At 36.4% G+C, this 57,671-nt stretch carries 46 protein-coding genes, 5 tRNA genes and 1 pseudogene (1 of these 52 running past the window's edge); 9 read left to right on the forward strand and 43 right to left on the reverse strand.

Annotated elements, in window-relative coordinates:
* Positions 1-3,042, reverse strand: a pseudogene (locus AEQU1_RS08650) (SprB repeat-containing protein); the annotation flags it as partial.
* A gap of 446 nt (positions 3,043-3,488) precedes the next feature.
* On the opposite strand from AEQU1_RS08650, the gene AEQU1_RS08655 reads away from it, so the two are divergent.
* Positions 3,489-5,090: a peptide chain release factor 3 gene (locus AEQU1_RS08655; protein ID WP_111880427.1), complete on the forward strand. Its 1,602-nt coding sequence runs from the start codon at positions 3,489-3,491 to the stop codon at positions 5,088-5,090.
* A 49-nt stretch (positions 5,091-5,139) separates the two neighbouring features.
* Here AEQU1_RS08655 and AEQU1_RS08660 read toward each other — a convergent pair whose 3' ends face one another.
* From AEQU1_RS08660 to AEQU1_RS08800, 29 genes are all read right to left on the reverse strand, one after another.
* Positions 5,140-5,460, reverse strand: a complete 321-nt coding sequence (locus tag AEQU1_RS08660; protein ID WP_068761376.1) for a DUF3467 domain-containing protein — start codon at positions 5,458-5,460, stop codon at positions 5,140-5,142.
* Between the two features lie 98 nt (positions 5,461-5,558).
* On the reverse strand, positions 5,559-9,857 hold the full coding sequence (gene rpoC, locus AEQU1_RS08665; RefSeq protein ID WP_181566745.1) for a DNA-directed RNA polymerase subunit beta': 4,299 nt from the start codon (positions 9,855-9,857) through the stop codon (positions 5,559-5,561).
* Positions 9,858-9,950: 93 nt separating this feature from the next.
* Positions 9,951-13,763 (reverse strand): DNA-directed RNA polymerase subunit beta, encoded by a 3,813-nt coding sequence (gene rpoB / locus AEQU1_RS08670; protein ID WP_111880430.1) that lies wholly within the window; start codon positions 13,761-13,763, stop codon positions 9,951-9,953.
* 134 nt (positions 13,764-13,897) lie between these two features.
* Positions 13,898-14,272, reverse strand: coding sequence for a 50S ribosomal protein L7/L12 (gene rplL, locus AEQU1_RS08675; protein ID WP_111880431.1), 375 nt, complete (start codon positions 14,270-14,272; stop codon positions 13,898-13,900).
* 58 nt (positions 14,273-14,330) lie between these two features.
* Complete coding sequence (gene rplJ / locus AEQU1_RS08680) at positions 14,331-14,852, reverse strand: 50S ribosomal protein L10 (protein ID WP_111880433.1); 522 nt, start codon at positions 14,850-14,852, stop codon at positions 14,331-14,333.
* Between the two features lie 12 nt (positions 14,853-14,864).
* On the reverse strand, positions 14,865-15,560 hold the full coding sequence (gene rplA, locus AEQU1_RS08685) for a 50S ribosomal protein L1 (RefSeq protein WP_111880434.1): 696 nt from the start codon (positions 15,558-15,560) through the stop codon (positions 14,865-14,867).
* Positions 15,561-15,580: 20 nt separating this feature from the next.
* Complete coding sequence (gene rplK / locus AEQU1_RS08690) at positions 15,581-16,018, reverse strand: 50S ribosomal protein L11 (RefSeq protein ID WP_111880436.1); 438 nt, start codon at positions 16,016-16,018, stop codon at positions 15,581-15,583.
* 64 nt (positions 16,019-16,082) lie between these two features.
* A complete protein-coding gene (gene nusG / locus AEQU1_RS08695) occupies positions 16,083-16,637 on the reverse strand; it encodes a transcription termination/antitermination protein NusG (protein ID WP_111880438.1) in 555 nt (184 codons plus the stop codon).
* A 3-nt stretch (positions 16,638-16,640) separates the two neighbouring features.
* Entirely contained in the window at positions 16,641-16,829 is a 189-nt protein-coding gene (gene secE / locus AEQU1_RS08700) for a preprotein translocase subunit SecE (protein WP_111880439.1), read from the reverse strand.
* Positions 16,830-16,906: 77 nt separating this feature from the next.
* Positions 16,907-16,979, reverse strand: a tRNA-Trp gene (locus tag AEQU1_RS08705).
* 105 nt (positions 16,980-17,084) lie between these two features.
* The gene (gene tuf / locus AEQU1_RS08710) at positions 17,085-18,272 is read right to left on the reverse strand and encodes an elongation factor Tu (protein WP_111880441.1); all 1,188 of its coding nucleotides are present in this window, start codon (positions 18,270-18,272) and stop codon (positions 17,085-17,087) included.
* A gap of 129 nt (positions 18,273-18,401) precedes the next feature.
* Positions 18,402-18,473: transfer RNA gene (locus AEQU1_RS08715), tRNA-Thr, on the reverse strand.
* A 61-nt stretch (positions 18,474-18,534) separates the two neighbouring features.
* Positions 18,535-18,607 (reverse strand) — tRNA-Gly (locus AEQU1_RS08720).
* Positions 18,608-18,682: 75 nt separating this feature from the next.
* A tRNA-Tyr gene (locus AEQU1_RS08725) sits at positions 18,683-18,764 on the reverse strand.
* Between the two features lie 62 nt (positions 18,765-18,826).
* Positions 18,827-18,900: transfer RNA gene (locus AEQU1_RS08730), tRNA-Thr, on the reverse strand.
* Between the two features lie 113 nt (positions 18,901-19,013).
* Entirely contained in the window at positions 19,014-19,316 is a 303-nt protein-coding gene (hpf, locus tag AEQU1_RS08735) for a ribosome hibernation-promoting factor, HPF/YfiA family (protein WP_111880443.1), read from the reverse strand.
* Between the two features lie 65 nt (positions 19,317-19,381).
* Positions 19,382-20,266: a tyrosine-type recombinase/integrase gene (locus tag AEQU1_RS08740; RefSeq protein ID WP_111880445.1), complete on the reverse strand. Its 885-nt coding sequence runs from the start codon at positions 20,264-20,266 to the stop codon at positions 19,382-19,384.
* 128 nt (positions 20,267-20,394) lie between these two features.
* Complete coding sequence (rpsU, locus tag AEQU1_RS08745) at positions 20,395-20,589, reverse strand: 30S ribosomal protein S21 (RefSeq protein ID WP_111880446.1); 195 nt, start codon at positions 20,587-20,589, stop codon at positions 20,395-20,397.
* Positions 20,590-20,678: 89 nt separating this feature from the next.
* Positions 20,679-22,097, reverse strand: a complete 1,419-nt coding sequence (locus AEQU1_RS08750) for a carboxypeptidase-like regulatory domain-containing protein (protein ID WP_111880448.1) — start codon at positions 22,095-22,097, stop codon at positions 20,679-20,681.
* Positions 22,098-22,129: 32 nt separating this feature from the next.
* Positions 22,130-23,296 carry an acyl-CoA dehydrogenase family protein gene (locus AEQU1_RS08755; protein WP_111880450.1) on the reverse strand — a complete coding sequence of 389 codons (1,167 nt, stop codon included), beginning with the start codon at positions 23,294-23,296 and terminating at the stop codon, positions 22,130-22,132.
* Positions 23,297-23,343: 47 nt separating this feature from the next.
* Positions 23,344-24,219: a helix-hairpin-helix domain-containing protein gene (locus AEQU1_RS08760; protein WP_111880452.1), complete on the reverse strand. Its 876-nt coding sequence runs from the start codon at positions 24,217-24,219 to the stop codon at positions 23,344-23,346.
* 11 nt (positions 24,220-24,230) lie between these two features.
* Positions 24,231-25,928 (reverse strand): sodium:alanine symporter family protein, encoded by a 1,698-nt coding sequence (locus AEQU1_RS08765; protein ID WP_111880454.1) that lies wholly within the window; start codon positions 25,926-25,928, stop codon positions 24,231-24,233.
* A 418-nt stretch (positions 25,929-26,346) separates the two neighbouring features.
* Positions 26,347-28,008, reverse strand: coding sequence for a sodium:alanine symporter family protein (locus tag AEQU1_RS08770; protein WP_111880455.1), 1,662 nt, complete (start codon positions 28,006-28,008; stop codon positions 26,347-26,349).
* Between the two features lie 99 nt (positions 28,009-28,107).
* Positions 28,108-29,115, reverse strand: a complete 1,008-nt coding sequence (locus AEQU1_RS08775) for a TrkA family potassium uptake protein (RefSeq protein WP_111880457.1) — start codon at positions 29,113-29,115, stop codon at positions 28,108-28,110.
* Positions 29,112-29,342, reverse strand: a complete 231-nt coding sequence (locus AEQU1_RS08780) for a PspC domain-containing protein (protein ID WP_111880459.1) — start codon at positions 29,340-29,342, stop codon at positions 29,112-29,114. Before AEQU1_RS08780 ends, AEQU1_RS08775 begins: the two co-directional genes overlap by 4 nt.
* 68 nt (positions 29,343-29,410) lie before the next feature.
* Positions 29,411-30,703 (reverse strand): DUF2851 family protein, encoded by a 1,293-nt coding sequence (locus AEQU1_RS08785; RefSeq protein ID WP_111880460.1) that lies wholly within the window; start codon positions 30,701-30,703, stop codon positions 29,411-29,413.
* A 57-nt stretch (positions 30,704-30,760) separates the two neighbouring features.
* Positions 30,761-31,063, reverse strand: coding sequence for a DUF202 domain-containing protein (locus tag AEQU1_RS08790; protein WP_309300253.1), 303 nt, complete (start codon positions 31,061-31,063; stop codon positions 30,761-30,763).
* Positions 31,064-31,207: 144 nt separating this feature from the next.
* Entirely contained in the window at positions 31,208-32,566 is a 1,359-nt protein-coding gene (locus AEQU1_RS08795; RefSeq protein WP_111880464.1) for a pyridoxal-phosphate dependent enzyme, read from the reverse strand.
* 65 nt (positions 32,567-32,631) lie between these two features.
* Entirely contained in the window at positions 32,632-33,867 is a 1,236-nt protein-coding gene (locus AEQU1_RS08800) for an ABC transporter permease (RefSeq protein ID WP_111880466.1), read from the reverse strand.
* Positions 33,868-33,876: 9 nt separating this feature from the next.
* On the opposite strand from AEQU1_RS08800, the gene AEQU1_RS08805 reads away from it, so the two are divergent.
* The gene (locus tag AEQU1_RS08805) at positions 33,877-35,157 is read left to right on the forward strand and encodes an exo-beta-N-acetylmuramidase NamZ domain-containing protein (protein WP_111880467.1); all 1,281 of its coding nucleotides are present in this window, start codon (positions 33,877-33,879) and stop codon (positions 35,155-35,157) included.
* A 4-nt stretch (positions 35,158-35,161) separates the two neighbouring features.
* Here the strand turns inward: AEQU1_RS08805 and AEQU1_RS08810 are convergent, their stop codons facing one another.
* The 4 genes from AEQU1_RS08810 to AEQU1_RS08825 form a co-directional block, all read right to left on the reverse strand.
* A complete protein-coding gene (locus AEQU1_RS08810) occupies positions 35,162-35,656 on the reverse strand; it encodes a YkgJ family cysteine cluster protein (RefSeq protein ID WP_111880469.1) in 495 nt (164 codons plus the stop codon).
* On the reverse strand, positions 35,656-37,293 hold the full coding sequence (locus AEQU1_RS08815; protein ID WP_181566746.1) for an amidohydrolase: 1,638 nt from the start codon (positions 37,291-37,293) through the stop codon (positions 35,656-35,658). Before AEQU1_RS08815 ends, AEQU1_RS08810 begins: the two co-directional genes overlap by 1 nt.
* A gap of 79 nt (positions 37,294-37,372) precedes the next feature.
* On the reverse strand, positions 37,373-39,091 hold the full coding sequence (locus tag AEQU1_RS08820) for a TonB-dependent receptor (RefSeq protein WP_111880472.1): 1,719 nt from the start codon (positions 39,089-39,091) through the stop codon (positions 37,373-37,375).
* Positions 39,092-39,121: 30 nt separating this feature from the next.
* Complete coding sequence (locus AEQU1_RS08825; protein ID WP_111880474.1) at positions 39,122-42,139, reverse strand: tetratricopeptide repeat protein; 3,018 nt, start codon at positions 42,137-42,139, stop codon at positions 39,122-39,124.
* A 229-nt stretch (positions 42,140-42,368) separates the two neighbouring features.
* Here AEQU1_RS08825 and AEQU1_RS08830 point away from each other — a divergent pair, with 229 nt between their 5' ends.
* The 3 genes from AEQU1_RS08830 (at position 42,369) to AEQU1_RS08840 (ending at position 45,258) form a co-directional block, all read left to right on the forward strand.
* A complete protein-coding gene (locus AEQU1_RS08830; protein ID WP_111880476.1) occupies positions 42,369-42,842 on the forward strand; it encodes a tail fiber protein in 474 nt (157 codons plus the stop codon).
* Positions 42,839-44,494 carry a S8 family serine peptidase gene (locus tag AEQU1_RS08835; protein ID WP_111880477.1) on the forward strand — a complete coding sequence of 552 codons (1,656 nt, stop codon included), beginning with the start codon at positions 42,839-42,841 and terminating at the stop codon, positions 44,492-44,494. Before AEQU1_RS08830 ends, AEQU1_RS08835 begins: the two co-directional genes overlap by 4 nt.
* A gap of 80 nt (positions 44,495-44,574) precedes the next feature.
* A complete protein-coding gene (locus tag AEQU1_RS08840; protein ID WP_111880479.1) occupies positions 44,575-45,258 on the forward strand; it encodes a cell division ATP-binding protein FtsE in 684 nt (227 codons plus the stop codon).
* 8 nt (positions 45,259-45,266) lie between these two features.
* Here AEQU1_RS08840 and AEQU1_RS08845 read toward each other — a convergent pair whose 3' ends face one another.
* Positions 45,267-46,184 carry a hypothetical protein gene (locus AEQU1_RS08845; RefSeq protein ID WP_111880480.1) on the reverse strand — a complete coding sequence of 306 codons (918 nt, stop codon included), beginning with the start codon at positions 46,182-46,184 and terminating at the stop codon, positions 45,267-45,269.
* A gap of 2 nt (positions 46,185-46,186) precedes the next feature.
* Positions 46,187-47,608 (reverse strand): MBOAT family protein, encoded by a 1,422-nt coding sequence (locus AEQU1_RS08850; protein WP_111880482.1) that lies wholly within the window; start codon positions 47,606-47,608, stop codon positions 46,187-46,189.
* 152 nt (positions 47,609-47,760) lie between these two features.
* Between AEQU1_RS08850 and AEQU1_RS08855 the strand changes: the two genes are divergently transcribed.
* From AEQU1_RS08855 to AEQU1_RS08865, 3 genes are read left to right on the forward strand one after another with little or no spacing between them, the layout of a single operon-like run.
* Positions 47,761-48,480 carry a class I SAM-dependent methyltransferase gene (locus AEQU1_RS08855; protein ID WP_258455249.1) on the forward strand — a complete coding sequence of 240 codons (720 nt, stop codon included), beginning with the start codon at positions 47,761-47,763 and terminating at the stop codon, positions 48,478-48,480.
* Positions 48,477-49,373, forward strand: a complete 897-nt coding sequence (locus tag AEQU1_RS08860; RefSeq protein WP_111880486.1) for a glycosyltransferase — start codon at positions 48,477-48,479, stop codon at positions 49,371-49,373. The genes AEQU1_RS08855 and AEQU1_RS08860 overlap by 4 nt, the downstream gene beginning before the upstream one ends.
* On the forward strand, positions 49,366-50,295 hold the full coding sequence (locus tag AEQU1_RS08865; RefSeq protein WP_111880487.1) for a glycosyltransferase family A protein: 930 nt from the start codon (positions 49,366-49,368) through the stop codon (positions 50,293-50,295). Before AEQU1_RS08860 ends, AEQU1_RS08865 begins: the two co-directional genes overlap by 8 nt.
* On the opposite strand, the gene AEQU1_RS08870 is transcribed toward AEQU1_RS08865, so the two are convergent.
* Together AEQU1_RS08870 and AEQU1_RS08875 are read right to left on the reverse strand one after the other, a co-directional pair.
* Positions 50,278-50,697 (reverse strand): FdtA/QdtA family cupin domain-containing protein, encoded by a 420-nt coding sequence (locus tag AEQU1_RS08870; RefSeq protein ID WP_111880489.1) that lies wholly within the window; start codon positions 50,695-50,697, stop codon positions 50,278-50,280. The genes AEQU1_RS08865 and AEQU1_RS08870 overlap by 18 nt on opposite strands.
* Positions 50,684-51,793: a glycosyltransferase gene (locus AEQU1_RS08875; protein WP_111880490.1), complete on the reverse strand. Its 1,110-nt coding sequence runs from the start codon at positions 51,791-51,793 to the stop codon at positions 50,684-50,686. The genes AEQU1_RS08870 and AEQU1_RS08875 overlap by 14 nt, the downstream gene beginning before the upstream one ends.
* A gap of 134 nt (positions 51,794-51,927) precedes the next feature.
* Here AEQU1_RS08875 and AEQU1_RS08880 point away from each other — a divergent pair, with 134 nt between their 5' ends.
* Positions 51,928-53,067 carry a glycosyltransferase gene (locus AEQU1_RS08880; RefSeq protein WP_111880492.1) on the forward strand — a complete coding sequence of 380 codons (1,140 nt, stop codon included), beginning with the start codon at positions 51,928-51,930 and terminating at the stop codon, positions 53,065-53,067.
* On the opposite strand, the gene AEQU1_RS08885 is transcribed toward AEQU1_RS08880, so the two are convergent.
* From AEQU1_RS08885 to AEQU1_RS08905, 5 genes are all read right to left on the reverse strand, one after another.
* The gene (locus AEQU1_RS08885) at positions 53,064-54,047 is read right to left on the reverse strand and encodes a hypothetical protein (RefSeq protein WP_111880494.1); all 984 of its coding nucleotides are present in this window, start codon (positions 54,045-54,047) and stop codon (positions 53,064-53,066) included. The genes AEQU1_RS08880 and AEQU1_RS08885 overlap by 4 nt on opposite strands.
* Positions 54,048-54,179: 132 nt before the next feature.
* On the reverse strand, positions 54,180-55,469 hold the full coding sequence (locus AEQU1_RS08890) for an O-antigen translocase (RefSeq protein WP_111880495.1): 1,290 nt from the start codon (positions 55,467-55,469) through the stop codon (positions 54,180-54,182).
* Complete coding sequence (locus AEQU1_RS08895; RefSeq protein WP_111880497.1) at positions 55,470-56,570, reverse strand: DegT/DnrJ/EryC1/StrS aminotransferase family protein; 1,101 nt, start codon at positions 56,568-56,570, stop codon at positions 55,470-55,472.
* A complete protein-coding gene (locus tag AEQU1_RS08900; protein WP_111880499.1) occupies positions 56,567-57,544 on the reverse strand; it encodes a GNAT family N-acetyltransferase in 978 nt (325 codons plus the stop codon). The genes AEQU1_RS08895 and AEQU1_RS08900 overlap by 4 nt, the downstream gene beginning before the upstream one ends.
* Positions 57,545-57,598: 54 nt before the next feature.
* Positions 57,599-57,671 carry the final stretch of a sulfatase-like hydrolase/transferase gene (locus AEQU1_RS08905; RefSeq protein ID WP_111880500.1) on the reverse strand. Its footprint extends 1,412 nt past the window's final position, so the window shows 73 of its 1,485 coding nt (coding positions 1,413-1,485); its start codon lies beyond the right edge, outside the window; it ends in the stop codon at positions 57,599-57,601.

Raw genomic sequence — 57,671 nt, forward strand, 5'->3', positions numbered from 1 at the left:
ATCCGTTACGCGGATGTTGCCCAGGTCTACGTTGCCTTCGTTGGTTACCTTGAAAGTATAAGCGATAAGATCGCCTACCTCACTGGTACACTCTCCGTTTACGATTGGATCGTAAACAGAACTCTTAACGATTGCAATCTTAGCCGATTGGCAGATTAAAACAGTTACAGTATTACTAGTAGCAGTATCAACAGCACCCAAAACTGAGTTACCATCTACCTTTGCCGTATTTACAATAGAACCTGCATTTACATCACTTTGTGTTATTATATAAGTTGCAGTATATGTCCAATCTTCACCAATATTTAAAATTCCATCACCATCATCTCCCGAAACATATACAATAGATACTACTGGGTTTGGAGCCAAAAATAATGGGTCAGTTATAACAACATTTGTAATATCTACATCACCATTGTTACTTACTACAAATTTATAATCTATAGTATTACTTTCTTCAAAAGCAATACAATCTCCTGTTGCACTTGTGCTCGATTTCACAATCGACATTGCAGCGTTTTGACAAAGATTTACTGTAACTGAATCAGAATTTAAAACTGGATATGAGCCGCCTGTTGTTTGAACTTGTCCATTTACTGTAGCAGTATTTTGAACTTGACCAATTATTATGTCTGGCTGGGTTACAGTATATGAAGCTGTATATACCCAAGTTTCTCCAGCATCCAATACACCTGGATTTATTGTGTCTCCACCAATAGGACCAGGTAAAGGGTTATTTGTTGGATCAATTAATAAATCTCTTAATTCAACATTAGTTATAGGAGCGTTTCCTGCTGGATTTGAAACATTAAATGTATAAGTTATAGCTTCTCCAGGAGCAATAGGAGTACATCCTTGCTGATTATTTGGACTTGCTATCTTTTCTAAAATAATTCCACAATTGTTTATGGTAACCAGAAAGCTATTCTCTGCGTAACAATTCGGATTAGTTCCAGTTTCAGCATAAACATAGATTGTCTGAGTTGCTGTTATTACTGTTCCCACTGCTATTGGGTTCTGTCCGCCACTACTAGCGAAGTAAGCTCCGTTGGTAAGCGCTGGTAATGTGTAGCTACCACAAGCACTAACATCCGCTGGGTCGTCAACTACTGGTGTAGCGTTGATGGTAACCAAGAAGCTGTTCTCTGCAGTACAGTTTGGCGTGGTTCCCGTTTCTGCATAAACATAAATAGTCTGTGTACTAGTAATACTTGCACCAACTGACAATGGAGTTCCTGTTCCTCCACTTCCAGTGAAATAGTTTCCGTTTGTCAAGGCAGGCAAGATATAGCCATCGCAAGCAGTAACGTCCGCTGGGTCGTCAGCTATTGGCGTGTTAAGTATTGTAAGTTTTACTGGAGTACGAGTTACACTATAACATTTACTTACAATATCATAAGATTCAGCGTAATAAGTTATTGTGCCAACAGTATTCCATGTTGGATCTTGTACTTCAGTACCATTGGTTGGCTGGTCATACCAAGTGATTGTTTGTCCATTAACCGGCGTAATAGCATCATTGGCATCCAAAGTTTGAATTGGACTTGTCTTACATTGGGTAATATCACCTGTACTTATAGGTGGTGGAATAGCTGCAGGCTGGGTTATTGTTACACTTTTTTGAACTGTACAACCATTATGATCTGTTACAGTTACATTATAAGTGCCAGCAGTTAAACCAGACTGATCTTGAGATGTTGGGTTTAATCCACTTCCGTTGTTAGTAGTCCATTCATAAGTATATGGCGTTGATCCGCCAGTAACAGTTAAATCTATAGTACCATTAGCCAGTCCAAAACATGTTACATTTTGCTTTGTATAACTTGAGTTTAGATCTGTATTTGTTAATGTAAGCTTTCGCGATGGAGAGGTACAATTCAAATTCGGGTCTGAATTTAGATAATATGCGTACCAAACACCGGGAGTTGTTACCGTTGGGTTATTTGGTAATGGACTACTTAAATCTGCATTAGCAGACCATTTTAGGATAGCACCAGCAGGAGTTGGTGATGTAACAAAAGAATTAAGCTGCACTTGTGTCGGTGTGCAATATGTCTTCTCAGTTACAGAAAGAACTGGAGCATTTGCATAACCTTCTATTGATAACCTTAAACCATCAACTAAAACAACTGATCTACCTGGATTTCCAGTTTTATAGAATACTTCAACAGTTGTAGCACTTGGCCCTGCTTTAAATGTAATACATCTATTTTCCCAATAAGGGTTAATATTTGTCCATCCACCTGGGTTTTGATTTATGCCAGTTGGTGATGTGGACAATCTTGCTGGAAAATCACTAATAGGGTGTTGAACTAAATTCGCATGCGTATAAGTTAGTGGGTCGCTAATTTGAACAGCCCCATTTCTAACACCAAATTGTAAATTTGGAACATATTCGTTTATAGCTCCTCCTTGATTGTTACTATTCACAGTATTATAACGAGGAATTACTGCAATCTCAAAACATACAGTATAAACTGTATTTGGAGTAACGTTAAGTGTTTGCCGTATAGCTTCATTTTGAAATGAAAATATAGCAAATCCCCCTCCATCAAATGTTGAAGGCTGAATAATTCCAGGATAAACAACGTTTGCATTTGTTGTAGAATATGATATATATTGTCCTTCCGACCAATCTACTGTACCGTCATCATTCCAACAGGTATATTTAGCATCAGCTTGGTATTGACCATTGGTACCACCAACAGCAGTTCGGAATGTACCTCCATCCACGTCGTCCTTTTCAAAAGACCCACATGTTATTAAATTACATGCACCTACAGTATTAGGACCTTTATTACTAGTATTAAAAGCTACTGCTTTTGATCTAGAGCGGAATGTTGCATTGTAGTCCGCAGCTTTTTTATCCAGAGCAGCATTATATTGATCCAAATACGCTTGGGTATATGGCAATATCACTTCTCCCCCATCACCATTACTTTTTACTTGAGAATATCCATTTGTACCCAAGCAAGCTATTAAAATGAGACCTATTAAAAACCTCTTATCAGAAGTAAATAATTTAGTAATTATTTTAAACATAAGTTAGAATTTTATTAATACCGATATCTTTTGACAATCCAATAATTGAATATACAATCTCAATTAAAGGTCAAATATACAGTGGAAAATCTGTTAAGGAATTACTAATAAACAAGTATTAGTTGAACTGTAAAAAATAGTCGGCAAACGACATAAATTGTATGAAAAAACAGTATTTTTTGTAGGAAAAAGACATACGTGTTAATACGTATATATACTGTTTATAAGGCTTTTGAAGATATTTTAGGTAAGAAAAAAACTAATGTCTTTTACCAAAGATAAGTATACTTACCAATATATAGCTATATAAGGCAATGTAACAAAGATGATAAATTGTTTTATAAGTAGAGAGAATTAAAAAAAATAAAGTCATAATTATTTTAGATACTCCCAGCTATATTACTCCACTAACAAACTTTATCTTTGCCCATATATATAGAAAAAAAATGTCGTTACAAAAAGAAATAAACCGGCGAAGAACTTTTGGAATCATTAGTCACCCAGATGCTGGAAAGACTACTTTAACCGAAAAATTGCTACTCTTTGGAGGGGCAATACAAGAAGCTGGTGCAGTTAAAAACAATAAAATAAAAAAAGGAGCTACCAGCGATTTTATGGAAATTGAGCGTCAACGTGGAATATCTGTGGCTACTTCAGTTTTAGCGTTTGAATATGAAGGCATAAAAATTAATATTCTCGATACTCCTGGCCACAAGGATTTTGCTGAAGATACTTTTAGAACTTTAACTGCTGTTGATAGCGTGATTGTGGTTATTGATGTGGCGAAAGGTGTTGAGGAACAAACTGAAAAATTAGTTGAAGTTTGCCGAATGCGAAACATCCCCATGATTATTTTCATCAATAAAATGGATCGTGAAGGAAAAGATGCTTTCGAATTGTTGGATGAAATCGAGCAAAAACTAAATCTACGTGTTACACCGCTAAGTTTCCCAATTGGAATGGGTTATGATTTTAAGGGAATATATAATGTTTGGGAAAAGAACGTAAACCTATTTAGTGGCGATAGCAGAAAAAATATTGAAGAAACCATTGAAATTGAAGACGTAAGCAGTCCAGAATTGCAAAAACTGATTGGCGAAAAACCTGCCAAAACGCTCCGAGAGGAACTTGAATTAGTCTATGAAGTTTATCCAGATTTTGACCGACAAGAATATTTGGACGGGAAACTTCAGCCTGTATTCTTTGGATCTGCTCTTAATAATTTTGGAGTGCGAGAGCTATTAGACTGTTTTGTTGAAATAGCCCCTACCCCACGCCCAAAGGAAAGCAGCACACGTTTGGTGAAGCCGGACGAAAAGGAATTTTCAGGTTTCGTCTTTAAAATTCATGCCAATATGGACCCAAAGCATCGTGATCGTTTGGCGTTCGTTAAAATTGTTTCCGGAACTTTTGAAAGAAACTCACCCTATCTGCATGTACGCAATGGAAAGAAATTGAAATTCTCTAGTCCGAACGCTTTCTTTGCCGAAAAGAAACAGATAGTGGACACCTCATATCCTGGCGATATAGTGGGACTTCACGACACTGGGAACTTTAAAATTGGTGATACGCTTACCGAAGGTGAAGAAATGCAATATAAAGGTGTTCCAAGCTTTTCCCCAGAACACTTTAAATACATCAACAATGCAGACCCAATGAAGAGCAAACAGCTTGAAAAGGGTATAGACCAATTGATGGATGAAGGGGTGGCTCAACTTTTTACTTTGGAGCTCAACGGAAGGAAAGTGATTGGAACTGTGGGTGCGCTCCAGTTTGAAGTTATTCAATATAGATTAGAGCACGAATACGGTGCTAAATGTAGCTATGAGAATCTGAATGTACATAAAGCCTGCTGGGTTGAAGCAAAAGATCCTAAAAGTGAAGAGTTTGCAGATTTCAAAAGAGTTAAATCCAAATTTTTGGCGAAAGATAAACGGGGACAATTGGTATTCTTTGCTGATTCATCATTCACACTTCAAATGACGCAATCAAAATATCCCAACGTTAAGTTTCACTTTGTTAGTGAGTTTGAAAAAGCTAAAAACTGAAAAATTATTTAAAATAAAAAAGCCCTGCAAATGCAGGGCTTTTTTATTTCTATGCTTCGCCTGTTGGGCCGAAGTTTAATGGAATAGGCGGTTGCTCATAATCCTTAATTTCTCCGTGGGCGTTTTCAAATCTTTTTACATTGTCATTCAAAGCCTTTAGAAATCTTTTGGCATGCTGTGGCGTCAAAATAATTCTTGACTTCACTTTGCTTTTTGGAATTCCGGGCATAATGGTTACAAAATCCACTACAAATTCAGAAACTGAATGGTTGATGATGGCCAAATTGCTATAAATGCCTTGTGCCACAGCTTCATCCAACTCAATGTTTATCTGTCCTTGCTTGGGTTGTTCTTTTTTTTGATCTGCCATTCTATATGTTAGATTTTAAATATTAGACTTGTATTTTCATTTTAAAAAATAAGCCTAAAAAGAAAAGGTGCGTTTTGGAAAACGCACCTTTTTCAATATTAATTATAATTTACTTCTTGCTTTACGCGGTTCATTTCCTCGAGCTCTTCTTTAGAACCTACAATTATAGTATCATATCTACGCATACCTGTTCCGGCTGGTATTTTATGCCCTACAATTACATTCTCTTTCAAGCCTTCCAAGGTATCAACTTTACCCGCAACAGCAGCTTCGTTCAATACTTTGGTTGTTTCCTGGAAGGAAGCCGCAGAGATGAATGATTTAGTCTGTAACGACGCTCTCGTAATACCCTGAAGTACTGGAGTAGCCGTTGCTGTAATCACATCACGTGCTTCTGCAAGTACTTTATCGTTTCTTCTCAACAAAGAGTTTTCATCACGAAGTGTACGTGGAGAAAGTATCTGACCTTCTTTCAAGTTTTCAGAATCACCGGCGTTTGTAACAACCTTCATTCCAAAAATTTTGTCGTTTTCTTCGATGAAATCATCTTTATGAGCTAATTGATCTTCAAGGAAAGTAGTATCTCCCGGATCTTGGATTCTAACCTTACGCATCATTTGACGAACAACAACTTCAAAATGCTTGTCGTTAATCTTCACCCCTTGCAGACGGTAAACCTCCTGAACTTCGTTCACAAGATATTGCTGTACTGCTGAAGGTCCTTTAATACGAAGAATGTCTTCTGGTGTAATGGAACCATCGGAAAGTGGCATACCTGCACGAACGTAATCATTTTCTTGAACTAGAATCTGGTTACTTAATTTCACCAAATACTTTTTCAATTCGCCCAATTTGGACTCAACGATAATTTCGCGATTACCACGTTTAATTTTTCCGAAAGAAACTACACCGTCAATCTCACTAACTACCGCTGGGTTTGAAGGGTTACGTGCTTCAAAAAGCTCAGTAACACGTGGAAGACCTCCCGTAATATCACCCGATTTCGCAGATTTACGTGGAATTTTTACCAGTACTTTACCAATCTTAATTTTGTCGCCATCGTCCACCATCAAGTGAGCTCCAACAGGCAAGTTATAGCTTCGTATAACTTCGTCTTTCTTCCCTAATATTTGAAGGGTTGGAATACGTTTTTTATCTCTTGATTCAGAAATTACCTTTTCCTGGAAACCAGTTTGCTCATCGATTTCAACTTGAAAGGTCATACCTTGAACAATGTTCTCGTATTTAATCTTTCCAGCAAATTCTGAAATAATTACACCGTTATATGGATCCCAAGAACAAACAATATCTCCAGCATTTAAGCTGTCGCCATCTTTCACATACAGTGTTGAACCGTAAGGAATGTTGTTGGTACTAAGTGTAATTCCTGTTTTCTTATCGGTAAGTTTAATTTCTGAAGTACGGGAGATAACAATATCAACCGTTTTTCCTTGATTGTCCTCACCTTTAACGGTTTTAAGATCTTCAATCTCAGCTTTACCATCAAATTTAACAACCAATTTATTCTCTTCGGAAATGTTACCTGCAATACCTCCCACGTGGAACGTACGAAGTGTAAGCTGAGTTCCCGGCTCACCAATTGATTGTGCTGCAACAACACCAACAGCTTCACCACGCTGAACCATTTTATTGGTAGCAAGGTTACGTCCGTAACATTGTGAACAGATTCCTTGTTTTGCCTCACACGTAAGTGCAGAACGAACTTCTACGCTTTCCAATGGAGATGCTGCAATAGCATCTGCAATTTCTTCGTAAATATGTTCGCCAGAAGCAACAAGCAATTCTTTAGTCAATGGATTAACCACATCGTTAAGTGCAGTACGCCCAACAATTCTATCGCGAAGTGTTTCAACAATCTCTTCGTTTTTCTTTAAAGCCGAAACTTCAATTCCACGAAGGGTGTAACAATCTTCTATATTAATAATAACGTCTTGTGAAACATCCACCAAACGACGTGTTAGGTAACCTGCATCTGCTGTTTTAAGAGCCGTATCCGCAAGACCTTTACGCGCACCGTGAGTAGAAATAAAGTACTCAAGAATTGAAAGACCTTCCTTAAAGTTAGAAAGAATCGGGTTTTCAATAATTTCGCCTCCACCTGAGTTTGATTTTTTAGGTTTTGCCATCAATCCACGCATACCAGTTAACTGGCGAATTTGTTCCTTAGAACCCCTCGCACCAGAATCAAGCATCATATACACAGAATTGAAACCTTGCTGATCTTCACGAATACGTTTCATAGAAAGCTCCGTAAGTTCAGCGTTGGTTGCAGTCCAAATATCAATTACTTGGTTGTAACGTTCGTTGTTTGTAATAAGACCCATGTTGTAGCTGTTGATAATACCATCCACTTGGGTGTTGGCACTGTCAATCATACTTTGTTTTTCAGCAGGGATAATAATATCACCAAGACTGAAAGACAATCCGCCTTCAAAAGCGAATTTATAACCAAGGGTTTTAATTTCATCAAGGAAAGCTGCAGTAACAGGAACTGAAGTTACCTTCAAAATTCCACCAATAATATCACGAAGTGACTTTTTAGTCAAAACTTCGTTGATGTATCCAGCAGCTTCAGGAACTTTCTCGTTAAAGATTACTCTTCCTAAAGTTGTGGTTATGATTTGTTTTACCAGTTCACGTTTATCGTTAAAGTCTGTAGTACGAATTCTTATTTCAGCATTCAAGTCTACCATCCCTTCATTGTAGGCGATAATAGCTTCTTCAGCTGAATAAAAAGTTAGTCCTTCACCTTTCACTTTTACATCTGCAGTAGACTTTCTAAGTTTGGTCATATAGTACAGACCCAAAACCATATCCTGAGAAGGAACAGCAACCGGCGAACCGTTTGCAGGGTTCAAAATGTTATGTGAAGCAAGCATCAAAAGTTGACATTCCAAAATTGCCTCTGGCCCTAATGGAAGGTGAACAGCCATCTGGTCACCATCAAAATCCGCGTTAAAAGCGGTACATACCAATGGGTGCAATTGGATTGCTTTTCCTTCAATTAATTTAGGCTGGAAAGCTTGAATACCCAATCTGTGCAAAGTTGGGGCCCGGTTAAGCATAACTGGGTGACCTTTCAATACATTTTCAAGAATATCCCAAACTACTGGCTCTTTCTTATCTATAATTTTCTTTGCAGATTTTACAGTTTTTACAATTCCTCTTTCAATCAATTTACGGATTACGAAAGGTTTGTAAAGTTCGGCAGCCATATCTTTTGGAATACCGCATTCGAACAATTTCAATTCCGGTCCAACAACGATTACCGAACGAGCCGAATAATCCACACGCTTACCAAGCAAGTTTTGACGGAAACGACCTTGTTTACCTTTTAATGAATCTGAAAGGGATTTCAACGGACGGTTGCTATCAGTTTTTACTGCGGAAGATTTACGTGTGTTATCAAACAATGAATCTACTGATTCCTGAAGCATACGTTTTTCGTTACGAAGAATAACTTCTGGAGCTTTAATCTCCATCAATCGCTTCAAACGGTTATTACGTATAATTACACGACGGTATAAATCGTTCAAATCTGAAGTTGCGAAACGGCCACCATCAAGCGGCACCAATGGACGTAATTCTGGTGGAATAACCGGAACTACTTTCATAATCATCCACTCGGCTTTGTTCTCGCGGTTTTTGTTTGAATCACGAAGTGCTTCCACAACTTGAAGACGTTTCAAGGCTTCTGTTTTACGTTGCTTTGAAGTTTCGTTGTTTGCTTTATGACGAAGGTTGTATGAAAGGGTGTCCAAATTGATTCTTTGTAAAAGATCAATTAAACACTCTGCACCCATCTTCGCGATGAATTTGTTTGGATCGCTTTCATCCAAATATTGGTTTTCCTGTGGAATTGAATCAAGAATTGCAAGATATTCCTCTTCAGTAAGGAAGTCCATTTTCTTAACGTTTTCACCACCTTCGTACTTTGCAATACCTGGCTGAATTACTACATAACGCTCGTAGTAAATTATCATATCCAATTTCTTGGAAGGCAACCCCAAAAGGTAACCAATCTTGTTTGGAAGACTACGGAAGTACCAAATGTGTGCCACAGGAACTACCAAATTGATATGCCCCACACGGTCACGACGTACTTTTTTCTCCGTTACTTCCACACCACAACGGTCACAAACAATACCTTTGTAGCGGATTCTTTTATATTTACCACAGGCACATTCGTAATCCTTTACCGGACCAAAAATGCGCTCACAGAAAAGACCGTCACGCTCTGGTTTGTGCGTACGGTAGTTTATTGTTTCGGGTTTTAAAACTTCACCACGTGATTCCGCCAAAATGGATTCAGGGGAAGCCAAACCAATAGAAATCTTGTCAAATTTCTGTACTGTGTTTTCTTTATTTCTGTTCATCATGTTGAAAAAAAATTAATTTTTTTTTGGGGTACGCAATGTACCCATTGTAGGCGCGCGATTAATCGCGCGCCTACCGGCACCGCCTTTCGGCTATTCTTCTAATCTAATGTCAAGACCCAATCCTTTCAATTCGTGCATAAGTACGTTGAAAGATTCCGGTAATCCTGGTTCTGGCATGGTTTCACCTTTTACGATTGCTTCGTAGGTTTTGGCCCTTCCAATAACATCATCAGATTTAACAGTCAATATTTCTCTAAGTGTGCTGGATGCACCGTATGCTTCCAAGGCCCAAACTTCCATCTCTCCAAAACGCTGACCACCAAATTGTGCTTTACCACCAAGAGGTTGTTGCGTAATAAGTGAGTACGGCCCGATGGAACGTGCGTGCATCTTATCATCTACCATGTGGCCCAGTTTCAGCATATAGATTATACCTACAGTTGCAGGTTGATCAAAACGCTTTCCGGTTCCACCATCAAATAGATAAGTATGTCCAAATCTTGGAATTCCAGCTTCATCAGTCAATTCATTGATCTGGTCTATGGTTGCACCGTCAAAAATTGGGGTTGCATATTTGCGACCTAATTTCTGTCCAGCCCATCCAAGAACCGTTTCATAAATCTGCCCAATGTTCATACGCGATGGCACCCCAAGTGGGTTCAACACGATGTCTACAGGAGTTCCGTCTTCTAGGAAAGGCATATCTTCCTCACGTACAATACGTGCAACAATACCTTTGTTTCCGTGACGTCCAGCCATCTTATCACCTACTTTTAGTTTACGCTTTTTAGCGATATAAACCTTAGCGAGTTTTAAGATTCCGGCTGGAAGCTCATCTCCAACAGAAATTGTAAATTTCTCACGACGTAAGTTACCTTGAAGGTCGTTTTCCTTAATTTTATAGTTGTGCATTAAATCTGCAACCAACACATTGGTTTCATCATCAGTCGTCCAAACACCTCCAGTTAAGTGGGTGTAATCGTCAACGGCGTGAAGCATTTTTAATGTGAACTTCTTCCCTTTTGGGAAAACTATTTCGCCAAGATCATTATTAACACCTTGTGCAGTTTTTCCGCCTACAATAGTGAAAAGTTTTTCAACCAAAACATCTTGAAGCGAAACAAATTTTGCTTCATATTTTGCCTCAAGTTCTGAGATGTCTTCTTTATCCTTTGCACGTTTACGTTTATCTTTTACGGCACGGGCAAACAATTTCTTTTCAATTACTACACCTGTTAAAGAAGGTGAAGCTTTAAGGGAAGCATCCTTCACATCACCTGCTTTATCACCAAAAATGGCGCGAAGTAGTTTTTCTTCTGGCGTTGGATCGCTTTCTCCTTTTGGTGTGATTTTTCCGATAAGGATATCGCCAGGTTTTACCTCGGCTCCAATACGGATCATTCCAGCTTCATCTAAATCTTTTGTAGCTTCTTCTGAAACGTTTGGAATATCGTTGGTCAATTCTTCATTACCTAATTTGGTATCTCGAACTTCCAATGAATATTCGTCAATGTGGATAGAAGTGAAAATATCTTCACGAACCACTTTTTCAGAAATCACGATTGCATCCTCAAAGTTGTAACCTTTCCAAGGCATGAAGGCAACCTTCATGTTTCGTCCAAGAGCAAGTTCTCCTTTTTCAGTAGCGTAACCTTGACAAAGCACTTGTCCTTTTTTCACTCGGTCACCTTTGCTAACAATAGGTTTCAAGTTAATAGAAGTACCTTGATTTGTTTTTCTGAATTTTACAAGTTGATATGTTTTTTCGTCAGAATCAAAACTAACCATACGTTCATTTTCGGTACGGTCATACTTAATAGTGATTTCATTTGCATCAACATATTCTACCACACCGTCTCCTTCTGCATTAATCAATACACGGCTATCTGAAGCAACTTGTCTTTCAAGACCAGTTCCTACAATTGGTGAATCTGCAATCAATAAAGGTACTGCCTGACGCATCATGTTTGACCCCATCAGTGCACGGTTTGCATCATCGTGTTCCAAGAAAGGAATCAACGATGCTGAAATAGATGCTATCTGGTTTGGCGCAACATCGGCGTAATTTAATATGGTTGGATCAACCAATGGGAAGTCACCTTCCATACGGGCAATTACTTTATCCGTATCAATTTCACCTTTATCTGTTAATGGAATGTTTGCTTGCGCGATGTGTTGATCTTCCTCTTCTTCAGCGGAAAGATAAACTGGTTCGTGCTTCAAATCGATTTTACCATCTGTAACTTTACGGTAAGGGGTTTCAATAAAACCAAGATTGTTCACTTTTGCATAAACCGCAAGTGAAGAAATCAAACCAATGTTTGGTCCTTCCGGAGTTTCAATTGGGCATAATCTTCCGTAATGTGTATAGTGAACGTCACGAACCTCGAAACCTGCTCTTTCACGTGAAAGACCACCTGGTCCAAGAGCTGAAAGACGACGCTTATGCGTAATCTCTGCCAATGGGTTGGTTTGATCCATAAATTGTGAAAGCTGGTTTGTACCAAAGAAAGAGTTGATAACAGAAGATAAAGTCTTCGCATTAATCAAATCAATAGGTGTAAACACCTCGTTGTCACGAACGTTCATACGCTCGCGGATGGTACGTGCCATACGGGCAAGACCCACACCAAACTGTTGAGACAATTGCTCACCTACAGTACGTACACGACGGTTGCTAAGGTGGTCAATATCATCAATCTCAGCTTTAGAGTTGATAAGCTCGATCAAATATTTAACTATGGTAATGATATCTTCTTTGGTAAGCACTTGCTTATCCATTGCGATATCAAGACCAAGCTTTTTGTTCATTCTATAACGACCTACTTCACCAAGATTATATCTTTGATCGCTAAAGAAAAGTTTGTGGATAATACCACGAGCAGTTTCTTCATCAGGCGGTTCAGCGTTACGGAGTTGTCTATATATATGTTCTACCGCTTCTTTTTCAGAGTTGGTAGGATCTTTTTGCAAAGTGTTGTGGATAATGGCATAATCTGCCAAAAGGTTATCCTCTTTGTGCAACAGAATGGTTTTTGAACCAGAGTCAATTACTTCATCAATGTGTTCTTTTTCAAGAACAGTATCACGATCTAAAATAATCTCATTACGCTCAATAGACACAACCTCGCCAGTATCTTCATCTACGAAATCTTCGTGCCAAGTTTTAAGCACACGGGCGGCCAGTTTACGGCCGATGTATTTTTTAAGTCCTGTTTTTGAAGCTTTCACTTCTTCCGCAAGGTCAAATATTTCAAGAATATCCTTATCCCTTTCAAAACCAATTGCACGGAAAAGTGTGGTTACAGGTAACTTTTTCTTACGGTCAATGTATGCATACATTACACTGTTAATATCTGTGGCAAACTCAATCCATGAACCTTTGAAAGGAATTACACGGGCAGAATAAAGTTTAGTTCCATTTGCGTGGAACGACTGGCCAAAGAATACACCTGGTGAACGGTGAAGTTGCGAAACAACAACACGCTCGGCCCCGTTAATGCAGAAAGTTCCGCTTGGGGTCATGTAAGGTATTGTACCAAGATAAACATCTTGCACGATAGTTTCAAAATCTTCGTGCTCGGCATCTGTACAGTACAGTTTCAACCGCGCTTTAAGAGGCACACTATAGGTTAGACCACGCTCAATACATTCCTGAATGGAATATCTTGGTGGATCTACGAAATAGTCTAAAAACTCTAAAACGAATTGGTTGCGGGTATCGGTAATCGGGAAATTTTCCAAAAAGGTTTTATATAATCCTTCTTGGCCTCTTTCTTCTGATTTGGTTTCCAACTGGAAAAAATCCTGAAAGGATTTAATCTGAATGTCCAAAAAGTCGGGATAAGCCGGCTTATTTTTTACAGAGGAAAAATTCAATCTTTCAGTTTGCGTTGCTGACATCTATGGACGGAATTTTAATTAAAATAATAATGAAAATCGTATAAAAAAGGTGTTAACCATTATATACGCAAAATGGTTTAGGTCTTTCCGTCGAAACGGAAGACCTAAACCTTAGGGTTTGGAACGTAAGGAGCTTACTTAAGCTCAACCTCAGCTCCAGCTTCTTCTAGTTGTGCTTTTAAAGCCTCAGCTTCATCTTTAGATACACCTTCTTTTATTGGAGAAGGAGCATTATCAACCAATTCTTTTGCTTCTTTAAGACCAGCACCAGTTAATTCCTTAACTAGTTTTACAACTGCAAGTTTAGAAGCACCAGCAGCTTTCAACATTACTGTGAATTCTGATTGCTCTTCTGCGGCTTCAGCAGCAGCACCTCCACCAGCGGCAACAGCAACAGCTGCAGCAGCAGGCTCAATGCCATACTCGTCTTTTAATATTGTAGCTAACTCATTAACTTCTTTTACTGTTAGGTTAACCAATTTTTCTGCGAAATCTTTCAAATCTGCCATTTCTATCGTTTTTAAAAATAATTATGTTTATGTAAATAAATTAGTGCTAAATGAAATTTTATCCTTCTCTTTCGGATAAGGTCTTAACAAGACCTGCGATTGTGTTACCACCACTTTTAAGAGCAGAAATAACATTTTTAGCAGGTGATTGTAATAACCCGATAATTTCTCCAACAAGTTCGTCTTTAGATTTAAGGTCAACCAAATTATCCAATTGATTGTCGCCAACGTAAATTGACTCTTGGATGTAGGCTCCTTTCAAAAGAGGCTTATCAGATTTTCTTCTAAATTCTTTAATTACTTTGGCTGGTGCATTACCAGTTTCAGAGAACATTAAAGAAGTGTTTCCTTTAAGTATTTCTGTTAATTCACCAAAATCCTTATCTGAACTATCCATTGCTTTTTTAAGCAATGTGTTTTTAACAACTGCCAACTGAATACCTGCCTTAAAACAAGCACGACGAAGGTTAGTTGTGCTCCCTGCATCAAGACCTGAAATGTCTGCCAAATAAATATTAGCATTATCAGACAACTGCGCAGTCAACGTTTCGATTACTTGTGATTTTTCTTCTCTTGTCATAATTTCCAGTTTTTACTGCTCAGTAAACCTTTTAGTGTCAATTTCAACACCCGGGCTCATTGTACTAGACATAAAAATACTTTTTATGTAAATACCTTTTGCCGCTTGAGGCTTCAATTTAACGAGGGTTGTTAATAATTCTCTTGCGTTTCCTGCAATTTTATCAGCATCAAAAGACGCTTTCCCGATTGCTGCATGTACAATACCAGTTTTGTCAACTTTAAAGTCAATTTTACCAGCTTTTACATCTGAAACTGCTTTAGCAACGTCCATAGTTACGGTACCTGTTTTTGGGTTTGGCATTAGACCTCGAGGACCTAATATACGTCCTAAGGGACCCAATTTACCCATTACACTTGGCATAGTTACAATTACGTCAACATCTGTCCATCCTCCTTTAATTTTGTCGAGGTACTCATCAAGACCTACGTAGTCTGCTCCTGCTTCCTTGGCTTCGGCCTCCTTGTCTGGAGTTACCAATGCCAATACTTTTACGTCTTTACCTGTTCCGTGCGGAAGGGTAACAACGCCTCTAACCATTTGATTCGCTTTACGTGGATCCACGTTAAGACGTATCGCTAGGTCAACGGAAGCATCAAACTTTACGCTGGTGATTTCTTTTATTAAAGCAGAAGCTTCAGCTACGGTATAGGTTCTATCCTCTACCTTAAGTTTAGCTTCCTTTTGCTTTTTAGTTAATTGTGCCATTTTATAGTTTCTTTTTCAGATTAAAAAGGTGCGTCACCTTTTACTTTAACTCCCATAGAACGTGCAGTACCAGCTACCATTTTCATAGCAGACTCTACGGTAAATGCATTAAGATCGGGCATTTTATCTTCCGCGATCGTTTTAATTTGGTCCCAAGAGATAGTGGCTATTTTTTTTGCGTGTGGTTCACCGGAGCCTTTTTTTGCTTTAGCAGCTTCAAGTATTTGTACTGCAGCGGGTGGGGTTTTAATAACAAAATCAAAAGACTTGTCTTTAAATACCGTGATCGCTACTGGCAATACTTTACCTTGCTTATCTTGAGTTCTAGCATTAAATTGCTTACAGAACTCCATGATGTTAACACCGGCAGCACCAAGAGCAGGTCCAACTGGTGGTGATGGGTTAGCAGCACCTCCACGAACTTGCAACTTAACTACTTTACTGATTTCTTTTGCCATTTCTAATTTTTAATGCGGCCCTTCAAAAGTGGAAGCCTTTGAAAAAACCTATTAAGCGTAACAATTAAACTTTTTCTACTTGCATATAACTCAATTCTAATGGTGTTTTTCTTCCGAATATTTTCACCATTACCTCAAGCTTGCGTTTTTCTTCATTTATTTTTTCTACGGTACCGTTAAATCCATTAAACGGACCATCTATAACTTTTACTGTTTCGCCAATTATAAAAGGTATATTAACATTATCGTCTTTCACTGAAAGCTCATCTACCTTACCTAGCATTCTATTTACTTCAGATTGTCTAAGTGGCACAGGATCTCCTCCTTTAACTTCACCTAAAAACCCAATAACACCGTTAATGGATTTTATAATGTGTGGAATTTCACCACCTAAGTTTGCTTGTATCATTATGTAACCTGGAAAGTAAACACGTTCTTTGTTTACTTTTTTTCCGTTACGGATCTGTATTACTTTTTCAGTGGGTACGAGCACCTGATCAATATAATCCTCAAGCTCCAATCGTTTTATCTCAGTTTCGATATACGATTTGATCTTATTTTCCTGTCCACTTACTGAACGGACTACATACCACTTTTTTGTACTTGTTGTTTCGGTCATTTCTTACGATTTGATCCAGATGAAATATTGATCTACAACCCAATGGAATACTGTATCTACTCCCCAAACTGCCAAAGCTAACAATACAGAAAAAACCGCTACAATAACGGTAAGCTTCTGCGCCTCTACCCAAGTAGGCCATGTAACGTGGTTCTTAAGTTCTTTATACGATTCTGAAATATAATTTACCATTTTGTCGCAGTATTAATTTTGAATATTTCTGAAAATTCTTGACTTGTGCTAAGCATTTCAGAAAAATATTTTTTTTGCACGGGTTGGGAGACTCGAACTCACGACACCTGGTTTTGGAGACCAGTGCTCTACCAACTGAGCTAAACCCGTTTATTTAGGATTAGCAACATTAACTCAAGTACGCTAAACCCGTTATAAAAGCCAAGGTATCCCGAAGTAAATTCGGGACACCCAGTGCTTTTAATTATATTATAATTAGTCTAAAATCTCAGTTACCTGACCTGCACCAACAGTACGCCCACCTTCACGAATAGCGAAACGAAGACCTACGTTCATTGCAATTGCTTGAAGCAACTCAACATGGATAGTTAAGTTATCACCAGGCATAACCATTTCAACACCATCAGGAAGCATAATTGTTCCAGTTACGTCAGTAGTACGAACGTAAAATTGTGGACGGTAATTGTTATGGAATGGTGTATGACGACCACCTTCTTCTTTTTTAAGGATATAAACCTCAGCTTTAAACTTAGCGTGTGGTGTTACAGATCCTGGCTTAGTGATTACCATACCTCTAGAGATTTGTGATTTTTCAATACCTCTCAAAAGGATACCTGCATTATCTCCAGCCTCTCCTCTATCAAGGATTTGACGGAACATTTCAATACCTGTAATAGTTGAAGTTAATTTTTCTGCACCCATACCGATGATCTCTACAGGATCTCCAGTTTTTGCGATACCAGTTTCAATACGACCTGTAGCAACAGTTCCACGACCAGTAATAGAGAACACATCTTCAATAGGCATTAGGAATGGCTTGTCAACTTCACGAGTTGGCTCTTCAATCCAGTTATCAACAGCTTCCATCAATTCCAAAACTGTATTAACCCATTTTTCTTCACCGTTAAGTGCGCCAAGCGCTGAACCTTGAATTACAGGTCCGTTATCACCATCATATTCATAAAAGCTAAGAAGGTCACGAATTTCCATCTCAACTAATTCTAATAACTCCTCATCATCTACCATATCTACTTTATTCATAAATACAACGATACGTGGAATACCTACCTGACGACCTAGAAGGATGTGCTCACGAGTTTGTGGCATTGGTCCGTCTGTTGCAGCAACCACAAGAATAGCACCATCCATTTGGGCAGCACCAGTTACCATGTTTTTTACGTAATCCGCGTGACCAGGACAGTCAACGTGCGCATAGTGACGGTTAGCTGTTTGGTACTCTACGTGCGAAGAGTTGATTGTTATACCTCTTTCTTTTTCCTCTGGCGCGTTGTCAATCTGATCGAATGAACGTGCTTCAGAATATCCAGCATCCGCCATTACTTTAGTAATTGCAGCTGTTAAAGTTGTTTTACCGTGATCTACGTGTCCAATTGTACCAACATTTAAGTGTGGTTTTGAACGATCGAATGTTGCTTTTGCCATTTTGTATTTATTTTAATCTTAGTTATAATATATTAGTGTTACTTGTAATCAAATCCGAGTCATGAAGGCCCCGACTTTTCGGGAATACCCATTGCCTAAAATAAATTAGGCACTGACAATTTTTTCTTGAGCCAATGATGGGAATTGAACCCATGACCTCTTCCTTACCAAGGAAACGCTCTACCCCTGAGCTACACCGGCGTAAAGTATTTATTTTTTCCTTTAAAAGAAAGGAAGATATTCCTGCCTTCACAGGTTTTTGAGCGGGAGACCGGGTTCGAACCGGCGACATTCAGCTTGGAAGGCTGACGCTCTACCAACTGAGCTACTCCCGCATTTTGATTCTAATTTTTAGAATCTTGGTTTTCAATATTTCAATTCTACGTTTTCGCAGCTGCGAAAATTAATTGTGGGGAGAGCAGGATTCGAACCTGCGAAGACGTAGTCAGCAGATTTACAGTCTGCCCTCGTTGGCCGCTTGAGTATCTCCCCGAGACATTCAAAATTTAAATATTAAAACTTAAATTCCAAATGTGTATTTCAAAATTTTAAAGAGCCGATAGAGGGACTCGAACCCACGACCTGCTGATTACAAATCAGCTGCTCTAGCCAGCTGAGCTACATCGGCTTTTTGATCCCTTTTTAAGGCTATTTTTTAGCCATAAAAAAGTCCGCTATTTCTAACGGACTGCAAATGTAGAGAAATTATTTTTTCTACAAAACTTTTTCTAAAAAATTATACTACAAATATGCTTTTTGTTTCTGTTTTCTTTTTTTAAGCTGCCTCTCTAAAGTCTTTACAACTTCATCTGTCGCTTCTTCAAAGGTCCTAGCCTCTTTCTTTACCATTAAATCATCCCCGGGAATACTCAGCAATACTTCTACTATTTTATTTTCTTTCTCGCTGGTTTTCTGGACTTTCAGAAATACATCTGCAAAAACTATTTTATCATAAAATTGTTCAAGCTTAGACAACTTCTTACCAACAAAGACCAATAACTCATCCTTAGCCGCAAAATTTGGGGTCTGCACGTTTACTTTCATATTATATTATTTTAAAAAGTTAATATACTATGTATTTTTACGCCATAAGCCTCTTTTAATTTAGTTTAGTTTCGCGGATGTGAGTTTTTGTAAACCTCTTTTAACTTTGCTATACTGTTTTGTGTATAAACTTGTGTTGAGGCAAGACTGGAATGACCCAGCAACTCTTTCACCGCATTGATATCTGCTCCTTCGTTCAAAAGGTGTGTTGCAAAAGAATGCCGCAAAATATGCGGACTCTTCTTTACTTTCTCCGAAGTTTTACTAAAGTATGAATTTATAATCCTGTAGACAAGTGTTTCATAAACTTTAACCCCCTTTTGGGTTAGAAATAAAAAATCCACTTCCTTTATATTTTCAACCTGATCCCGAAATGGCAAATACTCATTAATTGTATTAAGAACGGAAGGCAATAATGGTATGATACGTTCTTTATTTCTTTTCCCCAAAACTTTGATAGTTTTTTGCGCAAAGGAAACATCATTCAGCTTTACATTGATGAGCTCCGCCCGTCGTATTCCCGTTGAATAAAAAAGCTCAACTATTAACTTGTCCCGTAATCCTTCAAATGTATTTTCTGCTTGCAGTATTTCCATTACGTTCACTATTTCTTTTTCGGAAAAAGGCACTTGAATTTTTTTTGAGGTTTTTAATACCTTATGCTTTGCCAAAGGATTTATTTTAATCTGGCCCGTTTTCAATAAAAATTTATAGTATGTTTTAAGTGAAGAAATTTTTCGGTTTACCGTCCGGTTTGAAATGCCCGAATCTACCAATGAAACAATCCAGCTTCGAACAATGGAGTAATTCACATTTACAATTTCAGAATATTGATAGTTTTCCGAAGCAAACAAACGGAAGTCCTCTAAATCTTTTAAATAAGCAATCACTGTATGCGGGGAATATTTTTTTTCGAGCTGAAGGTAATCTGTGAATGCTTGAAAGGACATTTCTTAGAATATTGGATAGGAGTTAAATTTAGCGAATTTATTATTGGTATTTAAAATTGCCTGAATTAAAAAAATCCGTTGGAAAAAAAATTCCAACGGATCTCTATTTTTATTCAAAAGGATATAAATTAAATATCTTCCTGATCTCTTAAGTTTTGAATGTACTGAGCTTTTTGAATTTGTGCTCTTTTCTTAACAGAAGGCTTCATAAAAGCTTGTCTGGAACGTAGCTGGCGCATTGTTCCGGTTCTATCAAATTTACGCTTAAAACGCTTTAGCGCTCTATCGATATTTTCTCCGTCTTTAACTGGTATAATTAACATAGTGTCATCACCTCCTCTCTTTAGGACGGCAAAAATAATAATTAATAATGAATAATGAGCAGTGGGTAATAAAAATTTTATAGAATAAATTACTCTTTATATAAAGATGCGCGCTTACTCAAATCTTGGATTAGCTTTTCTTCCTCTTTACTTTCCAACAAAACATTGTAATTTTTCCAAAAGTCTTCATGGTACGGTTTTGTGGAAAAAATATCTGCAGACCAATCGTTTTGCTGTAGTTCCTGTTTTATGAGCTCAGGATCTTGAATAATGTCGCTAAACAATATTTCTTGAATAGTATAGTAATATTGTTCGTCTTTATCAAATCCGGGTTCTGCCTCGGTTTTAACTCTGTCTGAAGATCTATCGCCTGTATTTACCAGTTTTGGTGTTTCGTAATATATATAGTTAGGATACATCTTTCCATTATATTCTATATAAGTCATTATAAGTTTGTGAATGGTTTGAGTGTCAAAAAGGCTTTTGCTACGCTTTTTCTGTACATCGGAAGCTGCTACCAATTCGTACTCCACTTTTTTAATGGCATAATTGTCATAATAAATATAGATCCATCCTTTTGGCTCAAAGCCTTCATTGTAGATATTTGCCGTGTTCAGTCCAACAAAATCAGCACCTTTTGAAATTTTGATTTTATAAATTTTCCTTCCATTATCAACAAGAATCGTATCTAGGTTAAACTGATGTTTCTCCAAAATATTCTTACCAAGCAAAGAACCCATAGCATTAGAATTTCGAACCAAGTTGAGCTTTCCTTTAAAAAGATTTTCCAAACCATTAACCCGGCTATCGTTCCATTTTATGGCTTCAATTAAAGACGAGGTTTTGATTGAATTCCTATTTAAATTACCAGCTTTGGAACCCATACTCTTAAGATATGCCGAAAAGGTAAAAAGACTGTCAACATCCCTTAAATCATAACTTTTTCGAGTTTCGTCAACATTTATTTTCAGATTGTTTTTTGCGCCGGAAGCGTAACTGGAATCATATAAAGTGATGGCGCTTTCAATAAGCCATTTATACTCCTTTTTATTGCGCTCTTTATGACGTAAAAATCCTTTTTGCAAATAAGGCTGTTCCGGTAAGTTTTTCGGAAGTTTTTCAATTGCCTTTTGCACAATGCCATTCCCTGTTGTTGGCCGCGGATCTGAAATAATTACAACTTCATCTAATGAAGCTACGTCTTCTTCCAAAAATATATCGGAACCATTTTCAAATTCACTTATAACAACTTTAAAACTTTTGTAGCCAATAGAGGAAATAACCAACGTATCCTTTAAATGTTCCTGCGGCACTTTTAAAACGAAATTACCATCCGCATTGGTTATGGAACCTATAGTTGTATTTTCAATATAAACACTGGCGCTTTCAATGGGTCCGTAAGTTAAGAAATCAGCAACCTTTCCCTTCAATTCTGTCTGGGCAAAAGCTGATGCGCCGATAAGAAAAACAGTTAATGCGAAAAAACTTTTTAAAGTGAAATGCTTCATTTCTGGCAATTAGATTTAAGAATGAAAAAATATTATGTTGCTGGCTTATACTCTTTTCCTTCTATGACCATTTTGGCAATAATCTCCCGAAGGATTTCTGAAGTTCCGCCGCCAATGGGCCCTAATCTACTATCGCGTAACAAACGCGCTAAAGGATACTCTTCCATATACCCATAACCTCCCAAAAACTGTAAACATTCAGTCATTACCTCGTCTGCAACTTTGGTGGAAATCAATTTGCTCATCGTGGCTTCTTTTACTACATATTCGCCATCGTTCAAACGTTTTGCGGTAACGTAATTGAAAGTTTTACAAACTTCAATTTCACTTGCAATTTGCGCAACGCGGTGACGCAACGCTTGAAATTTCGAAATACTTTTACCAAAAGCAAAACGATCTTTCATATATTGAATGGTATATTCCAAAGCGAATTCGCTACGGGCGTGGGCGTTGACACCCATAATAAGTCTTTCCAATGCGAAATGCTGCATTATATAAGGAAATCCAGCATTCTCCTCACCCAGTAAATTAGTTAGAGGAATTTCAACATTGTCAAAAGCTATTTCCCCGGTGTCGCTAGCACGCCATCCCAATTTATCCAATTTGGTAGCGGAAACGCCTTTTGTATCGCGATCCACAACAAAAATGCTTATACCTTTATTACCCAATTCAGGAGACGTTTTTGCAGCTACAATTAAATAATCGCTATAAATTCCGTTGGTGATAAAAGTTTTTGAACCGTTCAAAATATAGCTATCGCCTTTTTTAACCGCAGTAGTACGCATTCCAGAAACATCACTACCACCAAAAGGTTCAGTGATACAAAGACAGCCTATCAGTTCTCCTGTAATACTTGGTGCTAAATATTTTTCTTTTTGTTCGTGGTTAGCTTCTTTTTTAAGATGCGTCATCGCTAGATATGCGTGGGCCCACATTGCAGCAGCAAAGCCGCCACTGTTTACTTTTTGAAGTTCTTCTAAAAAGATTACAGTATAAAAAAGGTCTAAATTAAGCCCGCCGTATTCTTCGGGTTGATAAATTCCGAAGTAACCCATTTCGCCAAATTTCTCCCAGATGAACCGCTCGATATGACCGGTTTTTTCCCACTTTTCAATATGTGGTACTACCTCTTTTTGAAGAAAATCCTGAAAACTCTTTCTGAAAAATTCGTGTTCCTCTGTAAAATACATTGTACTCATGCTTTTCTAATACTAATATTTATAGGCCTTTCGGCAATTTATTTTATTTACTCTGTGGACAAATATAATTGAAATAGCTGTAACTTTCTTTCCGTGATTCCTTCAATTTTGTTCAGCTCTTGAATGCTGGTAATTTTTTCACGAAGTCTGCGGTATTCCCAAATTTTCTTTGCCATTTCAAATGAGATGCCAGGAATGGTTGAAATATCGGAAGCGGAGGCCATATTTATATTTAATTTTGAAATTTTCTTTGGGGTTTTTACTGTGAAAATATTCAGTGTTCGCTGCACTACTGTAGGATCTAATCCATAAACACTATACAATTGAATATCATCTGAAAACCCACCCAACTTGTCTCGATATGAAATGATTCGTTTGCTCAACGCCTCCCCTATTCCACTTATTTGTTGTAATTGTTCTTCGCTTGCTTTGTTGAGATCAATTTTTTGGGTGAAAGATTTTTCCGAAAAACCTTTTTCACTTTTATAATCTTTCTTTGGTTTTGGATTTGTCACCCAATCAGGAAATTTGAAATAAGGACTCAATTCTTTCAATAGAGAATCTGAAACGCCCGTTACTTTTTTAAAGTCGGCTGCAGAATTAATCCATTTATCTTTCTTTCTGTATTGAAACAAACGGTCAATTTCTTTGTTTGACATTCCAAGGGTATACCCTTTATAATCTGTAATAAAATTGGGGTTAAAAGGATATTTTTTAGGCTTCCTATTTTCCATTTCAACAAGGCGAAGCGAATCCAACTCTTTCTGCATTGCAACAATTTCTGCTGAAGAGGTATCAAAGGTGTCTTCTTCGGAAAAATCCACAAACCAATAAACACACAGCAACAAAACGATGAGTAGCAACAAAAGCAAAACCCCACTCCGTTGTTGCTTATTGAACGTGAAGTGGGATTTTATATTCATTTTAAAAAAATTTAATCCGATATGGCTTCTCTTTTCATTTTTATTGCATCCAAATAGCGGCGCAATTGCTTTTTTACTACGGGGAAGAGGAAGAACAATCCTATCATATTTGGAAAAATCATTGCAAATATCATCGCGTCGGAAAAGTCCCAAATAGATTTCATATTTGCAGCGGCACCAATGATAATAAAGATACAAAAAAGAACTTTATAAACTAAATCCATTGTTTTACCTCTTCCAAATAGATATTTCCAGGATTGTAGTCCATAATATGACCAAGATATCATTGTTGATACAGCAAAAAGGAATACAGCAATAGTCAAGAAAATATTGGAATACGGGATAAATGCGTGAAATGCTTGAGCGGTTATTCCGGAGCCTTCATAAGATACACCGTCAATAATAGCAACACCGTGACCAGTTACGTCACCATATTCAAAATAACCTCCCATATTAAAAATTATAATTACCAGAGCCGTCATAGTACATATAACTACTGTATCTATAAAAGGCTCTAATAGTGCGACCAAACCTTCACTTGCAGAATATTTTGTACGAACGGCAGAGTGTGCAATGGATGCAGAACCTGCACCAGCTTCATTGGAAAAGGCCGCCCTTTTAAAACCAACCAATAATACTCCTATTAAAGAACCAACACCGATTGCAGTTGGTTTAAATGCTTCTGTGATAATTAGATTTATAGCATCGTCAATTAATGTATAGTTGCTTAAAATTATATATAAACAAGCAATTATATAAAAAATCGCCATAAAGGGAACCACCCTTTCGGTTACTTGAGCAATTCTTTTTATACCTCCAATAATAATGATACCTACCAAAATAGCAAGCAAAACACCAATCCAAAAACCAGCAGCTGTACTTTGAAGGTTGAACAAATCTTTCAATACAATAGTTGCTTGATTGGATTGTGCGGCATTACCCCCACCAAAAGAACCCCCAATACAAAAAATAGCAAATAGCACAGCTGCTATTTTGCCTAATGTTGCAAAGCCTTTTTCCTTGAGTCCTTTGCTTAAATAATACATTGGACCTCCGTACACAGTACCGTCTGGACCCACATCTCGATATTGAACACCCAGAGTACATTCCACAAATTTTGTAGACATTCCCAAGAGCCCGCAGACTACCATCCAAAAAGTAGCTCCTGGTCCACCAAGTGCAATAGCCAAGGCAACCCCGGCTATATTTCCATTACCTACAGTGCCCGAAACTGCTGTTGCTAAAGCTTGAAAATGGCTTACTTCTCCTGCCGAGCTTTCATCACGTATTGTATCTACAATATTACCATCTATGGCTAAATCATCGTCAAGGGTTTCGATGTGTGCTTTAAAGTCATCAACTTTATTCATGTCAACTCCTTGGGCAATTCCGCCTTCTCCATATAAAATTTTAGCTCCATGGTTTTCGATATCCTCATATTTGCCTCGCACAGTTTGTATTGCCCGCCAAAAGTATCTGAAGTTAGGAAACCCAAAATATAATGTGAAAAAAGTAGCACTAAAAACTAGTAGTATAAGAACAAACGGAATTCCAGCTATTTGAAAGAATATCACATTCGAGAAAAAATTAGATACAGGCAGAAAAGCCTGATTAATTTTTTCATCAATACCTATTTCTGGAGGCGTTTCTTGCGCAAAATTTAGTATTGGAATTAAAAATGCGATTAGCGAAAGCAAATGTTTCTTCATAGTAGTTTTTTAAGATGAATCGCTTTTCTTAAATAAAGCGAAGCAAGATGCTTAAAAAAAACTATATTTTTAAAAAATTGTGAAGTTATTTGTTAACACTTTCGTAAACCCAAATTTCTTTTTAAGAATTTCAATTTTTCTTTAAGAGGTTGCCATTGGGAGAATTTAAAATAGAGCCTCAATTCCACATAAAAAAACCGTAAATACTTATAGAACCAAACCCTATACTTAATGTTTAAGTAATAAAGTGAAGCGAACAATTTCTTTATTGGAAATTTTTAGAATATGGTTTTTAAATTCTTTGATTGAATTTGGATTGAATCATTCTGCGGAAGGAGTCTCAAAGTATTCTAAATTGAAAATCCCACTTCACCTTCAATTAATAACGACGAAGTGAGATTTTAAATTGAAGGCTATTTTAAATTTCTTTAACTTCCTTACTTTCTTTATGAATGGTAGCATCCATTTTATCTATTTTAATTGCATTTAGGTATTTTCTCAGTTCTTTTTTCACTTTAGGTGAAAGCAAGACCAAACCTATTATATTGGGGAACACCATAGCAAATATCATAGCATCGGAAAAACCAATTACAGCACCCAAACTTGAGGAGGCACCTACAATTAAAAATATTAAAAATAACACCTTATAAGTTATATCAGAAACTTTTCCTTTTCCGAAAAGAAATTTCCAAGATTGAAGCCCGTAATAGGACCATGAAATCATGGTGGAGATAGCAAACAAAATTACGGCTATGGTAAGTACTATAGAAAAGTTTGGAATAGCAGAGTCAAAAGCCACTGAAGTTAAATCAACCCCATTAATTGGTTGGTTTGTAGCATTGAGCATAACGTTACTTGCCGCATCAAGGTTTCCGTAAGTAAACAGGTTGTGTTTTGCATTGGTGATAATAATCACAATAGCGGTCATTGTACATATAATAACGGTATCCACAAAAGGCCCCAATAAAGCAGTTAGACCTTCGCTGGCAGGATATCGGGTTTTTACAGCGGAGTGCGCAATGGCAGCAGACCCCACACCAGCTTCGTTAGAGAATGCTGCGCGCTGAAATCCAACTATCAACACTCCAACCACACCACCAAACGCGGCATTCGGATTTGTAGCTCCTTCCCAGATTTGATTAGCAGCATAAGGAATCATATCATAATTAATCCCTAAAATTATTAGACCTGCCCCAACATAAATAATTGCCATAAATGGAACAACTTTTTCCGTAACAGAACCAATTCTTTTAATTCCACCAATAATCACAAGACCTACAATAACAGCCATTACTAGCCCCACATAGAGCCCAGCATTAGGACCGTCCCAACCCATTAGTTGCGTTAACTGTGCTGCGGCTTGATTGGATTGAAACATGTTTCCACCACCAAAAGATCCTCCAATACACATAATTGCAAAAAAGACAGCCAAAATTTTACCGAAACCAGCCATTCCCATTTCTTTGAGACCACTGGCAAGATAATACATTGGCCCCCCATATGTTTTCCCGTCGGCGTCTACTTCTCTATATTTTACACCCAAAGTACATTCCACAAACTTTGAAGCCATTCCTAATAGTCCAGCTACAATCATCCATATTGTTGCTCCTGGACCACCAATGGCGATGGCAACCGCAACACCTGCAATGTTTCCTAATCCTACTGTTGCCGACAAGGAAGCCGTTAGTGCCTGAAAGTGTGTAACCTCGCCCGGAACTTCTCCTGTTAACTGAACAGTATCAATAATTTTACCATCCTTTACCTCAATCTCTTGATCAGCAGGAACATGATGATCTAGTTTATCATATTTTCCAGATGCTGTTTTAATAGAGATTTTTAAATATCTAAAATTAACCCCATTAAAATAAAGCGTGAAAAAGAGTGCTCCCGCCAGCAAAAGAATAATTACTATTGGCATATCTTTTCCCGCTATTGTTACAGGATAAAAAATTAAATCTACAAGTGGTGTAGTGTATTCAGCAAACGCATCATCGATTTTATCTCCGAAACTTTTTTGTTCTTGTGCGAAAGTGAAGATTGGAATAAGAAATGTAATTAGCGAAAGAAGATATTTCTTCATAGTGAAATTTTCAGGTTAACATTTTTAAGATAAAAAAAGCAAGATGCTTAAAAAAGTTTACAATTTCAAAGAAATAAACATAAATTTGTTAACGCCTTCTTAAACCCCGTATTCCTTTTTAAGTTTCTCAATTTGGTTGGGACGTCCTATCAATATTAATTTAGAATTTTTTTGAAGAATAAGTGAAGGTTCTGGGTTAACAATATATTCTCCTGTTGGAGAACGATAACCTATTATAGAACAGCCTGTTTTTTTGCGAACATCCAAATCTTGGATTGCCTGTTCATTTCCGTTTGGACACATTTTTTCAAAGGAAATTTGCTCAACGTTAATACTGTCTTCCATTCCAGAAACAGTTAGATTATCCAAAAATTCCACAAGATCAGGCACTACTACCAAAGAAGCCATATGGTCGCCACCTATTTTATCTGGCATAATAACATTATCTGCTCCTGCAAGTTTCATTTTTTTATAACTGGTCTCTTCACTTGCGCGACTAATAATTTTAAGGTTCTTATTCATCTGTCTGGCAGAAAGCACCACAAAAAGATTATCGGCATCACTTGGCGTGGCACAGATTAATGTGGAAGCTTTTTCTACACCTGCTTTTAGAAGAATCTCATCTTCAATGGCATTTCCTAAAATGAACAACGTATTATCGTCCGAAAATCGATCGATTACCTCCTCATCTTTTTCAATAATTACAAAGGGACGGTTGTAGGCCAATAATTTCTGGGCGGCTTGTTTTCCGTTTCTTCCAAAGCCACATACAATAATGTGGTCATGCATAGATTCCAATTTTTTTTGCACTTTTTTCTGTCTTAAAATACCTATGTTTTTACTTAAAATATATTCAGTAGTTACCGAAATGGAATAACCAACTATAAAGATACTTGAAATGATGAGAAGCGAAACAAAAACTTTTTCCGAAGGGCTCAAAGGCATTACTTCACCGTATCCCACGGTTGTAATGGTAATGACGGTCATGTAAAAAGAATCAATCCAACTGTACTCCGAAAACAAACGAAAACCCAATACGCCTGACAGGAATACCAAGAGCAATAAGAGAAGTGCGACCGTTATTTTAGAGTTGAAGATATTCTTCATAAATCAAAAACAGAGGTTCGTTTTGTGTTTACAAGATCTTTAAGCTTTAATAAAAAAGCTAGTGTGAGATAAATTGCGAACCCAGCACCTAAAGTGGCGAAAGAAACATAGATAAAGAATAGCCGCACGCTTTTGGCTCGCATTCCCAACCTGTCAGCCAAACGGGAAGACACATAAAACCCACGTTTTTCAAGGTAATGACGTAATGAATAAATGGCTTGCAACATAGCTGCAAATTACGTTTTTTTGGTATAAATTGACGAAACAACGTAGATAAAAATCAATTTTGATTTTGTTAGTTTTTTCTCTTTTCTTTTTCTGAACCAATTATTAAATTACCTACAGCACACTGCAAACACTTGTTATTATCACAATATTCATCTTTTAATTGAAGCAGGGCCTGACTTTGATATGCGTTTTTGGAAGTATGTCTTAGCGAATTGAATTTCTTCACAATAGTATTTTCTTCGGAAGAAATCTTTGAAGCCAGATTTAGTAATTCTTCGGAAATATCCCTGCCCTGTTGCACGGCGTAACAAAATTTTAAAGGGATAATAGTATTGATGATTAAAAGATCTACAAAACTTTTGGTAATGCGTTTTTTTCGCTCCAATGAAGAAATTCCGAAGTTGTAGTGTGTGTCCCAATAATCACTTCCGTAAATATTGAAAAGCTCATAAAAATCTTTAACGTCTTGGACGGCGATTACTTTTGAAAATAGATTATCCCTTTCAAAATAAAGCATCGCAAACTGTGCCAATCGTAGCGTAGGAAAGTTTGGAGGTCTTAATCGGAAAAATTTTGGGGTAATTACATTTTCGTTCTGTAAATTAAACTTGTGCTTTAAATATTCATATTGGCTTTTCAAAGTTTTGAAATACCAATCTTCATTTTCCCCTTCCAGCAAACCTGCTTGGCCCATCAAGATTGCTTCCAAATCCTGCCGTTCTTGACTGCATTTTTTAACTACAGAAAAATCTAAAGATTTGGCAATGCTGAAAAAAGAATCACCGTTTACTTTCAGTCCAAAATTTTTACATAACATTCTAAATAGTAAGCTTTCCCAATGATTCTGGGAATCTTCCAACTCTTTCAGAAGTTGTGACTCTTTCTTTTGAAGCCTTTCAAAAAAAACACGTTCCAACCAATTTTCAATTATGAAATCATCAACAGATTCAAAATCTGTTTCACAATTGATCCACTTTTTATCTTTTGAAAATAGTTTTTTATAATGCTCCAAAGTACTTTTTGGAACGTGCTCTTTAATTACAAAAGTCGGGATCTTGCTCCCATCATTCCTGAAAACTTCTGCATCGTGTTCCCAAACTACGTGTAGAATTACATTGTCATAAGCAGGATCTGTTTCATGACCATGTGCATACCAATCTGATGATTTAATATGAATTTCAACATTGCCCGCCCACAGCTGGCCGTCAAGTTCAATTTGCGAATTAAAAAAATCTGGGCCCGAATTTAAATTGTGGCTCCCATTATTCCTAATGTGAAATTTTTCATTGTTTGTTGTAAGAAACCCACATACATCAAACTTCTGAAATTTCCACACATAGTGCAGAAAATCCTCTTTCATTTGAAAAAATATTAGGGGGAGTCTTAAATAAGATTCTATAAATATAATGAAAAAATGTTACGCTTCTTGTTTTTCCAGTTTCTCTTGAGCATTAGCCTGTTTCTCTACTTTTTCAGTTGCATTATCTACAAATAAAATTCGATTCCATTTGTAAAGTCTTCGCGAAAGAAGTACATACCGAAAAACGCCCACTGTTAAAAAGAAAACACAAACAACAAGTGCAATATAACCTAGCCAATGTATATTTCTAAAATCCTTAAGTTGAAGTATGGCAATACCGCCCAAAAGCAGATAAAGTGAGGAGCGAATGTAAGAAAGCAGCGTGCGTTCATTGGCAAGTTTAGTTCGCTCTAATGCCAAAATTTCATTGGTATGTTCGGGTAATGGCCTAGTTCGTAAAAACCGGAATAACTTTTTAGCTTCATTCTTCATAACAGCCTAAAAATAACAAAAATCCCGCTCCATTTAGAATGAAGCGGGATATTATTTTAAATACTCAATAAACTATAGTGCGCGAATAATATCGTGCTTGGTAATTATATTATAGTTGCCATCACCCAAGTCCACCAAAACAGCATTGTTTTCTTTGTGGATCAATTTTGAAATCTCTTCAATTGGCGTGCTCTTTTTTACAATTGGAAAAGGTTTGTGCATCACCTCCTTTATAGGAAGATCAGCTATATTTTTGTTTTCCAAATATTTGCGCAACAAATCAGTTTCGTCCAAAGCGCCTACAAAGCCAGTAGTATCTTCCACAGGAATCTGAGAAATATTGTATTTCTTCATTCGCTCAATGGCGTGACCTACAAGTTCTTCAGTTTTTACGGTAATCAAAGGTTTGTCTTCATGTTCTTTTATCAAATCAGAAGCGTTTTTGGCTTCGTCTTCTACAAAACCTCGTTCACGCATCCATTCATCATTGTACATTTTACCAACATATCTGCTTCCGTGATCATGGAAAAGTACGACAACAACATCGTCTTTCGTGAATTTATCCTTCAGTTGAAGCAAGCCTTTAATTGCAGCTCCAGCGGAATTCCCCAAGAAGAAACCTTCCATTTTCGCAAGCTTCTGTGTGTAGATTGCCGCATCTTTATCGGTCACTTTCACAAAACCATCTATTACACTGAAATCAACATTCTTCGGAAGAATATCTTCGCCGATCCCTTCAGTTATGTAGGGATAGATTTCGTTTTCATCAAAAATTCCGGTTTCGTGGTATTTTTTGAAAACACTTCCGTAGGTATCAATTCCCCAAATTTTTACATTGGGGTTTTGTTCTTTTAAATATTTTCCAACGCCGCTAATAGTTCCGCCGGTTCCAACTCCTACCACAAAATGCGTTACTTTTCCATCGGTCTGTTTCCAGATTTCCGGACCAGTACTTTCATAATGTGCTTTGGTGTTACTTGGGTTGTCATATTGGTTTACATACCAACTATTTGGGGTTTCCTCCGCCAATCTTTTTGAAGTAGAATAATAACTGCGCGGATCCTCGGGCGCTACGTTTGTTGGGCAAACAATAACCTTACTGCCAACGGCCTTTAAAATATCTATTTTTTCCTTGCTTTGTTTATCGCTTATTACACAAACCATTTTGTAGCCTTTTACAATTGCGGCAAGTGCGAGGCCCATTCCGGTGTTTCCTGAAGTTCCCTCAATAATGGTTCCGCCGGGTTTTAGCCTTCCATCTGCTTCGGCGTCTTCAATCATTGTTAAAGCCATACGGTCTTTCACCGAATTTCCCGGATTAAAAGTTTCGTATTTGGCAAGTACCAAAGCGGGAATATCCCCAATTATTTTATTGATTTTCACCATAGGTGTGTTACCAATGGTTCCTAAGATGTTTTCTGCGTATTCCATATTAAATTTTAGAAGTGCAAAGGTACAAAAGTGAATGGTTTTCCATTGCGTCGTTCTCCGCAATGTTATTCAAACCGGATCGCCTTCACTGGAGAAATCTTCGCAATTATAAAGGAAGGAATCAAAAGCATCAAAAGGCAAAGCAGAAAAGTTCCACCATTCAAAATTAAAATATAGTCCCAATGTAAATAAACAGGGGCTTCATTTACGTAATAGGTATCTGGGTTCAGTTTAAAAACCTTGCCGTATTTCTGAACCAAAAGTAATCCAATACCAAAAACATTTCCCCAAAAAAGGCCTACGCCAATCAAATATATTGCGTTGTAAAGAAATACTTTTCGTACGCTCCAGTCGCTGCTGCCTAAGGCTTTTAAAATTCCTATCATTTGGGTTCGCTCTAAAATTAGCACCAAAAGGGCCGTAATCATATTAATGCCCGCCACCAAAATCATTATCCCTATAATCATTATAATATTGAAGTCGAACAAATCCAACCATTCAAAAATGGAGGCGTATTTATCGCGAATGGTTTGGGTATCGAGCGTGCTTCCGGTTTCGTTGTAGACCTCGTTTCCGATGGGGATTATTTCATCAAAATCATTTACAAAAACTTCAAAGGCGCCAATCTGGTCATCTTCCCATTTATTCAAACGTTGAATGTGGCGAATGTCTGTAATTATAAACTGTTCATCAAACTGCTGAAAACCGCTATTGTAGATTCCCACAATATCAAAACCACGGCTTCGCGGGGTTTTGGAAACTTCATCGTTTAAAAAGAACGTAGTCACTTTATCACCAAGTTTCAAATGCAGTCTATTAGCCAAATATTCCGAAATCAAAATATCTTCATTCAAATCGCCTTTAAAATCGGGCAGTTTTCCTTCCGTTAAATAATCCTTGAAATATTCCCAATCGTAATCGTCACCAACGCCTTTTACCACCACGCCTTCAAAATCGGTTTCGGTACGTATTACGCCACCTTTGGAAGCGGTAACTTGAACATGTTTTATACCGTCAATATTTTTAAAAGTTGGGTAAAAATCCTGGTTCTTTGAAATAGAATTTTGGGAATCATTGGAAAAGTTGGTGTCGAAATTTGTGATAATGATGTCACCATTAAAAGCAGAAACCTTTTCGCGTATCTTTTTTTGAAGCCCAACACCTGTGGCGATGGAGATAAGCATCATAATAATGCCGAGCGCGATTGCAGTGATTGCAATTTTTATTATCGGTGCCGAAATACTACTTTTATAGTCCTTGGAAGCAATGATGCGCCGAGCGATGAAAAATTCGAAATTCACTGAAATTTTATGGGCTTAACTTTTTTCAAAAATACAGTTTTATTGGTTGTTTTGACTATTTTTTCCTGTGGAAGTAAAACAACTTCGAAGAATAAAGATCAAAATGAAGAGAGAAAAGAGAAGCAAGAAGCAACTGCCAAGATTAAAGACGAACTAATCATACTTGGTGCGGAGCAATTTCAACTATATTCTGAACTGCTAAAAGGTAAGAATGTAGGCGTTGTTGCCAATCAGACTTCATTTTTAGAAAATGAAAACCAACATCTTATTGATTTTTTAATTTCAAAAAATATTTCGGTCAAAGTAGTTTTTTCACCAGAACACGGATTCAGAGGCAAAGCAGATGCTGGGGAACACATTAAAGATGGGATTGACACTAAAACTGGAATTCCACTTATATCGCTTTATGGCGACAACAAAAAACCGAAGCTGGAACAATTGGCTGGAGCTAAAAAAATAGAAGAGGATATTAATAAAGGAGTTTCCGCCATTGATGTAATGGTTTTTGATTTACAAGATGTGGGCGCCCGCTTTTACACCTATATTGCCACACTTCACTATGTAATGGAAGCTTGTGCCGAAGCGGGAATACCTGTAATTGTTTTGGACAGACCAAACCCAAACGGACATTACGTTGATGGTCCAATTATGGAACCAGAAAACCAAAGTTTTGTAGGAATGAACCCTGTGCCTGTTGTTCATGGAATGACGATTGGGGAGTATGCACAAATGCTCAATGGCGAAGGTTGGTTAAAGAATAAAGTGAAATGTGAGCTGACTGTTATTAAAATGAAAAACTACAATCATCAAAAAGAGTACTCGCTTCCCATAAAACCATCACCCAATCTGCCGAATGATCAAGCTATAAACCTCTACCCTAGCCTTTGTTTTTTTGAAGGTACATTTATAAGTGCAGGTCGCGGCACGGATATGCAGTTTCAGGTTTTTGGCGCGCCTAGCTTACCTGCTTCAAAATATTCTTTTGAATATACGCCTCAATCCAACGAAGGTGCAAAAAGTCCAAAATTTAAAGGGCAGTTATGCCACGGAAAAGATCTTCGGAAGGAACCGCGTTTGAATAAAATCAATTTGGAATGGTTGATTGATGCTTATAATGCCAACGGAAAAAAGAAGGATTTTTTCAATTCGTTTTTTGTGAAACTTGCCGGAACGGACAAGTTGCAAAAACAGATTGAGCAAGGGTTATCTGCGGAAGAAATTCGGGATTCTTGGAAGGATGGGCTTGAAAGTTTTAAGAAGATTCGTGAAAAATACTTAATCTACAATTAATTACTTAACGGTTTATTCTTCGCTTCATCTCTTCCACAATATTGAAAGCGGCCGGGCAAACGGCAACATTTTTCATTGTTAGATTTGAAATCTGCTGAAATTTCTTTCGGTCTGTATGCGGGAATTCGCGGCAAGCTTTTGGGCGAACGTCGTAAATACTACAATAATTATCGGCTCCCAAAAAAGTGCAGGGAACGCTTTGCAATACATAATCTTTGTCTTCATCAATCCGCAAATAGTTTTCAATAAACTGTTGCGGTTTCATTCGGAAATGTTTTGAAATTCGCTCTATATCTTTATCTGTAAAAAGCGGGCCGGTAGTTTTACAGCAATTGGCACAAGTTAAACAATCTGTTCTTTGGAACTCTTCCTCGTGCAGTTCCTGCATCAAACTATCCAGATGTTTGGGCGGCTTTTTCTTCAGCTTCGCGAAGAACTTTTTGTTTTCGGTTTCAGCCTCCTTTGCTTTCTGCGGAAGTTGTTTCAAGATTTCTTCCATTACTCTGCTTCATAAACTTTTTCACCATTGATAAAGGTTGCAAGTACTTTTGTATTTGGAAGTTCTTTTTCGTCAACTTTCATAATGTCTTTATCAAGAACCGTAAAATCGGCAAACTTTCCAACTTCAATACTTCCCTTTTCGTTTTCTTCAAAATTTGAAAAAGCTGCCCAAATAGTCATTCCGCGTAAAGCTTCTTCACGGGTCAATGCATCCTTCATTTGGAAACCGTTTTCTGGATAATTCTTTAAATCTTTTCGTGCAACAGCGGCGTAAAAGGTGTACATCGGGTTTACTTGTTCCACAGGGAAATCGGTTCCCAAAGCAACCATTCCGGCTTTGTCAAGTAATTCTTTATATGCATAAGCTCCTTTCATTCGTTCCGCTCCCACTCTATCTTCAGCCCAATACATATCGCTAGTTGCGTGCGTTGGTTGTACCGAAGGAAGGATATTGTTATTTTCATCAAAATAATTGAAATCCTGTGGCGAAATAATCTGAGCGTGTTCCACTCTCCAACGTCTGTCTGTTTTACCTTCCAACGCATTTTTATAAGCTCGTAAAACTGCAATATTTGCAGAATCTCCAATGGCGTGTGTATTCATTTGAAATTCGGAAGCTGAAATTTTATCCGCAAAATAAAATAAACTATCTGCTGTAGTAATCATAGCTCCAAAATGATGGGGCATATCGCTATACTCTTCTCGCATCGCTGCACCTCGTGAACCCAGTGCGCCGTCGGCATATACTTTAAAGGAACGCACATTTAATCGATCGGTTTTATATATTCCTCTCTTCAGATAATAATCACGGTTTTCAGAACTGTTACTGACCATAACGTACATTCTCAGTTTAAACTTTCCGCCTTTTTGAAGTGTATCAATCAACTCAATAATATTCCTATTCAAACCTGCATCGTCAACCGTTGTTAAACCATATTGAAGGCATATTTTTTCTGCTTCCAAAAGTGCTTCGGTTGAAACTTCGGAGGTTATTTCTGGGAAGGTTCTCCCAATTAAACCCATTGGCGCATCAATAATTATTCCTGTTGGCTCACCGTTTTCCAGAACTATTTCACCTCCAGCAACTTTTGTTTTTGAAGTAATTCCCGCCAACTCCAATGCTTTCGAGTTTACCAACATAGCGTGGCCGTCAATCCTGCGTAAAGAAACAGGGGTATCGGGAAATAAGGAATCCAATTCTTTTTTGGTTGGAAAATTTTTATCATCCCAGTCATTCTGGTCCCATCCGCGACCGATGATATACGGCATTTTTTTCTCCTCCTGAAAAGCGACAACTTTCCCCAAAACCTCATCAAAACTTGTTGTTCCCACCAAATCTACCTGTTGCAGACCTAATCCAAGACCGTATAAATGGGCGTGGGCATCAATCAAACCTGGAACTACGGTATTGCCTTTAGCATCGTAGGTTTCCTTAATATTATATTTTAGTTCAAGTTCAGGTTTTAAACCTATCTCTAAGATTTTTCCATCTTTTACAACCAAAGCATTTGCAGTGCTAAAATCTTTATCAACTGTATAGATTGTTGCATTTTTGATTAATAAATCTGCTGGAATTTTATTTGGGGCGCATGATGCAATTGATATTGCTAATAAAAGAAAGAGTAGTTTTTTCATCATTGGTTTTGTTAAAGTGTAAAAATAGAAAACATCCGCCAAAGACGGATGTTTTCAGAAATTATATTTTTATAGGAAGTTACCAATCAAACTTATAGGTAACCCCGGCCAATCCCTGAATTCCCTGAACTGGGTAATTCAACCATTTTTGATAGTTATCACCAAAAAGATTACTCCCTTTCACAAAAGCCGAAAGTCTATCTGTAAATCTATAGCCAAAATGAAGGTTGGCATCAACATAACCGTCTACAGTAACTTTTTGAGTTATGGATAAATCTGTATAAAGGTCCTTTCGTTCACCAACATAGAAAATTGAAGCACCCCCATAAAGTTTTTCCGTAATACTGAAATTTGAAAATATAGAAGCTTTTAAATCAGGAAGGTTCCATGCTTCCTCTTGTAAATTTGTACTATAACTGTAATAATTGGCGTCTATTCCAAATGAAAACACATCAGAAACTTCAACTTTCAATTCCCCGAAAAATGACAAGGTATTTACATCATCATAAACTACATTAAATGAATTTCCATATTGGTAACCTTCCAAACCAGTGTATAACCTTAAGGGATTAATTTGAAACAATGGTCTGTTTTCATCTTTTCCATAGGAAGCTCGTATATTATAAGCCACGGAATTAGACAATTTTCCCTTGACTCCTCCAAAGCCTTCGTAGAGTTTTTTTGTTGGCGCAATATTCAATGTTGGCGAAATGAATGGGTTTTCTTCCTTAAAATTATAATAGGAATTTTGCTGAAGTCCTCCTTCTACCCCACCATAAACAATTACGGTTTCATCCAGCAAACGATACGAAGCATTTAATCTTGGGTATAACGAAAAGTCAGTATTGTTGTTTTCAGAATCCAGACTTACATATGCTGCAACACCAAGTGAAACCGAAAGATCATCATTTACAAAAGTTATGGAAGGTGCCAATCCTGCATTTAAATAACTGTATTTAATATCGGAAGTGTTTTGATAATTTTTGTCAAAACTTCCGCTTAAATAATCAATATCACCATCTATTTTTAATGTCAAATTTTCTAACGGAAAGGAAAACTCAGGTTTCAATACGGCATTGAATTCCGATGAAGAAAAAGCATCCGTCAAATAGCGAACATTCAAAGCAGCTCTTTCAAAAAAGGAATCGTCCAAGGCAATACTTCCGCCAGCATACCCGCTAATATAGTTCTGCTTTGGATCAATTTGTGAAGTAAGTTCATCAACGATAACTGCAAATTCCTCAGGTAAACCGTACCAATTGTAAAGTTGGTGCTCCACGCCTGCTTCAAGTCTATAAGTTGCATCTTTTTGGCGGCTTGTATAATTAGCATCAAGGCTAGTGTCGTAATATTTGTTATCCAACTTCACCCCTTTTATATCGCCTTGCGATGAATTGTGCCGAAAGAAAAACCCAGCATTATCGGTACGGCTGAGCTCAAAATTGCTGTAAAATTCACCTAAAATGGAAGTGTAATTCCCGAAGCCAAGCGTTGCATAGTTATCATATAATTTTACAGGCTTTGCTTTTTCAACTGTAGTTGCCTTTCCTTTTGCTGGTGTAAAAGTGGAAGCCACGGGAACCGAGAAAATACTGTATTTCACTTCCTTTTTTGTGGTGGAAATAGAATCATTCAATGACGGAGTTTCCTTTACTTTGAAGGCGTCCGAAATTGTTGGCGTATATGGTTTCACAATATTTACAACCTCAGTATCAAGTTCTTTTTCCTGCGAAAACATCGAGAAATTGAACAATAAAATTGTTGTGAATGAAAATAATACTATGCGTTTCTTTGACATATTTATAGTAATATCGTTTAAAATAATTGCTTAATTACCGCCAGTTTCAACGGAAGAATTGGTTTTCGACTCAGCATTTTTGATTACTGCGAGCTCCGCTTTTGCTTCCTCAACTACCTCGGGATAATCTGTGAAATTTTTGGTTACACTTTCCAAAATATAGGTTGCTTGATAAGCGTCTTTGAGTTGATAAAAATTCTTTGCCATTAGCATCAAACCTTTGGCACCATATAATTTATAGCCAGAATAATCCTTCGCCAATTTCTGCACGGAAGCATTTGAGGCTTCATAATTTCCCTCTTTATTTTTGAAATAGGCATCGTAATAAAGTGCTTCGGCAGCAAGTTGGCCAGTTGCAATTTTCTGAACTTCTGTGTAAGCGGTTTTTGCTTTTGCTTCGTTATTAGTTTTCATCGCCGAACGAGCGATTATTATTTGCGCGTCACTCTTAATTGAATTGTCAATTTTTGAATTTTGAAGCACTTTTTCGGCGTAATTAACTGCTTCCGAATAGTATTTCAATTCATACGAAGCCTTCATACTGTTGGTCTGTGCGAAGATTATATTCTGCGGAAAATCTGCTTCGGCTTCCAAACGAGTTAAATATTTCAACGCATTTTGATAATCTTTTTTGCCCAAATACAATTCTGAAATTCGCGCCAAAGCTTGTTCCGTAAATTCACTTCGCTCGCGATTCACAACATATTCAAAATGTGGAATAGCTTGATCTGCTTTTGCATCAGCGAAATAAATTTGCCCTAAATAGAAATGCGAATTCTGCGCATGCTGTCCGTTTGGAAATTGCTTTAAATAATCCTCAAAACGACCTTTCGCTTGACTTTGATTATTTTCCAAATATGGTTGTTCTGCAGCCAAATAAGCTGCATCATCAAGCTCCGTATCGCCCACTTGCACATAATCCAAGGTTTTTACCCAACGCGCATATTCGTCAACATTTCCCTGATCTATATAGATAATTTTTGCGGAAGAAACCGCTTGCAAAGCCTCTGGTGTTGAAGGAAAATCCTTTGCTACGCGTTTGAAAATAGCCAACGCTTCGTTGCTTTTTCCAGTGTTGTCATATATTAAAGCTTTTTTTAGCAACGCTTTTGAAACAAAACTGCTATTTGGAACATCTCGAACCAATTGATCGTATGCAGAAATTGCTTCGTTAGTTTTGTTTTGGGCTACATAGGTATTTCCCAATTCATATAAAGCATCATCATGGTAAACGGATTTTGGGTATTTTTTCGCAAATGCGATCAATTCCTCAACCTTTTTTTCGGGGCGATCTACAAAACCGTAACTGATAGCTTTTTGAAATTCAGCATAGTCATTATCACCGCCCAATTCAGCAGCTGCGTTGTAGTTTTCCATTGCTGGCCAATATTGGCTTGTCACAAAATAGCTATCGCCCAAACGCAAATAAGCATCTTTTTTTCGAACTGTTTCAGCGGAAGCAGCCACAACGTAACTTTTAAAATTTGAAATGGCTTCGGTGTAATTTTTAAGTTTGAATTGGTTGTACGCCAAATTGTATTTCAAATTTTTGTTTTCTAAAGTATTCTGCGAGCCTGGCATTTGCATAAACTTTTTATAACCGGCCAAGGATTTATCAAAGTTTGAAAGTTGGTAATCGCTTTCAGCTTTCCAATATGTAGCGCGGGCGACGAAACTTTGATCTTGCGATTCCTTCATGCTTTTATCAAAAAACGAAATCGCTTCGTTGTAATCGGCTTCGTTATAAAGTTCGATTCCTCTATAAAACGCTACTTTTTGATAAGCTGCCTTATCAGCAAAATTTTTGTTGTTTTCCAACAAATCCAATGCTTCCTTATAATTTTTTGAAGTAATATAACTGTCTATCAACAGTTTTTTCAACTCTTCGTTATTGGCATTGTCAGGATATTTTTCAATAAATGAAAGCAAAACCTGTGGGGTACTTTTATAGCTGTTCCCAATTTCATAGCTCAATTTTGCATAATTGAAATATGCATCTTCCTGAATTTCAACACTAAAATTCATTTCCGAAGCATTTTTAAAAGCGTTCAAAGCTTCCTGTTTTTTGTCCAGTTTTAAATAACTTTCCGCTAAATGATAATATGCATTTTGCGCAACGGCGTTCTTTCCACCAATAATTTTATTGAACTCTCCAATGGCGCTTTCGTAATTTTCTTGTTTGTAATATGCATACCCCAATTGGTAATAATCTGTATTGCTCCACTTGCCGCGCATTCCTTTATACTCCTTTAAGTATGGAATCGCTTCAGCGTATTGACCGAGGTTGAAATAGCTCTCACCAATTATTTTTGAAAGTTGGCTTTTCTCTGCGGGACTGCTTTTATCAAACTGCTCCTTCCCCATATCGATTGCTTTTTGGAAGTTTCCAAGCTTAAAATTCATATCGGCTTGGTAATAACTTAAATCTTCAGAATAGCGCTCTTCACCTTTTACTTCTTCAAAATTTTTGTTGGCTTCCTCATAATCATCGCCTTCGTAAGCAATAAAGCCCAAATAATATTTTGCTTGCGAACCGTATTTTTGAGACGTTGAAACCTTGTTGAAATAGTTTTTCGCATCGTTATATCGCTTCGCCTTAAAATATGCGTAACCATTATTGAAATTATACTGATCCCGTTGGCTTGGGCTTAGACTTCCTTCGTCAACCTTATCGTACCACTTTTGGGCATATGAATATTTTCCGTTTTCGAAATAAAAATTCGCCACATCTATAAATGCAGAATTTCGCTTCAAACTCGTTGGATATTTCTCCACAAATTCCTCCATTAACTGGTCAGCATTTTGCTGATTTAATCTAACAGCGGCATTCGCGATGTAATAAGCGCAATCGCTTTGAACTGTTTCATCATTATTGCTATTTTTTATTTTGTCGAAAAGACTTTGCGCAGCTAAAAACTGACCATTGTTATAAAGCTCAAGCGCTTGATTGAAGTCAGCGAGGTCATTTGTAAAGACCGCTGATTGCTGCGAAAAGGATGAAGATGAAAGGAATAGAAAAAGCGAAAAGACAAGAAAATTCTTTATCATTATTTACAGTTTTTGTGGCGTAAAGGTATTTAACTTTAAATGTAGCTTTCGGCGATACTGTAAATTTTTAAGGTTTAATTAACGATTGGTTTTTAAGTTGAATTTCTATGAGTGATAACGTGCAAAAAACTGAATAAGTATATACCTCTTCAAGAGAATTTAACATTCATTGAAACGCTTAAAAAAATTACTGTAATTTTAAAACTTCACAAATTCTAAATGCATTGTTATGAACAGATTATTAATTTTCTCTATTATATTATTCACAATTTCCGCAACCGCACAACGCAGTCCTTTTACAAGTCTGACTGAAAAAAATGGAAAAATAGGTATTGGCACAACCACTCCCGACGAGCTTTTAACTGTAAAGGGAAAAATCCACACACAGGAAGTATTAGTCGATTTGGACGGAGCCGTTGCACCTGATTATGTTTTTGAAAACTATTTCAACGGTTTTTCTGAAATGATGCCAGAATACAAATTGATTTCTTTGAAAGAACTGGAAGCATTTTTAAAAGAAAATAAACATTTACCCAATGTGCCTTCCGCTAAAATGATGCAGGTCGAAGGTATTTCATTAAAAGAAATGAATTTAATTTTACTACAAAAGGTTGAAGAATTGACACTTTACACGCTTCAGCAACAGAAGGAAATTGAGGAATTAAAAAGCAATTTTAAGCACATTGAAAAAACAAATAAATGAAGATTGAGGTTTTAATAATTTTTTCGCTGTTTATTTTTAAACAAAGCTTTTCACAAAAAAATGAAGCTCAAAAATTTCACTATTATGTGAATATTGCAGACGTTTCTTCCCTAATTATAAAGCAGAAAAATGAAGGCTTTTTTTCGGTAATTAGCAAATACGATACTACAGAAACTTCTATTTATGAGAAATATAAAATCTCAACTTTTAATATTGCATACCCAAACACAGATAAAAAATTATTTAAAGACGTTTATTATATTTCAACAGATGACGAAAATCTTTTAATAGAACTTCAAGAAAAATATCCAAAAAAATATACACGAGTTCTAGAATTTTTCCCAGCGCCAAACCCATATTACCCGAATGATTATGGCAATACAAGCCCAGTTGAAAATTTAGGCAACCCCTATTCAAGTCGAGATTTAGATATAATAAATGCTCCTGGCGCTTGGAGTATTACCAAAGGTGATAAAAAGGTAATTATTGGAATATCAGATTCACGGATAGACACTTTAAATATTGATATGAAAGGGAAACTAATAAAAGATTTACACCCCGAAAATCCAGCAAAAGCAAGTGACTGTAGCCATGGAACCAATGTAGCAGGCATTGCTTTCGCTAGAATGGACAATGCTTTTGGCAGACCTGGCATCTGTAGCGAATGTGATGGCATAAGCACCCGTTATGGTTCATTTAAGTATATAGAAGATCTGGTTGACGCCGGTGCGAAAGTTATAAATACAAGTTGGGCTATGTGCGGTATGGGTTCTCAACAAGAGATTATTAACAAACGAATTAGTGAATATTACGAAGACGGAATTATAATTGTAGCTGCCGCAGGAAATGGCAGGGACTGTAATTTCGATAAAACTTCTATTGGCGATTTAATGTATCCGGCATCATTTGATAAAGTTATCTCCGTAACAGGAGTATTTTCTGAATATCCTTTAATTGAAGATGGCTACTTTACCAAAGACAACATTAACTATACCCATGAAATAAGTGATCGAAGAAGTGGATATTTTATAATAGATGAAAACGGAGTATTTAACCCAACACCAATTGAAAAAGGAGTTCAAGTAAACACCGCTGTGGATCTGCTCGCTCCCCGTCAAGGCTATTTATTGGGGCATGAGGTTTGCGGAAAAGATGAATTTTTTGGCGGAGCATCTTCAAGTGCAGCGCCCTATGTTACTGGCACCATCGGCCTTATGTGGTCTGTAAATTATTGCCTTTCTTCCTATGAAATAGAAACTATTTTAAAATTGACTTCTGCAGATGTTGAAAATTTAAATGGAAATATTCCCTTTAAAGGAATGTTGGGCGCTGGGAGGCTTGATGCTTATAAAGCCGTAAAAATGGCGAATGATATGAAAAACTTAAACGGAAACATCATCATAAAGGGTCGGGAATTTTATAGGTTCGATTTTAAAATAGAACGCGCACAACACAATATTACAATTCAAAATCAAACTTTTCGTGAGGCTGCATCTGTAGATTTTAAAGCGCGAAATGCAATAATATTAAAACCAAACACACATTTAAAGCCCAATGCAACTGGAAAAATAATATTAGCCATTGATCCCAACATACCAAACAAAGAATGCGAACCGCAACCTCCCAAAAAATACGATAGGATCTTTAAATGATATTATTTTCATCTAAATAATAAATCACATTTTTGTTTCCATTTGCTTTGCGTTACATTTGCTAAAAAATAAATTATTTTATGGACCAAGCTGTTCTTCAATTAGAAAACGCCTCTATTTTTCAAGGTGAAAATCTCGTACTTTCAGATGTTTCCGTTTCTGTGGAAAAAGGCGAATTTGTATATCTTATTGGGAAAACAGGAACTGGAAAAAGTAGTTTTATGAAAACCCTTTACGGCGATCTTCCACTTCAAAAAGGCGAAGGACATATTGTGGGTTATGATTTGGCAACGCTAAAAGAAAAAGACATTCCTTTTTTAAGAAGAAAACTAGGTGTGGTCTTTCAGGATTTTAAACTATTGAATGACCGAACTGTAAGCGACAATCTCCGTTTTGTACTTACCGCCACTGGCTGGAAAGATAAAGCCGCGATGGAAAGTAAAATAAATCAAGTGTTGGATAAAGTGGACATGAAAACCAAAGCCTTTAAATATCCATATCAACTTTCTGGAGGTGAACAACAGCGAATTGCCATTGCACGCGCCCTTTTAAACGATCCTGAATTAATTTTAGCAGACGAACCTACCGGAAACCTAGACCCGCAAACAAGTGTGGAGGTAATGGAAGTGCTACGCGAAATAAACAAAAACGGAAACACTATATTAATGGCAACACACGATTATGCATTGCTATTAAAATATCCTTCCAAAACCTTAAAGTGTGATCAAAACCAAATTTTTGAAGTAGTTCAAAAAACGGTTTAAAATTAAGCTCACTTTTTCTGCAAAATAGCATTTAAAATTTTACTGAATTTTTCTGCGCCTTCGTTAGTTAAATGATCGGCATCACGGAAATCTGAATCAATAAAACTTTCTTCCTGACTGAAATCAAAGAAATGGACACCTTTATTTTGTTCTTCTAAGTTAGTTAAGGTTGCATTTATTTTTTCCTTTTTTGCAGTGTCCAATAAGCTATAATACGTTTTGTAAACGGGCATTTCTATCAAATATACTGCAACGCCATTTTTATTGCACAAATCAATAATTCGTTGCAAACGGTTTTTATTCACCTCAAAATCCAATAAATGATCTTCGTGCTTTTTGGCAATCATTACAGCTATTTTTTCTTTATCGGGAACGATATTGGTTTCGTCCTGCATTCCAAACCCATTTTCGTAACAACTTACAATAGTTCCATTTTGCAGATATTCTCCAAATAAATCTACAGATTTATCAAACCTTCTAACTAATGCCAAGCTATATTGGCTTGGATCAAAAACGAATATAGAAGGGATATTTAAATTCATTTGTTGCTGATAAAAATATCTTCTCCATCTATCTTCTGAAGAATTATCTACGGCAGAAAGGGTAAAATAACTGATATTTAAAATTACATTTTTTAAATTGGGAAGACTGTCAATGTGCTTTTTCAGCAGTAATTCATCAAAATATAGACTTTGGCTTACATTGGCAATGTTGAAAGTATTTGAAGTGAAATATTCAGGATTTATTCCGAAGAAAGCATGCGAATCGCCGAACACCAATGTTTCTATTTGGTTATATTCCGAAATAATTCGTTGATTTTTGAAAGTGAAATTATTTTCAGCTGTACGATAAAAAACCTCCGTAATACCCCATACCACAAAAACAGGTATTAAGAAAATCAGTAGGTTTTTATAAAATTTTTTCATCGTTAAAATTGAAAGTAAATAAAAGGTTGTAAATCGCCCGCATAATAGAAAACTGCAAAAACCACCAAATAATAAATGGTATATCTAATCCATTTATTATTAATATAACCGATGTCCAATACATGATCGCGATGTCTTTGGATCCATTCAATGACCATATAAAAGAAAAGTAAAAAAATACCACTTCTAGGAATTTGAGGCATTGTAAACAAACTACTTGAAAATATTTTTCCAATGTAACTAAAAGCCATTGTCAAATTTTCTGACCTAAAAAACACCCAAGCTATAACTACAATAAAAAATGTTGTTGTAATTTTTAAAAACTGGCTGATAGTGGGTAACTTTTTATCTTTAGCAAAGGGGGTTTCTTTTTTAAAAAATAATATAACAGGAATCACAAACAAGGCATGTATAAAGCCCCAGAAAACAAAGGTTAAATTCGCTCCATGCCACAATCCACTTACTATAAAAACTATAAAAACATTAACTATAAGTCTGCCTTTAGAAACTCTACTTCCACCCAGCGGAATGTAAACATAATCCCTAAACCAAGTGGATAGAGAAATGTGCCAGCGCCGCCAAAACTCAGACAGATTTTGGGATAGATAGGGGTAATTAAAATTTTTCATCAAGTCAAAACCCATCAAACGAGAAGTACCAATTGCTATATCGCTATAGCCAGAGAAATCTCCGTAAATTTGAAAAGCAAAAAATACAGCACCAAAAAACAAGGTGCTGCCGCTGTTCACTTCATAATTTTCAAAAATATTATTTACCAACAATGCACAATTATCAGCAATCACCATTTTTTTGAAAAGCCCTCCCAAAATTAATCGTAGCCCATCTACACTTTCATTATAATTGAATTTTCTTTTAACCTTAAATTGCGGCAATAGATGTGAAGCCCGCTCAATTGGACCTGCCACTAATTGTGGAAAAAAGGAAACAAAGGCAAAAAATGCAACTATATCATGTGTAGGCTCAATTTTTTTGCGGTACAAATCTATGGTGTAACTCATAGTTTGAAACGTATAAAAGCTTATCCCAACCGGCAGGAGAATATTCCACGAAGTAATTTTTAAAGGAGTTCCAAATAAGGCAAAAGCATCAACAAATGTTTCAACGAAAAAATTGAAATATTTAAATGTCATTAGCAGTCCCAAATTAAAGATGAGACTAATTCCTAAAAGTATTTTTCGCTTACTTAAATTATTGGTTTTGCCCAACCATAATCCCACAGAGTAGTCTACAATGGTGCTCAGAAAAATCAAGGAAAGAAAACGCCAATCCCAAAAGGCGTAAAAAACATAACTTACAACTACTAAGAATAAATTTTGTAATGAGAGGGATTTTTTAAAAACCGTCCAGTATAAAAGAAGTACTGTTGGGAAAAAAATAGCAAAATCTATGGTATTAAAAAGCATCTACTTGCTGTTATTTTTTTCTGCAATATACAAACAATACACCTTTTAAAGATGGGTGAGCGCATTGGTTTTTTTGTTTAATTAGCTGAACAATCAACAACTTTGTTTTTAAACTATAAGAAACTTTCCTGTATTTTAGCGGGATGTACCAGATGCTTAAAAATGTTGCACTTTCTGTAGTTCCCAAAAAAATACTCCTTGAAAACGAGACTTTTTTTCGGTCTATTTTTGCATTTCACTTACGCGGAAAAAATTACGAATGTGGTATTTGTGGCAACGGACTTAAAAAATTTATCACAATTCCTGATGGTGATCTTCTCTGCCCTTTTTGTGGAAGTCGTTCCCGAACCCGCCGCCTTTATTCTTTTTTAAATGAAGATGATTTAATTCGTGGAAAAGTGCTCCATTTTTCACCTTCGCGAAGTGTTTACCGGTTGCTCAAAAAAAATTCTAAAATAAAGTATTTCAGCACCGATTTTGAAGATGAATTTCTTGCAGATTATCGGTATGACATTACCCAAATTCCATTGGAAAATGATTTTTTCGACCTCATAGTTTGTTACCATATTTTAGAGCATATTGAAGACGATAAAAAAGCAATGGAAGAATTGCATCGCGTTTTGAAACTTGAGGGAACCTGCATAATTCAAACGCCGTTTAAAGAAGGAAATATTTACGAAGATTTTTCAAAAAAGACTCCCGAAGAAAGACTGGAAGCCTTTGGGCAGGAAGATCACGTGCGCATCTATTCAGTAAAAGGATTGAAAAACCGGCTGAAAGAAAACGGCTTTCAAAATGTTGAAGTCAAAACTTTTCCTGCAAATGAGCGTTACGGGTTTATGGAAGAAACTGTAATAATCGCCAAAAAATGATTTCCATCCTTATTCCAACATACAATTACACTGTTTTTTCGTTAGTAGAAAACTTGCAAAAACAATGTGAAAGTGCAAATGTTGTTTATGAAATATTAGTTTTTGATGATGCTTCAACTGATAAGAAATCCTTGGAAGAAAATTCAAAAATTAATTCGTTGGCGCATTGCAGTTTTCAGGTTTTGGACAAAAATATTGGCAGAAGCAAAATCCGAAATCTTTTGGCAGAAAAAGCAACGTATACTTGGTTGCTTTTTTTGGATGCAGACACGTTTCCTTCAAGTTCAAAATTTATATCAAATTACGTTGCGGCATTTTCCGAAGAAAGTTCCGTTGTTTTTGGTGGAATTGAATATCCTAAAAACACTTCAGAAAATGTTAGATTGCGATATAAATACGGCAGTGAACGCGAAAGTCTAACCCTTTCAGAACGCATCAAAAATCCATATCATAGTTTTATAACAATGGGATTCGGCATTAAGAAAGATGTTTTTAAAACTATTAAATTCAACGAAAAGCTTACGGGTTATGGTTATGAAGATTCTGTTTTTGGATATGAACTTCAAAAAAACAACATTTCCCTGCTTCATATTGACAATCCAGTAATTCATTTAAATTTGGAAACCAATGAAGATTTTATATACAAATCACACTTGGCACTTCAAAATTTGCTGAATTTTTACAACGAGGGTTCTATTGACGGTGAAAACGTAAAAATTTTAAAAACCTATTTAAAATTAAAAAAATGGAACTTGCTTTTTGCGGCACGAGCAATTTTCGCTGTTTTTAAAAACCCTTTACTGAAAAATCTGACTTCTTCGAAACCCTCACTTTTCCTTTTTGATTTGTATCGCTTGGGTTATCTTAGTTCTCTAAAAGCGAAAGATGCGTAGGTTTTCCGTCGTCATACCAGTTTTCAATAAAGAAAAGTACATTGCGGAAACTATAAAAAGTGTTCTGAACCAAACCTTTTCAAATTTTGAAGTAGTTATTTTAAACGATGGCTCCACAGACAATAGCGAAGCAGAAATCCTCAAATTCAAAGACCCTCGGATTCGTTACTTTTCAAGAGAGAATAGCGGTGCTTCAGCCGCCCGAAATTTTGCAATCCAACAAGCGGAAACAGAATATATAGCATTAATGGATGCCGATGATTATTGGTACCCTTTCTATTTGGAAGAGCAAAATAGATTATTGAATGATTTTCCCGAAGAATCCGTCTTTGCAACTGCAACAGAAATAAAACGAAATGGAAAAATTTTCTCTAACAATTATTCTATTAAAACCTTTGGAAAAGATTCGGTTCTTGTAGATTATTTTGAAGCAAGCCAGCTTGACTCTGTTTTGCTGAGCATTTCCACAGTATTAAAGAAAGATGTTTTTGAGAATGTTGGTTGGTACGATCCAAAAATTAAAAGTGGTGAGGATACTGATCTTTACGTTCGAATAGGCATAAAATATAAAGTAGTTTTTAGTCCAAAAGTCTGTGCAACTTATATGGTTCGGAAAAACAGTTTATTTCAGAGTGTAAAAAAACTCGAAGAAAAAGCAAATTTTGAAGCGTATGAAGTTCACGAAAAAGACAATCTCGCCCTTAAAAAATTTCTGGATTTAAACAGATATTCGCTCTGTGTTTTGGCAAAAATTGAAGGAAACAAAGAAGCATTTCAAAAAAATTTTAAGAAAATAGATCAAGAAAATCTGAGTAAAAAGCAGCAGTTTCTGCTACGGCAAAATAAAACCATATTAAAGTATCTTTCAAAAACGAAAGACAATCTGGAAAAGCTAGGGTTGCGATTAGGCACTTTTAAATAATTTGAATTCGCTGTATTCGCGAATGTAATCTTCTTCACTGTATTCTTCGCTCACCAAAGAAAGACAAACAGCTCCAGATGAAAAGTTTTCCAGTTCCCGCCAAACCCCACTTGGTATCAACAAACCTCTGTCAGGCCTGTTCAAGGTGATTGTTCTTCGTTTTTTTCCATTGTCCAACACCACATCAAAACTACCGCTTAAGGCAATTAAAAATTGCTGTAATTGTTTATGCGCGTGGCCTCCACGCGTGGACGAACTAGGAACGTCGTACAAATAATAAACTCGTTTTATTACAAATGGCAAATAATCCTTTTCAACTACTGATAGGTTTCCGCGACCGTCCGGATCGCTGATTTTAGGTATTTCTTTGAGTGCTATTTTATCTAAATCAAGGTATTGCATGCTGTAAAGTTTGATTCCATTTTTCAGAAATGGCCTGCATTGAAAATTTTTCTACAGAAGGTTTTGCATTCTTTTTAAGTGTTTCATACAACTGCTCATCAAAACATAAAGTTTGCAACGCTTCCGAAAATAAAGGTAAACTTCTTTCGGTAATCAGCAAACCGTTTTTTTGGTGCTGCACGATTTCCGAAGGGCCGGAAATTATATTCAATGAAACCACTGGCGTTCCCAATGAAAGTGATTCTACCAATACCATTGGAAAACCTTCGTATTTGCTGGTGAGCGTTACGCAGCGTGCATTTTTAATAATTTCAAAAGGACTTTTTGTGAATGGCAAAAATAAAATCTGCTCTGCACAGGGTTTCGAAAAGGCCAACTTTTGAAGTTTTTCTTTGTCTTTCCCGTCACCCAAAATAACAAGCTGAACCTCTTTTTCCCAAACTTTTGATTGCGAAAAAGCTTCAATCAAAAATGAAAAATCCTTTATTGAATCGTCCAATCGGCCATAAGAAAGTATGTATTTTTTGTTTTGAAGTATTTTGGGAAAATCACCGCTTTCATTTTCCCATTTAGGATTAAAAGCATTGTGGATGGTGACGGAATTGTTTATTCCTTCCTTCTTCAATATTTCATTTTCAATATATTCTGAAACTGCTACATTCAAAATATTTTTTTGACATATTTTTGAAAATTTTGATGGATTTTCCGTAAGATATTCAGCCTTTTTAGAACTGTGTACTACATAAATTTTTTGGAGTTCGCGATAAATAAATTTTGAATAAAATAGTTCTCGCTCAAAATTATTTTTGGGACGATGATCAATAATTAGATCAAATTTTTCATTTTTTAAATAATTTCTAAATTTTCGAAAGCGCAGCAAACGCTTCACCATCGAGTCTTTTTTCGCCTTCATTTTTCCCAAATTCAGCATTTTTCCACTGTATGGGTAATCAACTTCATCATTCAATATTACCAAATGAACATCGTGCCCGTAAGTTTCCAACATTTCCGAAAGCATGGCACAAGAACGCTCCAAACCACCTTTTGCAAGTGAGATGGAAACTAGGCATACTTTAAATTTCTTTTCAGCGGGCATCGCTATTTATTATGTATTTTTGGTTGCAAAAGGCAAATATAGCTTTTATGAAACATCCAAGGCTAACTTTTGATCCTTCAAAAAAAATGTATTGGGATGTTGCATGTGACCATTAAATACAATATTATCGACACATGAATATACTTTTAGTGGGCGAATACAGCCGGTTGCACAATTCCCTTAAGGAAGGTTTGTTAGCACTTGGCCACGAAGTAACGTTGGTTTCATCTGGTGATGAATTTAAAAGCTTTCCTTCAGATATATTATTAAAGCGAAAATACGATTCCGGAATTTCAAGAAAAGTGAAGGTCGGACTATATAGAATGTTCGGTTTGGATATCACATCATTATCCTTAAAACATCAGTTTTTTCAGCATAAAGAAAAATTCAAGGGTTTTGACATTGTTCAGCTGATTAACGAAAGTCCTTTTGGAATTTTACCCAAATATGAAAAAGAAATCATTTCCTTTTTAAAGACAAACAACAAAAACCTCTTTCTTCTTTCCTGTGGAACTGATTACATAAGCGTGAAATATGCTTCTGAAAAAAAGTTTCGCTACTCCATTTTCAATCCTTTATTTGAAGGAAGGGTTTCAGAAAAAGATTTTTATTCAATTCTAAAATATTTAAAAACTGAGTACATAGAGCTGCACACATTTGTATTTAAAAATGTAGCTGGAATAGTAGCCTCAGATTTAGATTATCACATTCCGCTGGCGGGAAACAAAAAGTATTTGGGACTGATTCCAAACCCCATAAATACTTCAAAATTAAATTATCAACCCTTTTCAGAAGACGGAAAAATCATCATTTTTCACGGGATAAATAGAGCCAATTATTTAAAAAAAGGGAATGATTATTTTGAAATGGCACTTGAAAAAATTCAACAGAAATATGCTGAAAAAGTTTCCATCATTTCAGTAGAAAATATTCCCTATTCTGAATATATAGTAAAATATAATTCGGCACATATTCTTTTGGATCAAGTATTTGCATATGACCAAGGGTACAATGCCCTGGAAGCGATGGCAAAGGGAAAAGTGGTTTTTACAGGAGCCGAAATTGAGTTTTTAGATCATTATAACTTGAAGGAAGATGAAGTGTGCATAAATGCACTTCCAGATGTAAAATATCTATTTGAAAAACTGGAAGACTTAATTTTAAATCCAGAAAAATTAGCTTCAATTTCAGTAAACGCACGGGATTTTATTGAACGTGAACACAACTATATTTCTGTCGCCAATAAATATCTGGACGTTTGGGGAAATTGTTAAAATGGTAAATCAATAGATTCTGGATTAATAAAATCTTTGGTATATGGATTCTCAAGAAAGCTAAGTGGCGGCTTTTGAAATTTGAGTATATCCTCTCTTTCAATACCATAAACCTGCCAATAATTAGAGAGTAATTGTGCAAATATATCCTCATCCCAAAACCCAAAAATGGGTTTGTTTGCCGTACTTTCAATAGGAAGAGCTTCAACGATAACTTTATCATCTTCGCTTTCAATTTTGTATTCAGGTTTGTATTGCAGTATGTAATCTGAATAATGAAACCGGGCGTACAACTCTTCAAATTGGATAGGATGTAAAACGTGACCTTTCATTTTATCGAGTATGTCTTTCTGTTTATCACCGATTATACCGTTATCCTGCAAACACGCAATAAAACCAAAGCCATTAACGCCAAATGAAAACATTAAATTGATTGCATCATCACGATAACTAAAAATATCTGCAGAATATTTAAGCGGAAATACAGCGATACTCCACGGTTTTTTTCCAACGAATGAAACTGGTGCTATTACAGATTGTAACATTAAATGAAAGCGACCAAAGCGTTCTTTAAGATGCGCAGAAAGTTCAAATTCCTCACCTTGTTTTAGTAACCTATCCCTTTCATAAAGCATTTCGTAATAGAGAAGGCCATAGACCATTCTACCAGTCCACTGGAAAAGCAACTCTTGGTCTAGGGAAGCCATTCCTTCAAAACCATTTTTATAAGCGTCTTGAACCTTTATATCTAGTTCTTTAAAAGCAGTTTTAACTTCAGGTGAACATGGCAATCTAAGGTCGGTGTATGTGTAAGATTTGGTTTTATCCATCATCTCGATCCTTTCATCATCAAACTTAAAATGTTTCATCAACCATTCAGGAAAAACGGAGATATGCTCGTTTGTTAATGCTCCGGAGAGAAAACAAAAATGTTCATCAAAAATCAAATCCTCAAAGGGATTAAAAAGGGTTTGAGCCATAAAATTCGGAAAAATAAGCTATAAAAAAACTGTGCAAAGATAACTATTAACTATTGTTTGCTTCTCATTAATTCCAAAGAGATTCCTGCAGAAATATTAAAACAACAAAAATTAAAATTATGCTTTCGCTACTTAATCAACAACGCTATCTTTCTTTTTGAAATAACGATATACAAGAAAAAGCACTACAAAAAAGTAAATCAAATATCTTAAAAAGTGTGCCATCACTACGCCTTCAATACCGTAAATTCCGGCAAAGTAATATGCAAAACCATAGAAGAGAGCGAGCGACATTATTTCAGTAATAATAAAATTGAGTACAAGTTTTTTTGCTAAAAACTGATGTGCTAAAACTAAAGAAGCCAGACGCACAAAATCTCCCATAAGCTGCCACTTAAAGAGCGGAGCCATCTCTATCTGTCCTGGATATATTATTTCTATAATTACATTTCTAAATAAAAAGACTAAAACCATGCCCATAGCAAAAAGTGGGAGAAGCGTTTTATATATTGAAATAACTTCCTTCTTAAAATTACCTGCACTGTAAATTCCAGCAAACTTCGGTATTACATAAAGCGTAAAAATAGAACTTGAAAACACCATATAATTTTGCGAAATAAACGTCATATTCGTCCAAATTCCCGCATCGCGTCCAGATAATTTTTCGTCAAGCATACTGCGAATGTCTATTTCCACAATCGGTAATAAAATTGACGAAACAAAAGACATCACTGTAAAAGCCAAAAGCGCTTTTGCCATAGGAGCTTGAAGCTTCAAATTCTTAAACTGAATATATTCGCGAAGTATTTTATAAAAAAAGAAAAGCATAACCGAAACCTGAATAATTGGCGTAATAGCAATTGCAATTAAAACACCGTCCAGATTGTATTGAAACAGAAAAATTATTGTTAGCAATGCACTAAACAGATAACTAATCAAGTCTATTTTAGCATACTTTTTATATTCAGAAAGACCATTTATAACACCATTAAAAACTCTTTGAACGGCTATAAAAGGAATAACAACGGCCGTTAATTTTATTAAATATGAAAAGTCTGCAGTAGAAAATAAATAGTTGCTGATTTGCGAGGAAAATAAAAGAAGAACGGAAGTTGTAATAGAGGTGCCAATAATCAGAAATACAAAAACAGAGGAAAATAACCGCTGCAACTTTATTTCATCTTTTTTATATTCGGCAATATATTTTATTACTCCATTAAAAGTTCCTAAAGAAGCGACTGACAATAAAAGTTGTGACAAACTTCTAAGTTGCCCAATTTTATATTGACCTACCGGGCCAACATATTCTGACAAAAAGCGCTGAAGTATTGCTGAAATAATTAACCGAACGCCAATAGCACCTGCATTTAAAGATGTCATCTTTAAAAGTAAATTACCGCGTATGGATTCTGGAATTTTCAATTAAAATTTATTTAAAACTGAAATCACAATGTCCACATCTTTATCACTAAGCACAGGACTTATAGGTATACTCACAACTTGATTATGCATACTTTCAGTAATTGGAAATGATAGATGCGAATACTCATAAAGCGCTTCTTGTTTGTGTGGTGGAATTGGGTAATGAATTAGATAGCCAATCCCGTTCCGGTCCAAATAGTCCATAAACTTGTTTCTATTTTCAACGCGAACTACAAAAAGATGGAAGACGTGATTTTCACTGCCGTCATATTTTGGGAGTGTAATTTTTTTGTTTTTTATTTCTGAAATATACTTTTGGGCAATTGCTCTTCGCTGAAGATTGTCGGTATCTACCATTGGCAATTTTACATTTAAAAATGCCGCTTGCAACTCGTCGAGCCTTGAGTTGAAACCCAGCAACTCATTCACATATTTAGTTGAAGTGCCATAATTTCGAAGTTTTTTGATCACTTCGGCCAAGGCATCATCATTGGTGGTTACCGCTCCCCCATCACCCAACGCACCAAGATTTTTAGTGGGATAAAAACTGAAACCCGCTGCATCACCAATATTTCCGGCTTTGTTGCCAAATTCATCTTTTGCACCATGTGCCTGCGCGGAATCTTCAATGACGAGTAAATCATTTTCCTTTGAAATTTTTAAAATCTCCTCCATTGGCGAAAGCTGCCCGTAAAGGTGAACTGGCATTATTGCCTTCGTTTTTTTTGAAATTGATTTTTTTAGCGAATCGATATCAAAATTATAGGTTTTGAAATCTGCTTCTACCAAAACTGGATTTAAACCAGCTTGTTTTATTGCCAAAATTGTGGCGATATATGTGTTGGCAGAAACCAAAATTTCATCGTTTTCTTTTAGTTTTCCGAGTATTTTGTAACCTTCCAAAATCAATCGCAGTGCATCCAAACCATTCCCAACACCAATACAATGTTTTACGCCGCAAAACCTTGCGAAGTTGGCCTCAAATAATTTTACCTGATTTCCTAAGATGTAATAGCCGGAATCTAAAAATTGCTGAAAACTATGTTGAAACTGTTTTTCAAACCGTGCATTTATTGCGTGAATATCTAAAAATGGAATCATAGCAAATTGAGTGTTAAAGTATCTGCAATCTTAGTATCTACCACATAATTATCAACAGTGTATGAACGTGCGCCACAACTCTCCTTCCAAAAAACCAGTCCTTTATTCAAGTATTTGCCATTCTCTTCACTCGAAATATTAAAGTCGAAATATCTTTTACTGTCTTTGTATTTTTCAATTATAAAATTATAAGCAAGGTCTAAACTCCCGTATATATTTTTATCTGCATTTCCCGAAACATATTGTGGATGGACAGTAGTTTTAGTTAAAAAAATTGTTGTTCCAGCAACGATTTTACCGTCTTTATAGACACTAAATTGCTTGATATTTTCAGGAAAACGATCTGCCAATAATTTTATTTCGGACAATGTATGTACTGGCGCAACGTCGTGTTTGTTTTTTAGATTGGGAATGAGTATTTCGTTCCAAAACCCGTCAAAATTAGTATCCATTTTCACTTCAAGCCCCATTCTGTTGGCTTTATTTATACCTTCTCTCCTATTTTTTTGAAACCTAACTTTATTCTGATAATCTATTAAAAAAAGCACATCCCTCTTTATTAAAGTGGCATTCGCTAAAAATAAAAAATAGATCAATTCATCTGAAGGTAATACACTGTAAAATGAGGGAATTATCCGTATGTCAAGTTTTGATATTCCATTGGAAGAAAGAAACTGGAGCATTGCTTTGAAAGCCTCAAATGCTGATATTAATTTAGCACTGCTTTGCAATACAAATCCACCATAAGTAAGTCCTTGATGCGAGTAAACCATGGTATCTCTTCGGTTAGCTGGCATAACGGCATACAGCTCTTCACCTTTATAGACCATCAATGAATAATCTTCAAAACGATCTTTGTGATAATCCATAAAATCACGCTTAAAAAGAAATGTGGCGTTTTTTGCAGAGTCAATGAATTCATCCCACTGTTTTCTGTTACTCGCCTCATATTTTTTTACTGAATAATCTATCACTCCTCTTGTGTTTTATTTTAAAAGAAATTGAGCTTGTTGTATTGACAGAATGTACTATATTTTTTTGAATGTAATATTTCCGGTTTCATCAATATATTCATAGATTCCTGGCTCTGCACCCTCTTTA

It is taken from the genome of Aequorivita sp. CIP111184 (assembly GCF_900489465.1).
Classification (GTDB): Bacteria; Bacteroidota; Bacteroidia; order Flavobacteriales; family Flavobacteriaceae; genus Aequorivita.

What these genes read in the sequence shown, in the direction of transcription:
- AEQU1_RS08845 (WP_111880480.1), bottom strand. Translation starts at nt 46,184, where the DNA reads ATGAAAAAATTTTATAAAAACCTACTGATTTTCTTAATACCTGTTTTT.
- AEQU1_RS08865 (WP_111880487.1), top strand. Translation starts at nt 49,366, where the DNA reads ATGCGTAGGTTTTCCGTCGTCATACCAGTTTTCAATAAAGAAAAGTAC.
- AEQU1_RS08815 (WP_181566746.1), bottom strand. Translation starts at nt 37,293, where the DNA reads ATGAAAAAACTACTCTTTCTTTTATTAGCAATATCAATTGCATCATGC.
- AEQU1_RS08655 (WP_111880427.1), top strand. Translation starts at nt 3,489, where the DNA reads ATGTCGTTACAAAAAGAAATAAACCGGCGAAGAACTTTTGGAATCATT.
- AEQU1_RS08810 (WP_111880469.1), bottom strand. Translation starts at nt 35,656, where the DNA reads ATGGAAGAAATCTTGAAACAACTTCCGCAGAAAGCAAAGGAGGCTGAA.
- rplA (WP_111880434.1), bottom strand. Translation starts at nt 15,560, where the DNA reads ATGGCACAATTAACTAAAAAGCAAAAGGAAGCTAAACTTAAGGTAGAG.
- AEQU1_RS08785 (WP_111880460.1), bottom strand. Translation starts at nt 30,703, where the DNA reads ATGAAAGAGGATTTTCTGCACTATGTGTGGAAATTTCAGAAGTTTGAT.
- AEQU1_RS08755 (WP_111880450.1), bottom strand. Translation starts at nt 23,296, where the DNA reads ATGAGTACAATGTATTTTACAGAGGAACACGAATTTTTCAGAAAGAGT.
- AEQU1_RS08770 (WP_111880455.1), bottom strand. Translation starts at nt 28,008, where the DNA reads ATGAAGAAATATCTTCTTTCGCTAATTACATTTCTTATTCCAATCTTC.
- AEQU1_RS08830 (WP_111880476.1), top strand. Translation starts at nt 42,369, where the DNA reads ATGAACAGATTATTAATTTTCTCTATTATATTATTCACAATTTCCGCA.
- AEQU1_RS08750 (WP_111880448.1), bottom strand. Translation starts at nt 22,097, where the DNA reads ATGAAGCATTTCACTTTAAAAAGTTTTTTCGCATTAACTGTTTTTCTT.
- AEQU1_RS08805 (WP_111880467.1), top strand. Translation starts at nt 33,877, where the DNA reads ATGGGCTTAACTTTTTTCAAAAATACAGTTTTATTGGTTGTTTTGACT.
- AEQU1_RS08840 (WP_111880479.1), top strand. Translation starts at nt 44,575, where the DNA reads ATGGACCAAGCTGTTCTTCAATTAGAAAACGCCTCTATTTTTCAAGGT.
- AEQU1_RS08835 (WP_111880477.1), top strand. Translation starts at nt 42,839, where the DNA reads ATGAAGATTGAGGTTTTAATAATTTTTTCGCTGTTTATTTTTAAACAA.
- AEQU1_RS08855 (WP_258455249.1), top strand. Translation starts at nt 47,761, where the DNA reads ATGCTTAAAAATGTTGCACTTTCTGTAGTTCCCAAAAAAATACTCCTT.
- AEQU1_RS08895 (WP_111880497.1), bottom strand. Translation starts at nt 56,570, where the DNA reads ATGATTCCATTTTTAGATATTCACGCAATAAATGCACGGTTTGAAAAA.
- AEQU1_RS08820 (WP_111880472.1), bottom strand. Translation starts at nt 39,091, where the DNA reads ATGTCAAAGAAACGCATAGTATTATTTTCATTCACAACAATTTTATTG.
- rplJ (WP_111880433.1), bottom strand. Translation starts at nt 14,852, where the DNA reads ATGACAAGAGAAGAAAAATCACAAGTAATCGAAACGTTGACTGCGCAG.
- AEQU1_RS08880 (WP_111880492.1), top strand. Translation starts at nt 51,928, where the DNA reads ATGAATATACTTTTAGTGGGCGAATACAGCCGGTTGCACAATTCCCTT.
- rpoC (WP_181566745.1), bottom strand. Translation starts at nt 9,857, where the DNA reads ATGAACAGAAATAAAGAAAACACAGTACAGAAATTTGACAAGATTTCT.
- AEQU1_RS08875 (WP_111880490.1), bottom strand. Translation starts at nt 51,793, where the DNA reads ATGCCCGCTGAAAAGAAATTTAAAGTATGCCTAGTTTCCATCTCACTT.
- AEQU1_RS08760 (WP_111880452.1), bottom strand. Translation starts at nt 24,219, where the DNA reads ATGAATATAAAATCCCACTTCACGTTCAATAAGCAACAACGGAGTGGG.
- rpsU (WP_111880446.1), bottom strand. Translation starts at nt 20,589, where the DNA reads ATGTTAATTATACCAGTTAAAGACGGAGAAAATATCGATAGAGCGCTA.
- nusG (WP_111880438.1), bottom strand. Translation starts at nt 16,637, where the DNA reads ATGACCGAAACAACAAGTACAAAAAAGTGGTATGTAGTCCGTTCAGTA.
- AEQU1_RS08765 (WP_111880454.1), bottom strand. Translation starts at nt 25,928, where the DNA reads ATGAAGAAACATTTGCTTTCGCTAATCGCATTTTTAATTCCAATACTA.
- AEQU1_RS08860 (WP_111880486.1), top strand. Translation starts at nt 48,477, where the DNA reads ATGATTTCCATCCTTATTCCAACATACAATTACACTGTTTTTTCGTTA.
- hpf (WP_111880443.1), bottom strand. Translation starts at nt 19,316, where the DNA reads ATGAAAGTAAACGTGCAGACCCCAAATTTTGCGGCTAAGGATGAGTTA.
- rplK (WP_111880436.1), bottom strand. Translation starts at nt 16,018, where the DNA reads ATGGCAAAAGAAATCAGTAAAGTAGTTAAGTTGCAAGTTCGTGGAGGT.
- AEQU1_RS08825 (WP_111880474.1), bottom strand. Translation starts at nt 42,139, where the DNA reads ATGATAAAGAATTTTCTTGTCTTTTCGCTTTTTCTATTCCTTTCATCT.
- rpoB (WP_111880430.1), bottom strand. Translation starts at nt 13,763, where the DNA reads ATGTCAGCAACGCAAACTGAAAGATTGAATTTTTCCTCTGTAAAAAAT.
- secE (WP_111880439.1), bottom strand. Translation starts at nt 16,829, where the DNA reads ATGGTAAATTATATTTCAGAATCGTATAAAGAACTTAAGAACCACGTT.
- AEQU1_RS08795 (WP_111880464.1), bottom strand. Translation starts at nt 32,566, where the DNA reads ATGGAATACGCAGAAAACATCTTAGGAACCATTGGTAACACACCTATG.
- tuf (WP_111880441.1), bottom strand. Translation starts at nt 18,272, where the DNA reads ATGGCAAAAGCAACATTCGATCGTTCAAAACCACACTTAAATGTTGGT.
- AEQU1_RS08740 (WP_111880445.1), bottom strand. Translation starts at nt 20,266, where the DNA reads ATGTCCTTTCAAGCATTCACAGATTACCTTCAGCTCGAAAAAAAATAT.
- rplL (WP_111880431.1), bottom strand. Translation starts at nt 14,272, where the DNA reads ATGGCAGATTTGAAAGATTTCGCAGAAAAATTGGTTAACCTAACAGTA.
- AEQU1_RS08660 (WP_068761376.1), bottom strand. Translation starts at nt 5,460, where the DNA reads ATGGCAGATCAAAAAAAAGAACAACCCAAGCAAGGACAGATAAACATT.
- AEQU1_RS08870 (WP_111880489.1), bottom strand. Translation starts at nt 50,697, where the DNA reads ATGCAATACCTTGATTTAGATAAAATAGCACTCAAAGAAATACCTAAA.
- AEQU1_RS08885 (WP_111880494.1), bottom strand. Translation starts at nt 54,047, where the DNA reads ATGGCTCAAACCCTTTTTAATCCCTTTGAGGATTTGATTTTTGATGAA.
- AEQU1_RS08850 (WP_111880482.1), bottom strand. Translation starts at nt 47,608, where the DNA reads ATGCTTTTTAATACCATAGATTTTGCTATTTTTTTCCCAACAGTACTT.
- AEQU1_RS08775 (WP_111880457.1), bottom strand. Translation starts at nt 29,115, where the DNA reads ATGAAGAATATCTTCAACTCTAAAATAACGGTCGCACTTCTCTTATTG.
- AEQU1_RS08780 (WP_111880459.1), bottom strand. Translation starts at nt 29,342, where the DNA reads ATGTTGCAAGCCATTTATTCATTACGTCATTACCTTGAAAAACGTGGG.